The sequence below is a fragment of the Thalassobaculum sp. genome (genome assembly GCF_040219215.1).
Classification (GTDB): Bacteria; Pseudomonadota; Alphaproteobacteria; order Thalassobaculales; family Thalassobaculaceae; genus Thalassobaculum_A.
Genome location: NZ_JAVJSX010000028.1, coordinates 1 through 41,716 on the forward strand (window position 1 = coordinate 1; position 41,716 = coordinate 41,716).

General features: G+C 64.6%; 36 protein-coding genes and 1 pseudogene. 24 read left to right on the forward strand and 13 right to left on the reverse strand.

The window, feature by feature from the left end:
• Positions 1-428: pseudogene (locus RIC54_RS19570) on the reverse strand (flagellar motor switch protein FliG); the annotation flags it as partial.
• Between the two features lie 334 nt (positions 429-762).
• Between RIC54_RS19570 and RIC54_RS19575 the strand changes: the two are divergent.
• Positions 763-2,097 carry an aspartate aminotransferase family protein gene (locus tag RIC54_RS19575; RefSeq protein ID WP_350095728.1) on the forward strand — a complete coding sequence of 445 codons (1,335 nt, stop codon included), beginning with the start codon at positions 763-765 and terminating at the stop codon, positions 2,095-2,097.
• Positions 2,098-2,175: 78 nt separating this feature from the next.
• Here the strand turns inward: RIC54_RS19575 and RIC54_RS19580 are convergent, their stop codons facing one another.
• On the reverse strand, positions 2,176-2,928 hold the full coding sequence (locus RIC54_RS19580) for an SDR family NAD(P)-dependent oxidoreductase (protein WP_350151347.1): 753 nt from the start codon (positions 2,926-2,928) through the stop codon (positions 2,176-2,178).
• Positions 2,929-3,208: 280 nt separating this feature from the next.
• Here RIC54_RS19580 and RIC54_RS19585 point away from each other — a divergent pair, with 280 nt between their 5' ends.
• The 4 genes from RIC54_RS19585 to RIC54_RS19600 are packed head-to-tail and all read left to right on the forward strand — an operon-like array spanning position 3,209 to position 7,172.
• The gene (locus tag RIC54_RS19585) at positions 3,209-4,372 is read left to right on the forward strand and encodes an ABC transporter substrate-binding protein (protein WP_350095724.1); all 1,164 of its coding nucleotides are present in this window, start codon (positions 3,209-3,211) and stop codon (positions 4,370-4,372) included.
• A gap of 15 nt (positions 4,373-4,387) precedes the next feature.
• A complete protein-coding gene (locus RIC54_RS19590) occupies positions 4,388-5,305 on the forward strand; it encodes an ABC transporter permease (protein ID WP_350095722.1) in 918 nt (305 codons plus the stop codon).
• The gene (locus tag RIC54_RS19595; RefSeq protein WP_350095720.1) at positions 5,302-6,126 is read left to right on the forward strand and encodes an ABC transporter permease; all 825 of its coding nucleotides are present in this window, start codon (positions 5,302-5,304) and stop codon (positions 6,124-6,126) included. The genes RIC54_RS19590 and RIC54_RS19595 overlap by 4 nt, the downstream gene beginning before the upstream one ends.
• Positions 6,123-7,172, forward strand: a complete 1,050-nt coding sequence (locus RIC54_RS19600) for an ABC transporter ATP-binding protein (protein ID WP_350095718.1) — start codon at positions 6,123-6,125, stop codon at positions 7,170-7,172. The genes RIC54_RS19595 and RIC54_RS19600 overlap by 4 nt, the downstream gene beginning before the upstream one ends.
• A gap of 67 nt (positions 7,173-7,239) precedes the next feature.
• Here RIC54_RS19600 and RIC54_RS19605 read toward each other — a convergent pair whose 3' ends face one another.
• Complete coding sequence (locus RIC54_RS19605; RefSeq protein WP_350095716.1) at positions 7,240-8,844, reverse strand: GMC family oxidoreductase; 1,605 nt, start codon at positions 8,842-8,844, stop codon at positions 7,240-7,242.
• Between the two features lie 290 nt (positions 8,845-9,134).
• Here RIC54_RS19605 and RIC54_RS19610 point away from each other — a divergent pair, with 290 nt between their 5' ends.
• From RIC54_RS19610 to RIC54_RS19630, 5 genes are read left to right on the forward strand one after another with little or no spacing between them, the layout of a single operon-like run.
• Positions 9,135-10,004 (forward strand): FAD binding domain-containing protein, encoded by an 870-nt coding sequence (locus RIC54_RS19610; RefSeq protein ID WP_350095714.1) that lies wholly within the window; start codon positions 9,135-9,137, stop codon positions 10,002-10,004.
• 4 nt (positions 10,005-10,008) lie between these two features.
• The gene (locus RIC54_RS19615; protein ID WP_350095712.1) at positions 10,009-10,491 is read left to right on the forward strand and encodes a (2Fe-2S)-binding protein; all 483 of its coding nucleotides are present in this window, start codon (positions 10,009-10,011) and stop codon (positions 10,489-10,491) included.
• Positions 10,488-12,743 carry a xanthine dehydrogenase family protein molybdopterin-binding subunit gene (locus RIC54_RS19620; protein WP_350095710.1) on the forward strand — a complete coding sequence of 752 codons (2,256 nt, stop codon included), beginning with the start codon at positions 10,488-10,490 and terminating at the stop codon, positions 12,741-12,743. The genes RIC54_RS19615 and RIC54_RS19620 overlap by 4 nt, the downstream gene beginning before the upstream one ends.
• 33 nt (positions 12,744-12,776) lie before the next feature.
• On the forward strand, positions 12,777-14,438 hold the full coding sequence (locus RIC54_RS19625) for a flavin-containing monooxygenase (RefSeq protein ID WP_350095708.1): 1,662 nt from the start codon (positions 12,777-12,779) through the stop codon (positions 14,436-14,438).
• Positions 14,435-15,445, forward strand: a complete 1,011-nt coding sequence (locus RIC54_RS19630) for a Gfo/Idh/MocA family protein (protein ID WP_350095706.1) — start codon at positions 14,435-14,437, stop codon at positions 15,443-15,445. The genes RIC54_RS19625 and RIC54_RS19630 overlap by 4 nt, the downstream gene beginning before the upstream one ends.
• A gap of 121 nt (positions 15,446-15,566) precedes the next feature.
• On the opposite strand, the gene RIC54_RS19635 is transcribed toward RIC54_RS19630, so the two are convergent.
• Both RIC54_RS19635 and RIC54_RS19640 read right to left on the reverse strand, forming a co-directional pair.
• Complete coding sequence (locus RIC54_RS19635; RefSeq protein ID WP_350095704.1) at positions 15,567-16,574, reverse strand: alpha/beta fold hydrolase; 1,008 nt, start codon at positions 16,572-16,574, stop codon at positions 15,567-15,569.
• Positions 16,571-18,022, reverse strand: coding sequence for an amidase (locus RIC54_RS19640; protein ID WP_350095702.1), 1,452 nt, complete (start codon positions 18,020-18,022; stop codon positions 16,571-16,573). The genes RIC54_RS19635 and RIC54_RS19640 overlap by 4 nt, the downstream gene beginning before the upstream one ends.
• Before the next feature lie 247 nt (positions 18,023-18,269).
• Between RIC54_RS19640 and wecB the strand changes: the two genes are divergently transcribed.
• Positions 18,270-19,358, forward strand: coding sequence for a non-hydrolyzing UDP-N-acetylglucosamine 2-epimerase (wecB, locus tag RIC54_RS19645; RefSeq protein ID WP_350095700.1), 1,089 nt, complete (start codon positions 18,270-18,272; stop codon positions 19,356-19,358).
• A gap of 37 nt (positions 19,359-19,395) precedes the next feature.
• Here the strand turns inward: wecB and RIC54_RS19650 are convergent, their stop codons facing one another.
• Positions 19,396-20,646 (reverse strand): hypothetical protein, encoded by a 1,251-nt coding sequence (locus RIC54_RS19650; RefSeq protein ID WP_350095698.1) that lies wholly within the window; start codon positions 20,644-20,646, stop codon positions 19,396-19,398.
• Between RIC54_RS19650 and RIC54_RS19655 the strand changes: the two genes are divergently transcribed.
• Positions 20,612-22,333 carry a TIGR04372 family glycosyltransferase gene (locus RIC54_RS19655; protein WP_350095696.1) on the forward strand — a complete coding sequence of 574 codons (1,722 nt, stop codon included), beginning with the start codon at positions 20,612-20,614 and terminating at the stop codon, positions 22,331-22,333. The two genes, RIC54_RS19650 and RIC54_RS19655, sit on opposite strands and share 35 nt — an antisense overlap.
• Positions 22,334-22,483: 150 nt before the next feature.
• Here RIC54_RS19655 and RIC54_RS19660 read toward each other — a convergent pair whose 3' ends face one another.
• A complete protein-coding gene (locus RIC54_RS19660) occupies positions 22,484-23,344 on the reverse strand; it encodes an isocitrate lyase/PEP mutase family protein (RefSeq protein ID WP_350095694.1) in 861 nt (286 codons plus the stop codon).
• A 176-nt stretch (positions 23,345-23,520) separates the two neighbouring features.
• On the opposite strand from RIC54_RS19660, the gene RIC54_RS19665 reads away from it, so the two are divergent.
• Positions 23,521-24,630, forward strand: coding sequence for an enolase C-terminal domain-like protein (locus tag RIC54_RS19665; RefSeq protein WP_350095692.1), 1,110 nt, complete (start codon positions 23,521-23,523; stop codon positions 24,628-24,630).
• On the forward strand, positions 24,614-25,186 hold the full coding sequence (locus RIC54_RS19670) for a PAS domain-containing protein (protein ID WP_350095690.1): 573 nt from the start codon (positions 24,614-24,616) through the stop codon (positions 25,184-25,186). Before RIC54_RS19665 ends, RIC54_RS19670 begins: the two co-directional genes overlap by 17 nt.
• Positions 25,187-25,214: 28 nt before the next feature.
• Here RIC54_RS19670 and RIC54_RS19675 read toward each other — a convergent pair whose 3' ends face one another.
• Genes RIC54_RS19675 through RIC54_RS19685 form a run of 3 tightly spaced genes read right to left on the reverse strand, consistent with a single transcriptional unit; the run spans position 25,215 to position 27,488 of the window.
• On the reverse strand, positions 25,215-25,967 hold the full coding sequence (locus RIC54_RS19675) for a hypothetical protein (protein ID WP_350095688.1): 753 nt from the start codon (positions 25,965-25,967) through the stop codon (positions 25,215-25,217).
• Positions 25,968-26,022: 55 nt separating this feature from the next.
• A complete protein-coding gene (locus RIC54_RS19680) occupies positions 26,023-26,925 on the reverse strand; it encodes an esterase/lipase family protein (RefSeq protein ID WP_350095686.1) in 903 nt (300 codons plus the stop codon).
• Entirely contained in the window at positions 26,922-27,488 is a 567-nt protein-coding gene (locus RIC54_RS19685; protein ID WP_350095684.1) for a TetR/AcrR family transcriptional regulator, read from the reverse strand. Before RIC54_RS19685 ends, RIC54_RS19680 begins: the two co-directional genes overlap by 4 nt.
• 183 nt (positions 27,489-27,671) lie before the next feature.
• Here RIC54_RS19685 and RIC54_RS19690 point away from each other — a divergent pair, with 183 nt between their 5' ends.
• A complete protein-coding gene (locus tag RIC54_RS19690) occupies positions 27,672-29,276 on the forward strand; it encodes an amidohydrolase family protein (RefSeq protein ID WP_350095682.1) in 1,605 nt (534 codons plus the stop codon).
• 6 nt (positions 29,277-29,282) lie between these two features.
• Positions 29,283-30,257 carry a CobW family GTP-binding protein gene (locus RIC54_RS19695; protein WP_350095680.1) on the forward strand — a complete coding sequence of 325 codons (975 nt, stop codon included), beginning with the start codon at positions 29,283-29,285 and terminating at the stop codon, positions 30,255-30,257.
• A gap of 3 nt (positions 30,258-30,260) precedes the next feature.
• On the opposite strand, the gene RIC54_RS19700 is transcribed toward RIC54_RS19695, so the two are convergent.
• On the reverse strand, positions 30,261-32,051 hold the full coding sequence (locus tag RIC54_RS19700) for a flavin-containing monooxygenase (protein ID WP_350095678.1): 1,791 nt from the start codon (positions 32,049-32,051) through the stop codon (positions 30,261-30,263).
• Between the two features lie 495 nt (positions 32,052-32,546).
• On the opposite strand from RIC54_RS19700, the gene RIC54_RS19705 reads away from it, so the two are divergent.
• Positions 32,547-33,476 (forward strand): IS1595 family transposase, encoded by a 930-nt coding sequence (locus tag RIC54_RS19705; protein ID WP_350095676.1) that lies wholly within the window; start codon positions 32,547-32,549, stop codon positions 33,474-33,476.
• Between the two features lie 75 nt (positions 33,477-33,551).
• Entirely contained in the window at positions 33,552-33,674 is a 123-nt protein-coding gene (locus RIC54_RS19710) for a hypothetical protein (protein ID WP_350095674.1), read from the forward strand.
• 416 nt (positions 33,675-34,090) lie between these two features.
• Here the strand turns inward: RIC54_RS19710 and RIC54_RS19715 are convergent, their stop codons facing one another.
• Positions 34,091-34,228 (reverse strand): hypothetical protein, encoded by a 138-nt coding sequence (locus tag RIC54_RS19715; RefSeq protein ID WP_350095672.1) that lies wholly within the window; start codon positions 34,226-34,228, stop codon positions 34,091-34,093.
• 10 nt (positions 34,229-34,238) lie between these two features.
• Between RIC54_RS19715 and RIC54_RS19720 the strand changes: the two genes are divergently transcribed.
• The 5 genes from RIC54_RS19720 to RIC54_RS19740 all read left to right on the forward strand — a co-directional run bounded on the left by RIC54_RS19720 (position 34,239) and on the right by RIC54_RS19740 (position 39,011).
• On the forward strand, positions 34,239-34,724 hold the full coding sequence (locus tag RIC54_RS19720; RefSeq protein WP_350095670.1) for a hypothetical protein: 486 nt from the start codon (positions 34,239-34,241) through the stop codon (positions 34,722-34,724).
• Positions 34,725-35,030: 306 nt separating this feature from the next.
• Positions 35,031-36,176, forward strand: coding sequence for an ABC transporter ATP-binding protein (locus RIC54_RS19725; RefSeq protein WP_350095668.1), 1,146 nt, complete (start codon positions 35,031-35,033; stop codon positions 36,174-36,176).
• A 61-nt stretch (positions 36,177-36,237) separates the two neighbouring features.
• Positions 36,238-37,131, forward strand: coding sequence for an ABC transporter permease (locus tag RIC54_RS19730; protein ID WP_350095666.1), 894 nt, complete (start codon positions 36,238-36,240; stop codon positions 37,129-37,131).
• Positions 37,124-37,939 carry an ABC transporter permease gene (locus RIC54_RS19735; protein WP_350095664.1) on the forward strand — a complete coding sequence of 272 codons (816 nt, stop codon included), beginning with the start codon at positions 37,124-37,126 and terminating at the stop codon, positions 37,937-37,939. The genes RIC54_RS19730 and RIC54_RS19735 overlap by 8 nt, the downstream gene beginning before the upstream one ends.
• A 37-nt stretch (positions 37,940-37,976) precedes the next feature.
• Positions 37,977-39,011, forward strand: coding sequence for an extracellular solute-binding protein (locus RIC54_RS19740; protein WP_350151350.1), 1,035 nt, complete (start codon positions 37,977-37,979; stop codon positions 39,009-39,011).
• Between the two features lie 64 nt (positions 39,012-39,075).
• Here RIC54_RS19740 and RIC54_RS19745 read toward each other — a convergent pair whose 3' ends face one another.
• Positions 39,076-40,656 (reverse strand): helix-turn-helix domain-containing protein, encoded by a 1,581-nt coding sequence (locus tag RIC54_RS19745; RefSeq protein ID WP_350095660.1) that lies wholly within the window; start codon positions 40,654-40,656, stop codon positions 39,076-39,078.
• 220 nt (positions 40,657-40,876) lie between these two features.
• Between RIC54_RS19745 and RIC54_RS19750 the strand changes: the two genes are divergently transcribed.
• Positions 40,877-41,716: ABC transporter substrate-binding protein (locus tag RIC54_RS19750; RefSeq protein WP_350151352.1), on the forward strand; the 840-nt coding region annotated here is incomplete at its 3' end.

Here is a 41,716-nt window from a genome sequence, read left to right on the forward strand (position 1 = left end):
GACCGCGTCCAGGACATCATGGAGGAGATCCGCGGTCCCGCCGGCCGCACCATGTGGGCCTGCTGGATCTTGCCGAGGATGACCGCGACGGTCTGCGGGTACTCGTTCTTCAGGTAGTTCGCCAGGACCTGCTCGTTCACGTTGGCGAGCTTGTCCCACATGGTCCGGCCGGCCGGGCCGCGGATCTCCTCCATGATGTCCTGGACGCGATCCTCGCCCAGCACCTTGGCCAGCAGCCGCTGGGTGGAGTCGATCGAGCCGACCAGCGAGCCGGTCGAGGAGACCTGCTCGGCGAACTCGACGAACAGCCGCTCGACGATGTTGGACGACACGGTGCCGAGTCCGGCCATGACCTGGGAGATCTCCTTGATCTCCTCGTCGTCCATCTGCCCGAACAGCTTGGCCGCCTGTTCCTCGCCCAGCGACATCAGCAGGATGGCCGCCTTCTCGGGGCCGGTGATGCTGCGGTAGTCCTCGCGAGCGCGCGTGCCGATGGCGATGGACCTCTGCTGGAGGAAGAATGACCGCGTAGCCGCCTACACTAAAGGAATCCGGCCGAACCGGACAGCGCAATGATCCACGGCCCGTATCGGGCATTCGCAGAGTGGCTCCTGAAAAAGGGCATGCGCTCATCCGTGATAACCGACGATCGTGCCGGAGAACCGCTTTGTTGCCCGCCCGATTCTTTGATGGGAGAGTGCCGGTGAATCGATGCCCGGGAGGTTGCCGGGCCGGTACTTCCCTTCGGAACCGAGGAACGCCATGAGCTATGTGTTTCACCGCGACACCCGCGCGGACATGCCGGTCGTCGTGCGCGGTGAGGGGATCTGGATCGAGGATTCCAGCGGTAAGCGCTACCTGGATGCGTCGGGCGGCGCCGCGGTGTCCTGCCTGGGCCACAGCCACCAGCGGGTGATTGCCGCAGTGCGCGACCAGGTCGGTCGGATCGCCTTCGCCCACACCGGCGCGTTCTCGAGCGAGCCGGCCGAGCAACTGGCCGAACTGATGGTCCGGAACGCGCCGGGGCGTATGGCCAGGGCACTCTTCGTCAGCGGCGGATCGGAAGCGACCGAGGCCGCGATCAAGCTCGCCCGGCAGTACCATGTGGAGCGCGGCGAGCCCTCCCGCCACCGCATCATCGCCCGTCGCCAGAGCTACCACGGCAACACGCTGGGCGCTCTCTCGGCCAGCGGCAACATGGCCCGGCGTGCCCTGTATCAGCCCTATCTGCAGGACTGGAGCCACATAGCGCCATGCTACCCCTACCGCGATCGTCGTCACGACGAGACCGAGGAGGCGTACGGCCTGCGGGTCGCGGACGAGCTTGAGACCGAGATCCTGCGGGTTGGTCCGGAAACGGTGTCGGCGTTCATCCTGGAGCCGGTGGTCGGCGCGACCCTTGGCGCGGTCGCAGCCGTGCCGGGATACCTTGCCCGCGTGCGCACGATCTGCGACCGCCACGGAGTGCTGCTGATCTTCGACGAGGTGATGTGCGGCATGGGACGGACCGGCACCCTGTACGCGTCTGAGTACGACGGGGTCGTGGCCGACGTCTATGTCGTGGCCAAGGGGCTGGGCGCCGGTTACCAGCCGATCGGCGCCGTGATCGCGTCGGAAGGTGTGTACGCAGCGATCCACGAGGGCAGCGGGTTCTTCCAGCACGGCCATACCTATATGGGCCACCCGGTTGCCTGCGCGGCGGCGCTGGCAGTGCAGGCCGCGATCCGGGACGAGGGGTTGCTGGCACGCGTTCAGTCGGGCGGGGCGACGTTGCGTGCCCTGTTGGAGGAGCGCTTCGGCAATCATGCGCATGTCGGCGAGATCCGCGGCCGAGGCTACTTCGTGGGGCTCGAACTGGTCGCGGATCGCGCTTCGAAGGCGACCTTCGACCCCGCGCTGGCATTGCACAACCGGGTCAAGGCCGCAGCGATGGAGAACGGACTGATCTGCTATCCGATGGGCGGCACGATCGACGGGAAGTCGGGCGACCACGTGCTGGTCGCACCGCCCTTCATCACCACCGACGATGAACTGGCGGAGATCGTCGAGCGGGTCGGTGACGCGATCGACCGGGCAATCGCTTCGACGAGCCATTGAACCGGCAAGGCACCCGGGTATTGCCTCAGCGGAGGCGGCCTGGCTCGGCTGAACCGAACTCGAAGCGGGTCGCCGCCCTCAGTGGAAGACCCGCCCCGCATCGATCACCACGGTCTGCCCGGTCATGGTTTCGGTTCGACACATGGTGACCACCATGTCGGCGCAGTCGTCCTTGTCGGCCGGCTTCTTCAGGACCGAGGCGGCAGAGGCGCGCTCGATCTGTTCGGATTTGAGGTTGGCGGTGGCGCGCGTGCCTTCCAGCAAACCCGGTGCCACGCAGTTCACCAAGGTCTCGGGGGCGAGGCCGACTGCCATGCATCGCGTCAGGTGGATCAGGCCGGCCTTGGATACCGCATAGGCAATCGACGAACCGGTCGGAGACAATCCCGCCCCCGACGCGATGTTGACGATGCGGCCGTTGCCCTGGGTCTTCATGACGGGTGCCACGGCCTTGATCAGGCGCATCGGTCCGGTCAGGTTGACGGACATGATCTTGTCCCATTCATCGAGCGTAAGGCCGTCAAGATCCGTGAACGGGATCGCTTTGTTGTAGGCGGCATCGTTGACCAGGATGTCGAGGCGGCCGAAGTGCTTCGTGACGTCGCCGACCAACCGTTCGACCGCGGCGCCATCGGTGATGTCGCAGGCGAATGCGGCAGCGTTGATCTGGAAGCCGGAGGACAGTTCGCGTGCGACGCCTTCCGCTTGGTCTCGGCTCTTGGCGTACATGACGGCGATGTGCACGCCTTCCTTTGCCAGCGCATGGCAGATGCGTTGGCCGAGCCCGCCATTGCCGCCGGTCACCAGCGCGACCGCGCCCCTGAGGTCCATGAACCGTCTCCCTGGTATTGTCGCGTCACCGGTTCGGTCAGCCGAAGCTGACGGATCCGGATTATCAAATCGCCCGGTTTCAATACTTTAGCAAGCGCTAGGCCCGGCATTTGAATGACGGATTGACTGTTGTGCCGTGGCCGAACGGATGTGGCTGTGCTTGATGTCGATGTCAGCTTTCTGTTGACAGTTTACAATATAGCCCCATTGCGTGCAGGGTGATTGGACTGGTGATCGCGAGAGGTTGTGCCGTCACAACGGGTTCGAAGAGGAGGACACCATGAAGCAGATGGATTTCAATCGGCGCCTGTTCCTGCAGGGACTTGCGGCTACGGCCGGTGGCGTCGCCGCGGCCGGTATTGCTCCGGCGAAGGCCGCGGGACCGACGATCCGCCTTTGGTCTGCCCCGATCATGCGTCCCTTTCCGACCTGGGAGCCCTTCGAGCAGCAGGCAGGGATCACGATTGCCTGGAGTCCGAAGAGCGCCAGCGCGGACGAGGCCCTGTCCAAGATGATGGTTGGCGACGGCAAGAAGCTCTACGACGCCTTCACCGACAACGGCGGAGGTATGGAAGATGCCATGGCCGAGAACGGGGTGATCGCCGAACTCGACACCTCCCGGATGAAGAACTGGGGCCTGCTCAGGGACGAAGTCCGCGATCCGAACGGAGCGGCGGCCCACTCGATCCGCTACAACGACAAGATCTTCGCAGTACCCTACATCGCGAATGCCGACTCGCTCGCCTACAACAAGACCGTGCTCGGCCAGGACTATGACAGCTGGGCGCCGCTGTTCGACCCCGAGTTCAAGGGCAAGGTGGCGATGCAGAACGACTTCGGACCGACCATGACGGTCACGGCGATCTATCTGCATGAATCCGGTCAGATGAACATCAAGGACCGGTCGAACATGACCAAGGACGAGGTGCAGGGGGTTGCCGAGTACCTGATCGAAAAGAAGAAGGGCGGTCAGTTCCGTACGTTCTGGAACGGCTTCCAGCAGGGGGTCGACCTGCTGGCATCCGGCGAGGTGGTCATGATGTCGTGCTGGGAGCCGATCCAGCGCGTAGCGGCCGGCAAGGCCAGCCAGGACATCGTCTATGGCACGATGAAGGAAGGCCATCAGGTCTGGAACAATGTCGTCATGCTGACCAAGGACGCCGCCAAGCGCGGGGTTGACGAGGCGTTCTACAAGCTCGCCGACACCTGCCTTTCGCCCTGGTACACAACGCGCCAGCTGTCGCGCTTTGGCTTTGCCTCGCTGACGACCGGCATGGTCGATTACCTTGAGGCCCATCCGGCCGACTTCAACGTGGCCGACCTGAAGGCGACACTGAAGAGCAAGGAGCAGCGCTACGCCGTCAAGGGCAACGCTTGGCAGAACGTCTATCCGAAGGAACTGCGGGCGTATCAGGAATGGTGGTCGCGCGTTCAGGCCGCCTGACCCGGCAGGAGCCCGATGTCCGGACCGACTGACTCCGGGGGGGCGGCACCGCAGCGCCGCACCCTCTGGCAGGCCATCGTCGACGACCATGGGCCAGGGCGCCTTGTCCTGTGGATCCCGTTGGTCTTCATGGTCGTGTTCTTCCTGATTCCGCTTGCGCTCACGCTGGTGTGGAGTGTGTTCGAGCGAACGATGTTCTGGATGGAGCCGGGCTTCACCTTGGCTGCTTATCAGGACTTCTTCGGATCCGGTCGGATTGATAGCTTCCTCGGGTCGGTGAAGTCAGCGGCCGTTACCGTGGGTGTCGCGTTTGTGCTCGGGTTCCCGATCGCTGTGTTCGTGCGCCGCTCGGTACCGGCGCACGCCCAGCACCAGGCTGTCCTGCTGTTTATCCTGCCGTTCATGATCTCCGAGGTGATCCGGCTGTTCGCACTGCGCCCGGTGCTGGGCCGCAACGGGATCGTCAACGACCTGCTGATGTCGATCGGGGTCGTCGACGAACCCGTGTCGGCCCTGCTGTTCACCCCGACCAGCGTGGTGATCGGCGAGGTTCTGTCGTTCCTGCCATTCATGGTGTTTTGCGGGTTTCTGGCGATGGAGGCGGTGCCCGACTACGTGTTCGAGCTGTGCGACGACATCGGCTCTGGTCTGGCCGTGACCCTGCGCCGTGTCATCATTCCACTGGCGGCGCCCGGTATCGTCGCGGCAGCGATCTTCATCTTCGTCAACTCGCTTGGCCTGTTTCTGGTGCCTGATCTGCTTGGCGGGCCGGGGGCAGCGAACGCCGGAACGCTGGTGGTCAATGCGATTGCCGCCCTCGATTTCCCGCTGGCGATGGCGATCGCGGCAATCATGGTGGCGATGATGGTGGTGCTGCTGCTGATCGGCCACTGGCTGTTCGACCTGACCAAGCTGCTGGAGCCGTTCCGGTGAGCCACGATTACGAGAGTCGCTGGGTCTACAGGGCGAAGTGGACCTATCTGCTGTCGGTGGTCGGCGTGCTGATGCTGCCGGTTCTGTACACGCTGTGGATCTCGTTCAACGCCAATGGCTTTGGCGCGGCGGAGTACGACTTCACCGTCTTCTGGTACGTTGAACTGTTCAACAACGCCGAGATCCGGACGTCGCTGGGCTGGACCGTTCTGATCGCGGCGATCGTGGTCGCTGTCACCGCTCCCATGGGCGTTCTGGCGGCCAAGTTCTATCAAGGCACCCAATTCAAGGTGCCGTTCGTCTTCCTGATGCTGTCGCCGCTGTTCGTTCCGGCCGATGTCACGGCTGCCGCCCTGTTGGTGTACTTCAAGAACCTGAACGGGCTTGTCGATGGGCTGATCGGGGTGGAACTGTTTGACCTGTCGCTGTGGACCGCCGTAGCCGGACAGATTACCTGGTGCTTGCCCTATGCCTTCGTGGTCATCCTGGTGACCATGGGGCGCTTCCGCCCGGAGCAGACCGAGGCCGCGCGAACCTGTGGCGCCGACGCCTGGCAGGCGTTCTGGCAGGTGGAGTTCCCGCAGATCCGGCCCGGGGTGTTCTCGGCCGGTGCCTTCGTGACGATCCTGTCGTTCAACGAGTATGTCCGTACGAACTTCCTCAAGGGCGGGTTCGATACGTTTCCCACCTATCTCGTGTCCTACATGCTCAACACCGGCATGACGCCGGAGGTCTACGCCATGGCGGGGTTGGTGAGCCTTGTGTCGATGGCGGCAATTGGTCTCGTCCTGGTCGTCGCACTTCGCCGGAGGATTGTATGAGCGGTGTTCCCGCCGTCGAAGTCGATGGGGTTTCCAAGAACTATGGCGCGGTGAGCGCGTTGAAGCCGACCAGCTTCGCGGTGCCGAATGGACAGTATTTTGTGCTGCTCGGCCCATCGGGAGGGGGCAAGACGACGACCCTGCGCATGATCGCCGGATTGATCCGCCCGACGACCGGCCGGGTCCGCATCGGTGGGCGTGACGTCACCGACGAGCCGGCCAACCGCCGGGACACCGCCATGGTGTTCCAGGGCTTCGCGCTGTTCCCGCACATGACCGTGGAGCAGAACGTTGCCTATGGCCTGGAGTTGCGCCGGCTTCCCAAGGATGAACTCCGCGAGCGGACCGCCGCGATGCTCCGGCTGGTCGGGTTGACGGGATACGAAGGGCGGCGGCCCAGCGCGCTGTCTGGTGGCCAGCAGCAGCGGGTGCAGCTTGCCCGGGCGCTGGTGCTGCAGACGTCGATCGTCCTGCTCGACGAGCCGCTGGCCGCGCTCGATGCAACCTTGCGCAAGGACATGTGCTTTGAGCTGAAGCACATTCAGGAAAGCGTGGGCACTACCTTCATCCACGTCACCCACAACCAGGAAGAGGCGATGACCGTCGCCGACCAGATCGCGCTGATCGCCGCCGGTACGCTGGTCGAGAGCGGGACGCCCCGCGCCATGTACGAGCACCCAAAACGACGCTTTACGGCCGAGTTCATTGGAGAGAATGCGGTGTTCTCCGGGCCGTCATCGGAGGGCGTGCTGCGGGTCGGCGGCGTCGCCCTGACCGTGAGTTGCGTCGAACCTGCGAGCGCCATCTCGGTTGCGGCGGAGAACATCGCCATGCACCGACAGCGCCCGGATCTGGAGCAAGCTCTGCCCGGAACGGTGGTCGATGTGTTCTATTTGGGGTTCACGGCACTGCTGCACGTCGAGGTCGATGGCGGGCCCGCCGTACCGGTCCGGCTGCCATCGAGAGAACTGGATGTCGGGATCAAGGCCGGCGAACGCGTCTGGCTTTCATGGGATCCTGGCCACGCCCGCGTGCATATGGCGTAGGGAGCGCGACGGGCCGTCGAAGGCGACCGACGGCGGTGATACCGGTCAGCCGACCTTGGCGTCGTCGTCAGTTCACCGCGTCCCGCAGGATCATCTCGGCAGCCTTCTCGCCGATCATGATGGCCGGCGCGTTTGTGTTGCCCGAGGTCAAGGTGGGCATGATAGAGGCGTCGGCGATCCGCAATCCGGTCAATCCGTGAACCTGCAGCCGCGCGTCGACCACGGCCATCGTGTCCTGTCCCATCTTGCAGGTGCCGACCGGATGATAGGTGGTCTCTGCCGTCTGCCGGACCCAAGCCAGTATCTCATCGTCGCCGATTTTTGCCGAGCCGGGTGCGATCTCGGTCACATTCAGTGGCAGCATCGAGGGCGCGGTCATGATCGCGCGGGCCACCCGGATGGCGCACGCCGTCAGTGCCGCGTCGATCGGTGCGGACAGGAAATTGAAGCTGATTGCGGGCGCTCGACGGGGATCGGACGAAGTGATGTGGATCGAGCCTTTGCTCTCGGGCCGCATCGGGTGGGCGTAGCAGGTCAGTCCGGCCTGTCGGGACAGCACCGGGCCGTCCGGTCCCGGCTCTGTGAGCATTGGCACCCAGCCGAGCAGCAGGTCGGGCGCGTCCAGCCCCTCGCGGGACCGCACGAAGGCGCGGATTGGGGCGGCGACCATGCCGAGCATTCCGCCCCCGGAGACGGCGTATCGCAGCGCCTGCCACACCAGCCCGAGGCCGCGGCCCCGGTCGTTGAAGGTGTAGCCCGGCGTTCCGACCGCCCAGCGGGTCCGTGGAGCATAGTGATCGCGCAGATTCTCGCCGACGCCGGGCAGGGCGTGACGCACCTCGATGCCCAGGCCGCGCAGGCGTTCCGGTTGGCCGATACCCGACAGCTCGAGCAGTTGCGGCGAGTTGATGGAACCGGCGCTGACTACGACTTCGCGGCTGGCGTGGGCGTCATGGCATTGTCCGGCGACAGAGTAGCGCACGCCGACGCAACTCTTGTCTTCAAGGATCAGCCCTTCGGCCAGGGCGCCGGTGACGATCCGCAGGTTCGGGCGGCGGCGTACCGGATCCAGGTAGCAGCGGGCGGTGCTCATGCGACGGCGCGACGCGATTGTCGCCTGGCTCATGGCGATGCCGTCCTGCCGGGCACCGTTGTAGTCGGGGTTGTGGGCGATCCCGACTTCGCTGGCGGCGGCGATCAGGGCCCGGTACAGCGGGTCGCGCGGTTCGGGATTGGTGACGCGCAGCGGGCCGTCGCGGCCACGGAAAGCGTCGTCGCCGTCGGCCTCATACCGCTCCATGCGCTTGAAGAACGGCAGGACATCAGCGTAGCTCCAACCTGGATTTCCCATCTGCGCCCAGGTGTCAAAGTCCTGGGCCTGGCCGCGCACGAACGCGAGCCCGTTCAGCGCGCTGGAGCCGCCGAGCATCCGGCCACGCGGTACCGGAATCCGACGGCCGCCGGTGTTCACATCGGCTTCGGAGCTGTACAGCCAGTTCACCGCCGGGTTGGAGACCAGCTTGGCGTAGCCGACCGGAATGTGAGTCCACGGGTGACCGGTGGGTCCGGCCTCCAGAAGCAGCACGGTGGAACGCGGATTTGCCGACAGTCGGTTGGCCAGTACCGCTCCGGCCGATCCGGCGCCGACGATGATGTAATCGTAACTTTGCATCAATGAGCCTTGCGTGGGCGGGCGATTCTTGGGGGTTCCGGGCATTTAGGCGGGGATGGTAGGCCTGATTGGGGCAAATCAGCTCACGTGGACGACCGGGACGCAAGATTCGGGGAGTGGCCAGAGCCAACGTGGATCTTTTATAACAGGCTGACCAGCATGCTGGAGAGTAGGGGCTGTTCCAATCGCTTTGGCCAGCGTAGCCTTGCCCTGCCCGAGCAACTGATATGATGAATCCCCTCGATCCAATGGGGGAAGGGCGGATACCGGAAACGACGACGGGAAGAACGATGACGGATATGCGATATCTGGCGCCGAGCACGCTCGATGAAGCGGTTGGTGCGTTTGCTGCTGCTGCGGGCGCTGCCCGCATTCTGGCCGGCGGTACCGATCTTCTGGTGCAGATGCGCGCCGGCATGGTGCAGCCGGGCCTGATCGTCGACATCAAGAAGATTCCGGAACTGACCAGCATTGAGGAAACCGCCGACGGCGGTTTTGTCGTCGGTGCCGCGGTCTCGGGCGCCGTGTTGTACGAGCATCCGCGCTTTGGCGAAGTGTGGCCCGGCGTCCTGGAAGCCATCAACCTGATCGGCTCCACCCAGGTCCAGGGCCGGGCTTCCGCCGGTGGTAATCTGTGCAATGGCTCGCCAGCCGGCGACAGCGTGCCCGCGATGATCGCGGCTGGCGCGACCGTCACGGTGCAGGGACCGAATGGGCGCCGGCAGATGCCGGTAGAGGCCGTGCCCGTCGGACCGGGCCGCACCAACCTGACGCCGGGCGAAATCCTGGTGAGCTTCACCCTGCCGCCACGGGCGAAGGGATCGAGCGACGCCTATCTGCGGATGATCCCGCGCACCGAGATGGACATCGCGGTGGTCGGCTGCGGCGTGAACCTCACGCTGAAGGACGGAGTGTGCACCGCCGCCCGGGTCGGGCTCGGAGCGGTGGCGCCGACCGTGTTGCTGGTCGAGGACGCCGCCAAGGCCCTGATCGGCTCCAAGCTCGACGACGCGGCCATCGAAGCCGCCGCCGCCGCGTGCCGTGCTGCCTGCCGTCCGATCGACGACAAGCGCGGTACCATCGTTTACCGCACCAAAGTTGCCGGCGTGCTGCTGAAACGCACCGTCGCCATTGCCGCCGACCGCGCCGGGAGGGCTTGAGACCATGGCCAAACTGCATATTTCGACCAAAATCAACGGCGAGCCGACCGAGTTCCTGTGCGATCCGAACGACAGCATGCTCGACGTGCTGCGCGGCCCACTGGCGCTGACCGGTTCAAAGGAAGGCTGCGGCTCTGGCGACTGCGGCGCCTGCAGCGTCATGCTCGACGGCCGGCTGGTCTGTTCCTGCCTGATGCTGGCGGCCGAGGCCGAGGGCCACGAGATCGAGACGATCGAGGGCATGGCCGAGGGCGAGAAGCTGCACCCGCTGCAGCAGAAGTTCCTTGAGATGGCCGCCCTGCAGTGCGGGATCTGCACGCCCGGCGTCCTGGTCGCCTCGAAGGCGTTGCTGGAGAAGAACCAGAACCCGACCGAGACCGAGGTGCGTTACTGGCTGGCGGGCAACCTTTGCCGGTGCACCGGTTACGACAAGATTGTTCGCGCGGTGCTGGATACCGCAGCGGAGATGCGGGAGGCAGCTCGATGAACGAAATCAGCAACAAGTGGATCGGCACCAACACCATTCGTCCGGACGGTGCCGACAAGGTTACCGGGCGCGCGGCCTATGCCGCTGACACCAGCATGCCCGGCATGATCTGGGGCCGGGTGCTGCGCAGCCCGCACCCGCACGCCCGCATCAAGTCGATCGACACCTCCAAGGCCGAGGCGCTGCAGGGCGTGAAGGCCGTGGTGACCTCCAAGGACATCGTGGAGTTCCCGGTCGACAAGGCGGTGCCGCTCGGCATCCAGGACATGCGCTGGATGTCCCGCAACGTGATGGCGCGCGAGAAGGCGCTGTTCCACGGTCATCCGGTCGCGGCGGTTGCCGCGATGTCCGAGGCGATCGCGGCAGAGGCCTGCAAGCTGATCGAGGTCGACTACGAGGTTCTGCCCTGGGCCATCGAGATCGAGGACGCGATCAAGCCGGACGCACCGATCCTGCACGACTTCGTCCAGTTCGAGGGCAAGCCGTCGAACATCGCCGGCACGCTTGAGCATAAGCTGGGCGACATCGAGGCCGGGTTCGCCAAGGCCGACGTGGTGATCGAGCGCAGCTTCACCACGCGCCCGGTCCATCAGGGCTACATCGAGACCCATGCCTGTCTGGTCAGCGTCCTGTCCGACGGCAAGACCACGATCTGGAGCTCCAGCCAAGGCCAGTTCATGGTGCGTGCCATGACCTCGCTGCTGACCGGCATTCCGCAGAGCAGCATCCGGGCCATCCCCGCCGAGATCGGTGGCGGCTTCGGCGGCAAGACCATCGTCTACCTCGAGCCGCTGGCCACGCTGCTGTCCAAGAAGTCCGGCCGGCCGGTCAAGATGGTGATGAGCCGCGAAGAGGTGATGCGCGCCACTGGTCCGACTTCCGGGTCGACCAGCACGGTCAAGATCGGTGCCACCAAGGACGGCACGATCGTGGCTGCCCAGGGGGTGTTCTACCTGCAGGCCGGCGCCTTCCCGGGTTCGCCGATCCGCGGTGCGGCCGGTTGCGCCTTTGCGCCGTACAACATCGCGAACGTGGTGTCCCGTGGCTTCGACGTGGTGTCCAACCGCTCCAAGGTCGCGGCGTACCGCGCACCGGGCGCGCCGATCGGCGCGTACGCGGTGGAATGCGTGCTCGACGAGATCGCAGAGGCGCTGAAGATCGATCCGCTCGACCTGCGGATCAAGAACGCCGCGCGCGAGGGCACCAAGGCGGCGCACGGCCCCGTCTACCCGCGCATCGGCCTGCTCGAGACCATGGAAGCCGCGCGCAAGCACCCGCACTACAAGGCGCCGCTGGGCAAGTTCCAGGGCCGGGGCGTGGCCAGTGGCTACTGGTTCAACGCCGGCGGCGAGTCCAGCGCGCAGGTGAACATCACCGAGGACGGCAACGTCGTGGTGACCACCGGCCACCCGGACATCGGCGGCTCACGCGCGGCGATCGCCAACATCGCGGCTGAACTGCTGGGCATCGACTACCGGCGGGTTTCGGTGCTGATCGGCGACACCGCGACCGTCGGCTACAGCAACCTGACCGGCGGCAGCCGGGTGCTGTTCGCCTCGGCCATCGTGGTGACCGACTCCGCCGAGCAGGTGATCGGCCAGCTCAAGGCGCGTGCCGCCAAGATCTGGGGCATCAGCGCCGACGCGGTGGTGTGGGAGAACGGCGAGGCGCGTCCGAGCGGCGACCACACCGGCAACTTCCCGACCATGACGCTGGCCGAGATCGCCGCCAAGGCGTCCGAAACCGGCGGGCCGATCGGCGCGGGCGTGCAGCTCAACACCACCGGCGCCGAGGGCGGGTTCAGCACCCACATCTGCGACGTCGAGGTCGATGTGGATCTCGGGATCGTCCGGGTGCTGCGCTACACTTCGTTCCAGGACGTCGGCCGGGCGATCCACCCGGCTTATGTCGAGGGCCAGATCCAGGGCGGTGCGGTTCAGGGCATCGGCTGGGCGCTGAACGAGGAGTACATCTACAACAAGAAGGGCCACGTCGATAACCCGGGCTTCCTCGACTACCGCATGCCGGTCTGCTCGGACATGCCGATGCTGGACGCGGTGATGATCGAGATCCCGAACCCGAAGCACCCCCAAGGGGTGCGCGGGGTCGGCGAGGTGCCGCTGGTCCCGGTGATGGCGGCGGTCGCCAATGCCGTCCACAGCGCCCTCGGCAAGCGCTACTACAGCCTGCCGATGTCGCCGCCGAAGGTGCTGGAAGGCCTGGACGAGGGCACGCTGCAGGCGGCGGAGTAACGCCGCCGAGCCTGCTGCTGAAGGGAACGGCAGATGGCCGTCTCGCAGGAAGCTGACGTGGAAAGGGGCCCGATGCCGGATGCGGCACCGGGCCTCGACTACGACGTCCTGATCATCGGTGCCGGGATTTCCGGCATGTACCAGTTGCATCTGCTGCGCCAACTCGGCCTGCGGGTGCGGGTGTTCGAGGCCGGGACCGGGGTCGGCGGCACCTGGTACTGGAACCGCTATCCCGGCGCCCGCTTCGACTCCGAAAGCTGGTCGTATGGCTATTCCTTCGACCAGGAACTGCTGGACGAGTGGGATTGGACCGAGCATTTCTCGCCGCAGCCGGAGACCGAGCGCTACCTCAACCGGTTCGCCGACAAGTTCGACCTGCGTCGCGACATCACCTTCCAGGCCCGGGTCGCGGCCGCCCGTTGGGATGACGCGGCACAGTGCTGGACCCTGACCCTAGAGGACGGCAGCCGCCACACCGCGCGGTTCCTGGTCACCGCCGTCGGCCCGCTGTCGGCCCCGACCTATCCGCGCCTACCCGGCCTGGGCGACTTCATGGGCGAGGCCTGGCACACCGGGCTGTGGCCGAAGCACACGGTCGACTTCACCGGCAAGCGGGTGGCGGTGATCGGCACCGGCGCCTCGGCGGTGCAGGCGATCCCGGAAATCGCCAAGACCGCCGGCCACCTGACGGTGTTCCAGCGTCGACCGAACTGGTGCACGCCGCTGCACAATGCGCCGATCGACCGAGCCGAGATGGCCGAGATCCGCAGCCGCTACCCGCAGATCTTCGAGCGCTGCCGCGAGACCGCCGCCTGCTTCGTGCACACCGCGGACCAGCGCGGCACCTTCGAGGTGAGCGATGAGGAGCGCGAGGCGTTCTGGGAGAAGCGCTATGCCGAGCCGGGCTTCGGCATCTGGCAGGGCAATTTCCGCGACGTGCTGATCGACCGGGCGGCCAATGCCCTGCTGTCGGAGTTCGTGGCCCGCAAGATCCGCCAGCGCGTCACCGACCCGGTCGTTGCCGACAAGCTGATCCCCAAGGACCATGGCTTCGGCACCCGTCGCGTTCCGCAGGAGACCGGCTACTACGAGACCTTCAACCGGCCGAACGTCGAGCTGGTCAGCATCCTGGACACCCCGATCCAGTGGATCACCGCAACCGGGCTTGAGACCAGCGCCGGCGCGTTCGACTTCGACATGATCGTCTATGCCACCGGCTTCGACGCCATCACCGGCAGCCTGGACCGCATCGACATTCGCGGGGCCGGCGGCCGGGCGCTGAAGGAGCGTTGGAAAGGCGGGTTGGAGACCTGCCTGGGGGTGATGGTCGACGGGTTCCCCAACCTGTTCATGGTGATGGGGCCGCATACCGCGCTGGGCAACATCCCGCGCAGCATCGAGTACAATGTGGAATGGATCGCCGGCCTGCTGTTCCACATGACCGGGCGCGGGTTGAGCGTGGCCGAGCCGCGCCCCCAGGCGGTGGCCGAATGGACCGCCTTCGTGAAGAAGAAGGGCGAGGGCCTGCTGTCCAACGAGGTGGATTCCTGGATGACCGGGGTCAACCTGAACGTCGAGGGCAAGCAGGTCCGCACCATCGCCCGCTACAGCGGCACGGCGCCCGAGTATCGGGAATGGTGCGACAACGTTGCCGCCGGGGGGTACCGGGAACTGGCCCTGGACGCCGCGCCGTGACCGGAACGGCATCCGCCCCGCTGCGCATCGGCCTGATCGGCGCCGGCATGATCAGCCGCTACCACCTGACCGCATGGCAGCGCTGCGCCGGGGCCGAGGTGGTGGCGATCGCCGATCCGTCGGCAGAAGCGGCCCAAGGCCGGGCATCCGAGTTCGGCGTCCCCGCCACCTTCGCCGATGCCGATGCCTTGTTCGACGCCGTACCGCTCGACGCCGTCGACATCGCGGCACCCATGGAGTTCCACGCTGCCCTGTGCCGTGCAGCCGCCGCGCGCGGCATCGCCATCATGTGCCAGAAGCCGCTGTGCCCGACCCTGGCCGAGGCCCGCGCCCTGGTGGCCGAGATCGGCGACCGGGTGCCGTTCATGGTGCACGAGAACTGGCGGTTCCGGCCGCAGTACCGGCTGATCCGGCGTTGGCTGGACGAGGGCCGGATCGGACGGGTCCGCGCCTTCACCCTGGAGGTGATGACCAGCGGCCTGGTGCCCGACCTGCCGGGCCAGCCGCCACCCGCCCTGCGCCGCCAGGCCTTCATGGCGCGCATGCCCCGGCTGACCGTGCTGGAGGGCATGATCCACCAGATCGACACCCTGCGCTTCCTGCTCGACGGCCTGTCGGTCGCCGGCGCGCGCCTCGCCCGGCTGAGCGACGCGGTGATCGGTGAGGACACCGCCATGCTGTTGTTGGAAAGCCCGGACGGCGCCATCGGCACGCTGTCGACCTCGCTGACCGTCCCCGGCGGCCCGCCGCGCAGCAGCGACACGATGCGGCTGATCGGCGAGCGCGGCACCATCACCTTCGAGGACTCGACGCTGCGCTGGTCCGGCGGCGGGGACACCCAGACCTGGGACAGGGAGGAAGCCTACCAAGCCTCGTTCGACGGCGTGATGGCCCACTTCGCCGACGCCCTGCGCCGGGGGGCACCGTTCGAGACATCGGCGGCCGAGAATCTGGCGACGCTGCAACTGGTAGACGACGTGTATCGGTTGGCGAGGTGGGATCAGTAGGAGCGTACTGTGATCCTGAGTTGATGCACTGAAAACGCAGGGTCGAATCCGCTTGCTACCGGCAATACACGGTGACCACTCGACCGGTTGCAGCCCGTTAGCAGCAGCTAGTTGTCCTTCCTCACAACTCCGCCAGAAACCGCCGCAGCGCGGGCTCCCATTTCGCGGCGTCGCTGCCCGAGGCGAGGTGGCCGTGCTCGCTGTCGATCTCCTCGTAGATTGCGTCGACCCCGGCGTCGGCCAGGGCCTGCATCACGCCGGGCGCCAGGGTCGGCGGGAACAGCGCGTCGGTGCGCGACAGGACATAGAGCAGCTTGGCCTTGATCCTGGCGAGGTCGGGCCGGACATCGTAGCGGTTCATCGCCCGGCCCAGCACCAGCAGCGAGTGGCCGTCGGCCTGTTCGGCCCAGTCCCGGGCCATGCGGCGGATCTCGGCGTCGCGCTCCGCCTTGTCGGGCAGGCCGGCCGCCAGGGCCTCGTCGATGCCGTAGCGCCGCAGGGTGTCCTCGCGCAGCGCGGTCATGGTGGCGAGAATGCCACCGGCCTCGTAGTAGTGGCCGCCGTTCCAGTTCGGATCGCGGGCCAGCACCGCCTCGGTCGCATCGATATCGATGGCGCGGCTGTTCGGCGCGGTCACCACCGGCACCAGCCCCTTCATGAAGTCCGGGTACTCCACCCCCCAGGTGAAGGCCTGGAAGCCGCCATAGGACGGGCCGATCACCGCGACCAATGCCTTGACGCCGAGCGCGTCGAGCAGCCGGCGCTGGGCAGCCACGATGTCGGGCAGGACGATCGGCGGGAAGTCCGGGCCATAGGCGCGCCCGGTGGCCGGGTTCGGGCTGCGCGGCGCGGTCGACCCGAACGACGCGCCGAGCATGGTGGAACTGACGACGAAGTAGCGGTCGGTGTCGATCGCCCGGCCGGGGCCGACGAGCCGGCCCCAACTGCCCTCCGACGCGCCGGTGCCGCCCTGGATGTAGGTGTGCGACGAGGTGTAGCCGTGGGTCATCAGCACGGCGTTGCGCCCGTCCGGCGCCAGGGTGCCGAGGGTCATGTAGGCGAGCCGGGCGTCAGGCAGCGTGCCGCCCAGGCGAAGCGGCAGGTCGCCGATGCTCTGGTACTGGGTCATGCCACGCCCACCCGGGGATCGATCGGCAGCATGTCCGCCAGCCCGGTCTGCTCCTCCAGCAGGGCCGCCGCCGCCAGCAGCGTGGCCTCGTCGTGCGGGCGGCCAACCATCTGCAGCCCGATCGGCCGTCCGTCCTCGGTGTAGCCGGCCGGCAGGCTGAGCGCGGGGCAGGCGGTCAGGGTGATCGACGAGGTGGTCATCGATGCGGCGATGTAGTTGTCGAACTTCACCCCGTCGACCTCGTCAATATGGGTCTTGTTCACGTCGTAGGGCGGCACCACCGAAACCGGCAGCAGCAGCAGGTCGTAGGTATCGAAGAACGCCAGCACCCGGCGGTAGAAGGCGGCGCGCTCGCGCTCGGCCCAGGCGACCTGCTCGGGCGTCTGCTTCAGTCCCTTCTCGGTGTTCCAGATGATGTCCGGCTTGATCAGGTGGCGGTGGGTCTTCAAACGCTCGCCGTGGCTGACCACGAAGATCATGGCGCGCAGGATCTGGAACGCCTCGCCGATGTGGCCCATCTCCGGGCAGGCCTGTTCGACCGTCACGCCGACGCTGGCGAACTTGGCGGCCGCCGTCTCGCAGACTGCACGCACCGCCTTCGACACCGGGGCGACGCCCCCCAGGTCCGGGGTGAACGCCACCCGCTTCGGCCACCAGGCCTTCCTGTCGGCCAGCGCTGCGTCCACGGTGTCGGCGTAGCCGCGCTCGGGCGCCGGCCGGGTCATCGGGTCGTGCGGGCACTGCCCGGCCATGGCATCCAGGAACAGCGCGATGTCCGGCACGTTGCGCGCCATCGGCCCCTCGACGGAACTCGGGCTGAACAGGTTGTTGGCGGTGCCGCGGGTCACCCGGCCCGGGGTCGGGCGCAGGCCGACGGTGGAGGTGTGCGAGGCCGGGCCGCGCAGCGAGCCGCCGTGGTCGGAGCCGTGGGCCAGCCAGACCTCGCCGGCCGCCAGCGCCGCCGCCCCGCCGCCGGTCGACCCGCCGGGGGTGAGGGCGGTGTTCCACGGGTTGCGGGTCTTGCCGAACACCTCGTTGTAGGTGTTGCCGCCGGCCCCGAACTCCGGCGTGTTCGACTTGGCGATCACCGCCCCGCCGCGCGCCTCGATCCGCTTGACCAGCGGGTGCGAGGCGGTCGGCACGTGGTCGGCGTGGATCGGTGAGCCGTAGGTGGTGCGCACGCCCTCAACGTCCATCAGGTCCTTGATGGCGACCGGCAGGCCGGCCAGCCAGCCGCGCCGGTCTTCCGGCGGAGTCGTGGGCAGCGCCTTGGCGAAGGCGAGGGCGCGGTCCAGGCACAGGGTCGGCAGGGCGTTGATCGCCGGATCGACCTCGGCGATCCGCGCGGCCGCGGCGTCGATCAATTCCAGCGGCGACACCTCGCGCGCCACCAGCAGGCGCACCGCCTCGCGCGCGGTCAACCGGATCAGTTCGTCGCGGCGCGTCATATCGCCCTCCGTTGTGTGTGCCGGCAAACTCAAGCAAGCCGGCGCGGGGCGGTCAATCCTCGTCCACCGCAGGCCCGCTTGCGGGAACCCTGGCCCCCAACAGACGTTACAATCGGCAGGGGGAGTGGCTGACGCGCTGCTCGATATCGATTCTGGCTCATGGAATTGACGGAGCGCTCCAACAATCGACACCAACGATCAATCGCTGACGTTTCTGAGGGAATCCAACGCTGATCCACGGGTTCTGGTGGTCGTAGGGACCCGGCCGGAGGCCATCAAGTTGGCCCCGGTCCACACCCGGCTTCGCCAGCGGCTCGGGACCTTGGGATCGAGGGTGCTGCTGACCGGCCAGCAGGTCGAGTCGGCCAGGACAGGGCTGGAGGCATTCGACATTACCGCCGACCTGATGCTGCCGGCCGTGCAGCGCGACGGCACGGGCCGCAAGATGGCCGGAATGCTCGACCAGGCCTCGCAGGTGATGTCCCGGACCGACCCCGACGGGGTGGTCGTGCTGGGCGGCAGCAACTCGGCACTGGTCGGTGCGCTCGCCGGCTATTACGCGAATGTCCCGGTAAGCCATGTCGAAGCTGGGATCCGGACCCATGACCTCGACCGGCCCTATCCCGACGAGGGCAACCGCCAACTGATCACCCGGATTGCGTCGATGCATTTCGCGCCGACCGGTCGTGCAGCGGACAACCTGACGGCCGAGGGCGTGCCGTCCGAGCGGATCGACGTTGTCGGAAACACCATCGTGGACGCGATCGAGCAGGCGCGGCCGCGCTTCGCCGGAACCTGCCCGCCACCACCGGACGGCACCCACCGTATCGTCATCGCGCTGCAGCGCCGCGAGTTCTGGGGCAAGCCGATCGTCCGGTTCTGTGGGGCGCTTCGCCGGCTCGCCTTGAGTCGGCCCGACATTGAACTGGTGTTCGTGCTGCACCCCGATCCGACGCTCAAGCGCACCATCCGCAACGCCATCGGAAGCGGGGTGAATATCCACCTGGTCGACGCCTTGGACTTCCTGGCCATGCAGGCGTTGCTCTCGACTGCGGACGTGCTGATCACAGATTCCAACGGCCTGCAGGAGGCCGCACCCAGCCACCATCTGCCAACCCTGGTTACGCGCGACAAGACCGACCAGATCGAGGCGGTTGAAGCCGGGACCGCGCGGCTGATCGGGTTCAACGGCCGGTTAGCGGCCCAAGAGGTCAGGCGCCTGCTGGACGATCGCCGGGCGTATGCCGACATGGCCAGCCCGGACAATCCGTTCGGTGACGGCCATGCCGCCGAGCGTATCGTCGCGGCTCTCCACGACCTGCGAGCGGCAGCGTAGGGGGGCGACGCAACTCCGACGTCGCTCGTGCTGCCGGTTACCCCAGGATGGCGTGGACTCGCTCAGCGATCACCATCTCGTCGCCGGGTTGCAGGGCGACCGGGCTGAACAGCACCGAGCCCTCGTGCACCCGCGATGGATTGGCATGCACCGACGGCTCTCCATCCTGCAGGCGGCGCACCAGATCCAGCGCGGTCAGCCCGGCGGCATCCTCGTCCAGGGCCAGTTGCACCATGGGGGCCGAAGGCCGCCGCCGGTCGCGGATCAGGGTGACGGTGGCGTGCCGGATGCCGCCCAGCGCCGCGGCCAAGGCCTCCATCTGCACGGTCCATCGGTCGATGCGGGTGTCGTCTCCTTCGGCGACGAACAGGTCCAGCGCGGTCAGCAGGCCGACGACCGCTTCCTTGCCGACCTTGGCCGGGCGGCCGATGCCATGATGCGGCAGGCCCGGGATCCGCGCCTTGTCGAACAGGGCCGGGGGCGGGTTCCACTGCTCCCAGTGGATGTCCTGGTCGAGGTGCTGCAAGGCGGCAGCCATGACAAGGTCGCGCTTGCCGCACAGAATACCCGACGCTTGCGGCCCGCCGATCGCCTTGCCGCCGGAGTAACAGACCAGATCAGCACCCTCGGCGATGAAGCGCTTCAGATTGTCGGCCGGCGGCAGCTGGGCTGCGGCGTCGACCAGCACCGGCACGCCGGCGGCATGGGCAACAGCCACGACCTCCGGCAGCGGCGGCCTGGCATCGGGCCCGGCGACGTACAGCACCGCTGCGGTGTGCTCGGTGATGGCGGCGGCGATCTCCCACGCCTCGGTGTCGCGCACTCCGGCGCCGGCGTAGCGGTCTGACAGCCCGACCTCGACCAGGGTCACCCCGGCGCCGCGCACCGCGTGGTCGTAGAAATTGCGGTGGCTGCGCGGCACCACGACTTGGTTCTTCATGCCTGTCGTGTCCGGCAGCCGGTTCATCCGTGCCGGATCCAGCCCGGTCACGCAGGCGGCGGTCCCGAGCAGCAGGGCCGCCGCCGCGCCCGCCGTAACATAGCCGGCTTCAGCCCCGGTATGCCCGGCGATCAGTTCCGAGGCCCGCGCCTCCAGGGTCGCCATGTCGACGTTCCACTGGGTCGCCTCGCGCATGGCGTCGGCAACCTCCGGCCGCATGATGCCGCCCGACAGCCGAGTTGCGGTGGTGTGGGCGTTCACGATCGTCGGCACGCCGAGCCGCTCATACACCGAGGCGTTGGGGCGCTGGGTCATGGCCAATCGGCTCGGTTTGTCGGCTCGCGTCATGCCACTCTCCGCCATGTTCGTCGGAACTCAATCAAGCTGGCGGACCGCGGTCAATGCAAGCCGTTGCTTTGGCACCGGTCCGGAAGTAATCGTCGGAAACCGGAGCATGACCCTCGATGCCGGTTTCGGGCCGCTGGTCGACCGACGGCAGTGGCGGCGGGTGACGCGCTTCGCTGCTGATGATGAAGGTTGTTGGATGAAGACCACGTCAAATCAAACCGTGTTCCGTTCGAGAATAATATCGAACTTAAACGAGTCCAGAAATCTACTGTCGATTTTGGTGTTTTACCTGTCGAAAAGTGCTTTGTCGGCCACAGATCGGAGAATGGTCTGGAGTCTATGCTCTTGGCGTTCTGATCCAGAAACCAAAGTGTTGATTGAACTCGTCAAATATATGATGACTCTGGTCTCTCATACCGATGACATCGTAAATATCGATTCATCGGGAAAGTACTTCAGTGAACTCAGGGTGATATCGGAAGGCCTCAAGAATGCTGTTTGTGGTGATGAGTTGGATGCGGGCGTTTTCAAAAACAGTGTAAATGTTTCGTTTATGAGATGGTGTATCAAAAATATCGTTGGGTTTATGAAATTTACTGGAAATGATCAATTTGTACGGAATATGGAGAAATTCTGGGCGCTGCTGGAGTTTTCTCATTTAGAAAGCAGTGAATGCATTTTGTTCGACGCGGCGCAGTTCGAAAATATCGGCCATTTAGTGTCATACAAGGCGCTTGAGCTGTCTGCAGGCATGTCGACGATAAATCAGAAGCCCAAATTCGTAATGGAACCAACAGAATCTCAGAACAACTATTTGAAAAGTTTAGTTGTTCAAGATGTGGGCGTTGTCGAAAAGTCCACTCTTGATCGGGTCCGGTATTATTACATGCCTCTTGGAATGTTACCGGTACTGAGGGGTGATGAGTTTGAGACGTCGCTTGGGTCGATCATATCGAATAGCTTCGATCAATATTATTCTAAAAATTTCAAAAATATAGTCGAGTTGGACGACGGTACGATCAAAAAGTGTGTTGATGAATTAAGGTCAATTGGAGTCCATAATCTTAACAATATTGTTCTGATTCATGTAAGGGAGACTAATCGACGGAATCACCTAGGTTATCATGTCCTGACAGAGGTGCGAAATGCGAAAATTGAGACGTATTATCTCGCCGTGCGATATTTGGTAAGTCGCGGATATCAAATTATACGGATGGGCGATTCCGGTATGATGCCAAGTCGTCCAATTGAAGGAATGTTAGATTATCCGTTCTCAAATATAAAATCGGATTATATGGATATTTTTCTGTCATCAATCTGTAAAATGATGATTGGAACCTCGTCAGGAATGTCCCACGTTCCAATGTTGTTCAATAAGCGAATTTTATACACGAACTGGATGCCGTTTGGAGATTTTTTGTTCTCTCGAAAGTCCATGACAATCACCAAGACGTTGTACAGAAACGGCGATCGAATTCCATTCTTGACGATGAATAGAGAATTCAGAGGTGTCTATAATAGACTGTTATTTGATTTGAATGATGTTGTCGTTGTGGATAATTCACCTGAAGATATTTTGCAAGCAGTACAGGATATGGAAAAATATCCCGACGGCGAAATTGACTATAGCAATCCGCTAAAGGTCAGAATTGCACCGAGTTTCGCTAAAAAAATGGGGATTTTATAAGAAAGCATGTCGGGCTTTATGTTCCGAATCATGACTTTCTTCGAAGCGTCAGGATGGTGATCGGCTGACGGGACCGCCTTATTCGACTGAGGTGCGGCAGCGGCGCGCCCGTCTGCCGCATTGCATCGGGCGCGCTGGGCGTCATCTCCGTTACGGGATGGTGAACGGCTTGGCCTGCACGTCGTAGTCCGGGTAGCCCAGGGTCGTGCGCAGTTCGGCCGGCGGCATCGCGCTCGTCGCCTCCGCCTTGCCGGCGGCCAATGCCGCCAGACCGGCCTTCATGCCGGCGACGGCCGGCGACAGCATGCCGGTGGGGTAGGTACCGATCTTGAAGCCGAGCGCCAGGGCTTCGGTCTGCGACGGTGTCGCCCGAGGCGCGCCGGGGGACAGCACGGCGAACGATGGCTTACCGCCGGCGGCGGCGACTGCGCGGCGGACCTCGTCGTCATCGGCCGGGGAGTCGAGGAACAGGATGTCGGCCCCTTCGTTGACGTACATCTCGATCCGGGCAACCGCTTCGTCGATTCCCTTGGTCGGTCGGCAGTCGGTCCGGGCCAGCACCAGGATGCCGGAGTCCTTGGCGGCCTCGACCGCGGCACGGATCTTCATGCGGGCTTCCTCGCGCGACAGGCACGGCTTGCCGGCCGAGGTCAGGGCACGCGGCGTGATCTTGTCCTCGATCAGCACGGCCGCTGCCCCGGCCCGGCCGTAGGCGCGGACCGTGCGCTGCACGTTCATGGCGTTGCCGTAGCCGTGGTCACCGTCGGCCAGCACCAGGGTCTGCGGGGCGGCGCCGTGCACCATGTTGAACGAGTCGAACATCTCGCCGAACGAAATGAGGTCGAGATCGGGGCCGCCCAATCGGCTGGCCGCCACGCATGAACCCGAAAGGAACGCGGTCTTGAAGCCGGCTTCGGCGGCGAGCTTGGCGCTCAGTCCGTCCCAGACCGCCGGCATTACGACAAGGCCGGGCTCGGTCAACAAGGCACGCAGGCGATCAGGCGCGTTCATGGCGGCATTTCCCTCATCTGGATGTTCGGCGACGACGATAGGCAGCGTTCCGGCGGGCGGCAAGCGGACGCTCTGCGATGGCAGTCGTGCTACATTCGTTGCCTAAGCGACGATGGTCCTGCTGACATCGCGGCTTGGTTCGGCCACTCTGGATGCGGACCGGCGGGGGACTGAGCATGAAGATCGACGACCTGACCATCACCCTGTTCGCCTGGGATGGAATTCCAGCGACCCGCTACGGCGGGCATACCGGCACCTTCGCAGGGCAGAGCAACCTTGGGCTGCTGACGATCCGCACCGACGACGGGATCGAGGGCCATGCTTTCCTCGGATCGGCGATGTTTCCGGCCGACCAGGATGGTCCGTCCCTGGTGCGGGCGCTGAAACCGCTGGTCATGGGGCGCGACCCGCGCGACCGCGAGGCCATCTACGGTGCCATGCAGAAGCGCGGCCGGTACGTCACCCTGCGGGCGATCGGCGCGGTCGATGTTGCCCTCTGGGATATTGCCGCCAAGGCGAGCGGCCAGCCGCTGTACAAGCACCTTGGCGCCTATCGGGAGTCAATCCCGGCCTATGCTTCGTCGGCGGTGCTGGCGTCGCGCGAAGCCTATGCCGAGGAGGCGGTCGGCTTTCGTGACGGCGGCTGGGCCGCCTACAAGATCCACCCGCCCGGCCCTTGGCAGGAGGATATCGAGATCTGCCAGGCGGTGCGCGCCGCCGTCGGCCCGGAATACCGGCTGATGCTGGATTCGACCTGGTCGTACAAGTACGAGCACGCCATCAAGGTCGGCCGCGCGATCGAGCAGCTCGGGTTCTACTGGTACGAGGATCCGCTGGCCGACGACGACCTGATGGGCTGCATCAAGCTGCGCGAGAAGCTCGACATACCGCTGATGGCGACCGAGTACTCGCCGGGCGGCTTCACCAATTACGCGCCGTGGATCCTGAACAAGGCGACCGACTATCTGCGCGGCGACGTGGCGGTGAAAGGCGGGATAACGGCGTTGCTGAAGACCGCGCATCTGGCCGAGGCGTTCGCCATGAACTACGAGATCCACCACGGCGGCAACTCGCTGAACAACTGGGCGAACCTGCACGTCGCGTTGTCGATCCCGAACACCCAGTTCTTCGAGGTCCTGCTGCCGGCTCAGGCGCAGAAGTATGCGATCATCGACGATCTGGAGCCCGACGCCCAAGGCTTCATCCACGCGCCGTCGACGCCCGGCCTGGGTGCCGTCATCGATTTTGAACTGATCCAGGCGAAGACCATTGGCATTCTGTCGTAGCGTCTTGACCGCCGAACGGGCGGCTGCGGAACTGGTCGAAGGCCGGTTCGAGGCGATGTACGATTTGTTCGAGGCGATCAGCAGTCCACGCCCGGTGCTGAAGTGGCAGCCCGATGACGTGGATCTGGAGAGCGAGCATCTGCGCTTTCTGCATGATTACTGGCGACGGCGAGCGAGCGCTGACCGCCTGCCGCTCTCCAGCGGGATCGACGCGCTCGACCTCAAGCCTGCCCTTGGATACGTCATGCTGTTGGAGCCAACCGGGACGGATGACGACTTCCTGTATCGGGTGTACGGCTCGATCATCGCCGAGAAGGGTGGACTGGAACTGACGGGCAAGCGGGTCTCGCAGGTTCCGTCGCCAATGGTGGCGGCATACTTCCTCGCGACCTACCGGGCGGTGGTGGTCCGGCGGTGCTCGCTCCTGGCACGTCACACCACGCACCACACCATTCAGATAACCCAGTGGGACCGCCTCATCCTGCCGTTCGCCGATCCCAGAGGCCGGATAGACCGGTTGCTCGTCGGCAATATCCCGGGTGCGCGAACGCTTTGATCTGGCGGCCGAGACGGCGGTCTCGATGTCATCGGCGCCGGCTAGCGGTTGCCGCATCCACGTTTAGTTGGAACTGGAGAACCCGTCGCACGGCGTTGTCGGATTGTACCCGACGAACTCCGTGGAAAGTGTTTTTCGACGGAGCGAACGCGAGACCGCAGTTGGGCCGATACGGAACCGTCGTGACCCGATTGAACCACTGCCGTGCGACACGCTTCTGCATGATATCAACGGGTGGATCGTCAGCGCCGCCGCGAAACGCGTACAACTCGGTACCCAGAGCCGGATCTGCATCGTCAGACGCCAAATACATGATCAATGTGAGCGCCTTGCGTGCCACATCGGTGTGCGGAAGAAGTTCATAGCCGCTGCGATCTTCGAGCAGGATGGCGCCGGGCCTGAGCGTGAGATCGATCGTACCAAACTCGCTTTCGAGTTCCTTGGTGAACCGCTGCGTAAGGGCACCGACCACCTGCCGATTCATCAGGACGGCAAACGCAGCGGCCAGGGCCGGTGCGATCGCTTTGGTATCGTCAAATGTGTCCGGGGTTACGGTGATTGAGAACCGGTGACTTTCCCGGCTGGCCACGCCTTCACCGGGGGCGTGCTGGTGCAATGCCGTTTCAGGCACGTCGATCCGTCGAAGCGCATCGAACAGCTCCGGCGCAAGCAGATCTTCAAACAGCAGGTGGGGAAACGGCCAGGCGTGCTGCCGTGTGTTCATGATCCGGTAGGCGGCATGCGCCGCATGTTCCTCTATGGCGCGTGGATCGATTTCCATGGCTGGCGTCCCTTGCCCGTGCGTCAACGATCCAGGGTGACCAAACCCCCGACCGTCAGTCGTTCATACCCCAGGTCGCCAACGCGGATCGAACCGATAGTTCGGTGTGCGGGTGCCCGATCAGCAGGCCGTGAAGGGTCGGAATCAGTTCGAAGTCGTGGTCGCGGTCGAGCCGGGTCTCGGCCACCCGTACGACGCCATCGTTGTCGCCTTCCAGGATGGGATTGAACCCCCAGTGACCGCTCGTACCACCGGCGATCACCAGCACTGGGATATCCGGCGGCGGTTCAGGCAGGTCGAGCGGTTCGCACAGTTCGCGCGCTGCGGGGCCGGAGATTCGATTGCCCGGGGGCAGGGTCCGAATGAGCCCTGCCATCTGAGCGCCGCGATTCGGGGTGCCAATCTGCACGATGCCGGCAACCGACATGCGAGCCATCCAATCGGTTCCATGCGCAAACGCGCTGCGCAGCACAAGGCCGCCCAGGCTGTAGGTGATGAAGATCACGCGGTCGTATCCGACGATTCCGGCCATGAATTCGTTCAGCCACTGACCCAACTCGGCGATTGTCGCATGCCCGCTCGGATAGTTCGGCGCCATGGTGCTCCAACCGGCGTCGTTCACTTGTCGCTCAAGCCGATGAACGGAGTGCCTTGATCGGTACAGGCCGTGCAGCATGACGATGAGCGTACCGTTGGACGCCGTGCGGTGCGGGAAGCGAAGCCGAGCCGTTGTCCGGCATGCCTCCAGGCTGCCACTGGCCACTCGCCGGTCGTGGCGGTCGAGCAGCCGGTGATGCGTCGTCCAGACGTGCTGCTGGATGCGGTGTTCGTGGCCGACCGCCACATCGCGCCAGAAGTGCCGGCCGCCGAGCGTCGGGATCGAGGATCGAGCAAGGCTCGCCATCAGACCCGAGCAGCGTGTCCAGATGTCTTGATGGTCGCATGCGTTCTGCATCATCGCATCACCGCCAATTTAATGGCTTTGGACAGGGTGGGCGCCAGATCAATCATGGGTCGGGTCAGGCGGCCGTAAAGAATGAAGGTTGCTGGCTGGGTGACGAGGCCCAGTGCCATCGCCGCCATCAGGTTTGCGTCGGCCCCGATGCACTCCTGCTTGTCGATCGCCGACTGGAACATCCGTCGCAGGCTCTCAACCGGGTTGGGCATGCCCTCGGTGATCCGGGGCAGCAGACCGTGCTGGGACAGCAGGATGAAGGCGAACAGATCGGCGTCCCGATCGAACAGGGTGCAAAACAGATCGACCATCCGGTCGATACGAACGGCGAACGTCGCGGCCCCAGCCGCAATCTGATCGATCTGGGTCGCGAGTTCGAAGTACGGGGTCGAGAACAGGGCCCAGGCCAGATCGTCCTTGCCCTTGAAATGGCGATAGATCGCACCCTCGGAGATCCCGACTTCGGCTGCGATGTCCTTGGTGGTCGTGGCGTTGACGCCCTTGCTCGCGAACAGGGAAACGGCGGCCCGCTCGATGCGGTCTCGGGTATCGGGACGGCGTGGCATGTCGATTTGATTGTTACAAGTGAATATTCACTTACAGTATTGACGAATTGGTGCCGCGTCAACTTCACAGCGGTCCGGTCTGGCGGCTATGATCGGATCTCAGCGCGCCCTTGCCGTTCGGTCTCCTCATCCGGCGCGGTCAGTCTTTCCTGCCCCGTCCATTCGATACCGGGACTTCGAACCATGACAGCCCATCAGGACGACACCAGCGGCGTCGGTGAAGAGCGGATCCGCAAGCTGAACGCCGCCGGCATGCCGGCGTTGGAGAAGGCGAGGGATCGGGACCGCGGCGCCGGGCCGTTCAAGCGGATGGTGCTGCGCGGTGCCACGATCATCGACGGCACCGGCGCGCCACCGTGGAGCCCGGCCGACATCGTGGTCGAGGACGGCAGGATCGTCGCGATCGAGAAGGTTGGCCTGCCGCGCAAGCTGGCTGCCGACGCGCGCCGGCCGGCTGCCGGCGACCATGAGATCGACTGCCGCGGCAAGTTCGTCACGCCAGGTTTCATCGATTGCCACGCCCATATCGGCGTGCCGTATCACGCGCTGTCGGGCCCCATGGCGCCGGCCGACTATGTCTTCAAGCTGTGGCTGGCGCATGGTGTCACCACGGTGCGCGAGATGGGCAGCTTCAACGGACTTGGCTGGACCCTGGACCAGAAGGCGCGGTCGCAGGCCAACGAGATCGCAGCACCGCGGATCCTGGCCTACTCGTACTTTCCGGCCGTCAACGACATGCTGAAGATCATTCACACGCCCGACCAGGGGCGGGAGTGGCTGCGGGCGTTGAAGGCGCGCGGCGCCGACGGCGTGAAGTTCTTCGGTGCTCCGCCGGCGATCATGGAGGCGGCCCTCGACGAGTGCCGCACGCTCGGCCTGCGCTCCGGCTGCCACCACGCCCAGCAGGCGGTGACCCGGATGAGCACGATGACCAGTGCGCGTTGGGGACTGACCAGCCAGGAGCACTATTACGGCTTGGCCGAATCGCTGTTCGAGAACCGGATCATCCAGGACTACACGCCGGACTACGATTATGGCGACGAGTACTTCCGGTTCTCGTTCGCGGGACAGACCTTCCGGCAGGCGGCACAGCCCGGCAGCGCCAAATGGAACGACGTCATGGACGAGTTCCTGGAGCTTGGTTTCACCTTCGTTCCGACTTTCTCGATCTACGATGCCAACCGCGACCTGATGCGCACCCGCCGGGCCGACTGGCATCGCGACTACACCTACGCCAGCCTTTGGAATTTCTACCAGCCGGACGGCGGTGGCCACGGCAGCTATTGGCACCGCTGGTCGACAACCAACGAGGTCGACTGGAAGCAGAACTACCGGCTGTGGATGCAGTTCATCAACGAGTTCAAGAACCGCGGCGGCCGGGTCTGTACCGGGTCCGATTCCGGCTTCATCTTCCAAACCTTCGGGTTCGGGTACATCCGCGAACTGGAGCTGCTGCAGGAAGCCGGGTTCACCCCTCTGGAGGTGCTGCGCGCCGCTACCATCCAGGGCGCCGAACTGCTTGATATCGACGACGAAGTCGGCAGCATCGAGGTCGGCAAGGCCGCCGACCTGCTGATCCACGACCAGAACCCGCTGGCCGACTTCAAGTTGCTTTACGGCACCGGCGCAATGCGACTGAACCAGGAGAACAACAAGGTCGAATGGCCACGGGCGCTGCGCTACACGATCCGCAACGGGGTGGTCTACGACGTCGACGAACTGTTGGCGGATATCCGCGAGATGGTTGCGGAGAGCCGCGCTGCGTCGCCGGAACTGCCGGTACCCTGACCCGGCATGGCGGGAACCGACTTCCACATCCTCTGCGGCTTTCTCGGCAGCGGCAAGACTACCCTGTTGCTCGACTTCCTGGCGCTTCCGGAGGCGGCCGACACTGCTGTCCTGGTCAATGATGTCGGCATGATCGACGTCGACGGCGTGGTGGTGGCCGGAGCGGCGAGCGGCATGCCGGTGGCCATGCTGGCCAACGGCTGCGTGTGCTGTTCGATCGGCAACGAACTGGTCGGAACCGTTCAGAACCTCCTGCACGACCGCAGTGAAACAGGCCTGCCGCCGTTTCGCCGAATGATCCTGGAGTGCAGCGGGCTGTCGCGGCCCGGGCCGATCATCCGGTCGCTGGCGGATCTCGGAGCGTTCGACTTCCGTGTGCGTGTTCTGGCGACCTTCGATGCCGGGCAGGGCGGCGATCACGCGGCGCATTTCGAGGAGGCCGCGGCGCAACTGGCCGCCGCCCAGTCGGTGGTCCTGACCAAGCTCGATCTTCCGGACGCGGCATCGGTGGCCGATGGGAGCGCGGCTGTCCAAGCACTCAACTCGCTGGCGGTGGTGGTGGCCGAGCCGGACCGGCCGGCGCGGGCGCGCGCAGCTTTCTCCAGCCGCAGCCCAGCGCCAGCGGCACCCGTTGTCCCCGCGGCCATCGGCGGGCTTCGCTCGATGCGCCATCCGCGTATCGGGGTATTTCTCGCCACCATACCGCCGGATCGCGATTGGGACGCCGTGACCCTGTGGATCGAAGATCTGGCCGCCCGCTGCGGCGACCGCCTGCTGCGGGTGAAAGGGCTGGTGGGTGTCGCAGGGATCGACGGCGCGGTGCTGGTTCAGGCGGTCGGCACGATCTTCAGCCCGCCGTTGCGGATGCCGGCTGGGGTGGGGGGAACGCCCGGGGCCGTGGTAGTGATCGTCCAGGATCTCAGTGCGACCGACTTGGACGAAGTGTGCGGACCCCACGGAGTGACGCTGGCGGAGACCTGAGCGTTATCCGATCGGTTCAGGCAACTCTGGCGAGATCAGGCCTTCCTCGCAGGCTTTGATCTGCAGGGCCAGGTACTTGGAGTAGATCCGGCACTGCGCCAGGCTGCCGGCAGTGAACCACAGCCCAGGCTGGGCGGTGCGCCGCCACATGTTGCGCAACTCGCCGCCGTCGTCGTAACCCCACACAGGCCCGATGCGGTCCGCGACGTCACTGTTCAGATTGGCGCGCACGACGTCCTGCTGGTTCTTGTAGCCGGTGGCCAGGACCAGCAGGTCGGCCGGCACTATGTCGCCGTTGCGCATCTGCGCGCCCTTCGGCCCGAACCGCTCGATATCGGCGTAATGGATCAGGCCAATGGTGCCGTCGACGATCAGGTCGGAGCAGCCGACGTTGAAGTAGTAGCCGCCGCCCCGCCGCAGGTACTTCATCTGAAAGCCGGTGTCGTCCTCGCCGAAATCGAGCCGGAAGCCGCGCTTGGTCAGCCCGTCGAGCAATGGCTTGTCGACCTCGCGCATCTCCGCGGTGGACAACTGGTAGGCGCGGATCAGTTCCGGATAGGGCATGGAGGTCGCCAAAAGATCGCAATCCTCCATCGGGATGCCTTCGGAGTAGATCGCGTAGACCTTCTGCGCTTCCTTCAAGCTGACGATGTAGGTCGCGCTGCGCTGGATCATGGTGACGTCGGCGCCGCTGGCTGCCAGGTCCTGGGCGACATCATGGGCGCTGTTGCCGGTTCCAAGCACCAGCGCCTTCCTGCCTTTCCAGTCGGCGCCGTCGGTATACCGGCCGGAGTGCATGGCGGTGCCGCCGAACGTGTCCAGGCCCGGGATGTCCGGATAGTGCGGGATGCTGCTGACCCCGGTTGCAAACACCACATGACGCGGGCGCATTGTCCGCTCGGTCCCGTCGGAGCGGCGCACGGTGACGGTCCAGTGCCTGGCGTTCTCATCATAGGAGCCGCCGACCAACTCGGTGCCGGTCCAGAAGTTGAGCTCCATTGCCTCGACATACGCCTCGAACCAGTTGGCCAGCATGTCCTTGGGGATGAACACCGGCCAGGTTGGTGGGAACGGCATATAGGGCAGATGGTTGACGTGCACTTCGTTGTGCAGCGTCAGGGAGTGATACCGCTTGCGCCAGTTGTCGCCGATCCGTTCCTGCCGGTCGATGATCAGTGTGTCGATCCCGGAATGGGTCAGGCGCGCCGCTGCCGATAGGCCGGCCTGCCCGCCACCGACCACCAGGACGGCCGGGTCGTGATCCGCATACGCACGGGCCCGATTGCGGTGGTCCAGCCAGTTTTCGCCGCCGAACTCGCGCGTGAAGGCTCCGAGGCGTCGGTGCTGGCTGGCCGGGCTGTCGTCAAGTCCGTCCAGCGCCTCCAGGGTCGTCGACAACGTCCAGGCCCGAACCTGGCCGGGCGCGTCCGCATCCGCCACGAGCCGAACAACGCCGAGGGCGGAGCCGAACGCGGTCTCGAACGCAAAGATCGTCTCGATCGCCTCGGTGCCGGCACGTCGCACGGATCGCGGCGCGGTGCGGTCCGCCGGCAGGCGAAAGTGGTTTGGCCGGGTGACCGCCAGGGTTCCAGCCAGCGCGTCGGCTATCGCCGACGCCCCGGTTACGGTTTGAATGTGCCAGGTGAACGCCAGAACGTCGCGCCAATGCCCGCCTGGTTGGAATAGAGCCGCCACTGCCGCGGAGTCCCGACGTGCCAAAGCATCGTCAAATGCCCTGAGCCAATGCGCTGCCAGATCCTGTGGTGCCGTCGATTGGCGCAGGTCGTAGTTCATCGTCGAGCCTTCTCCGGTATGCGGATGCAGACCACTGTACCCACGCCGGCGCTTCGGGAAAATGCGGGAACGGCGCCGCTTCGTGCGCCCTGAGCGATGGAACCATGCACAATCAGGTACGCTCGCCCAAAGCTCCGATACTCCCGCTGGGAGGGATGTCGATCGTGATCCCCGGGCAATTATATACTTGACGTACTAACCCGCCCTGCCCATATCGAGGGGGACAGGGGAGGAACGCATGTCAGAAGCCAAGTCCGGAAAGACCTACCTCGGCGTGATGTGCCGGGGCTGCCAGAACCCCATCCTGTTCGCCGAAGATCCTAGCGACGGGAGCGTTGCGGTTGCTGGTCCGGGGCGGCTTGAACTGACGTGCCAGTACTGCAGTCTGACCGAGACCTATCCAGCGGAAGCAGCTCAACATTTTCGGGCAGGCTCAGCGCATTAAGCCGCAGCACGATCCCTTCGGGGATGTAGAGAACATTGGGGCGCTCTGCCATGCTTGACCTCACAAATCCGATCTACACCGACGTTGACGCCGCCCGCGAGCACTTGGAGTCGATCCAGTGGCCCGAAGGCCCGATCTGCCCGCACTGCGGCTCCGTCGAGAACATCACCAAGCTTCAAGGCAAGAGCACCCGGCCGGGCGTCTACAAGTGCAACGCCTGCACCAAACCGTTCAGCGTGACGGTCGGCACGGTGTTCGAGCGTTCCAAGATCCCGCTGACCAAGTGGCTGCTGGCGACGCACTTGCTGGTGTCGTCCAAGAAGGGCATGTCGGCGCACCAGCTACACCGCATGCTCGGGGTCACGTACAAGACCGCATGGTTCATGGCGCATCGCATCCGCGAGGCGATGGCCGAGCGCACCGTGCCGCCGGGCGGTATGGGCGGGCCGAACAAGGTCGTGGAAGTCGACGAGACCTATGTCGGCGGCAAGGCGAAGAACCGCGCGTTCAAGGAGCCGCCGAAGAAGCACGCCGTCGTCGCCCTGGTGGAGCGCGACGGCAAGGTGCGCTCGATGCACATCACGAACGTCAACGCGAAGACCCTGCGCCCGATCCTGGTCACGCACATCAGCCGCAAGTCGATGCTGATGACGGACGAGTCTCCAGTCTATCCGAAGATCGGCCGCGAGTTCGCCAACCACGGCACCGTGAACCACTCAGCCGACGAGTACGTGCGGCTCGGCGGCTTCATGCACACCAACACCGCAGAAAACTACTTTTCGATCCTCAAGCGCGGCATCGTTGGTGTGTACCACCACGTCAGCGAGGCGCATCTTCACCGCTACGTCGCCGAGTTCGATTTCCGCTACAACAACCGCTCCAAGCACGGCGTCGAGGACGGCGACCGCGCCGTTGCGGCTCTCAAGGGCATCGGCGGCAAGCGCCTCACCTATCGGCGGACTGACGAAGCGCGAGCCTAAGGGGCGCGTGCTGCCGTTCGATGAGGTTCTGAGGCGCCTTCTCAGCAGGAATCGGGTAGACTGAAGAGGTCGGCGATGGAGGTTTCGGGCTCCACCGCCGCCAAGGCCGCCGCCGGGCTCAATCGGGCGCTTTCGCCGCCGCCGGGCGACATCGGGCGTTTCCGCCTCGTGCCGAGCGACATCGTGCACGCGAGTTGAGTGACTGATATCAGTCGGGCCATCAACAGCCCGTCGGCGGGCCTCGGAACACGAGGTCTCCCATGATCACCATCGTGATCAAGGTAGATGCCGCCGCACTGGTTCGCTTAGCGATCCTGGCGGCGCTTCTGCTCACCTGAGTTGGAGCGGGGGCCGCCGTCGCGGCCCCCGTCTTCGTTGAGAGCGATGCTGGCCCGGCCGGGGGCTTCTCTCCTACCCGCGGGGAAAGTCGCGGAAGCGACGAGCCTACCGACTTGGAAGGCGCAGGGTCAGCGGCCGATGCGACGGGCGAGCGTGGAAGGGACTCATCCCGCGCTACGCAGCGTGGCCCTTCACCCGGATTGACCGACCGCGAGGGACGGCGAATCTCCCCGCCAGAAGCGGAAGTAGTCTCGGACCCGCTGGGAGCGGCAGGGTCAATCTGCCTTCGTGTCTTTCGCCTGTCCAGCGTTCTTCGGCTTGTGCGGCTTCGGCGGGGTCTTCAACATGACCCGAAGCACCTCGTCGCGCTCGCGCTCGTCGGGGGCCTGCTGCTTGTCTGGCTTCTGGTCCATGGGTCTCAATATGGTGAATGACACGCGCCAAATCGAGCCGAAGTTACTTCAGCGCCTTGGCGCGCTTGTTGTCGTCAGCGGCAGGGTCGAAGGGCTCATCGGCGATTTGTTCGCCACGCTCATGAGGGGCGACCGTGGCCCCCTGTACCTGGTGACCGAGCGGATAGCGGTGTCCACCCTCATGGACTGGGTTCGCACGCTGCTCGCTATCCGAAGTGCGCCCCCGGCGATAGCCAAGGAGATCGGCGAGATCCTCGATGCTGCCAAGGCCTTTCAGGGTGAGCGCAATGCGCTCGTCCATGGGCGATGGGGCACCGACAAATCTGAGCCGGGCACCGTCATGGTCGCAACCATCGACCTCCAGCGCAGCGAAGTCATAGTGGACCGGCTGGTAACGGCGGCGGACCTCGATGAGTTGATTGCAGAGGCGCTGGCTGTCGAGCAGAGCCTCCTCAAGCTGCTTGCTCGACTGGTGCCCCGCGCATCCGGCAACTGATTGATCTTCCTTGGTCGGTCGCATCTAGGTACGTCACGTATATAATTGCCGATCCCCGGCGCGTTTATTTCCGGCCCAAGCATGACAGCCGGCAGTTTCACCGGCTAGTATCGATTCTATCAGGCAGAGATCTGCGTTGAAGTTCGCAAAATGTCGACCCGTAGACCATCGAGATTGGGTGTTTCTTTCATCGATCGGAAAATGGGATTGCCGTCTGATGAAGGAGAGACAGGTGATGATTTGTATGGCGTCTCTATAGGAATAGAACGAGTTCTTGGCCGTTGACGGTTGATGGGGAGGCTGTCTGTGCAGCAGCAGGTCAGCGAGGAGAGTGTACTGATCGGTTCCGATAGAAGTTCCAAAAGCATGCCGCTGATGATCGAGGCAATCGACGTCTCCAAGGTGTTTGGCGGTGGGGATTCCATGATCACCGCGCTGGATGCGGTGTCGATCGGAATCCGTGAAGGCGAGTTCTTCACGCTTCTCGGGCCATCGGGCTGCGGCAAGACCACGTTGCTGCGGATGATCGCCGGGTTCGAGCATCCGAGTTCCGGAGCGATCCTGCTGGACGGGTCCGACATTTCCCAACTGCCCCCGTACAGGCGCCCGGTAAACACGGTGTTTCAAAGCTATGCCCTGTTCCCGCACCTCACGGTCGCCCAGAACATAGCGTTCGGCCTGCAGATGCTCGACCGTCCAAAGGCCGAGATTTCCGAGACCGTGGACCGCATGCTGAGCATGGTGAAGATGGAGGCGATGAAGGACCGCCTGACCTCCCAGATCTCCGGCGGCCAGCAGCAGCGCGTGGCCCTCGCTCGGGCGCTCGCCCCCCAGCCGAAGGTGTTGCTGCTCGACGAGCCTCTGTCGGCCCTGGACCTGAAGCTCCGCAAGGAGATGCAGATCGAGCTGAAGCGGCTGCAGCACGAGACCGGCATTACCTTCGTGTTCGTCACCCACGATCAGGAAGAAGCTCTGACCATGTCGGACCGGATCGCGGTCATGAGCGAAGGGCACGTTCTGCAGGTCGGCAGTCCGCATGATATTTACGAGCGCCCGGCAAACCGGTTTGTCGCCGGTTTCATCGGCGAGACCAATACGCTGACCGCCGAGGTTCGATCCGCCACGGCGGACCGCGTCGGCTTGCGCCTGGGCAAGCGGCTGGAACTCGACGCTGAATTGCCGGCGGGGATGACACCGCAGGAGACGGTGACGCTGGTTGTTCGACCGGAGCACGTGCGGCTGACCTCCGACACGTCAGGATCGAGCCTGCCCGGGTCGATCAGCAACGTCGTCTACCTGGGCACCGACACGCACTATCATGTGCGGCTCGACAGCGGTGACGAACTGGTGGCCCGGGTCCAGAACGGCTCCGCGTCCGACCTGCAGTTTGGCGTCGGTCAGACCGTCGACGTGGCGTTCGCGCCGTCGGCTGTTCGCGTGCTCAGGGACTGAGATGACAGCCGCCGATCCAACACGACAGATTCGGCCGACATATTCTCCCTCTCCGGGCGAGGTGGCGAGCCGTGCGGCCGAAGTTCGGCGCAACTGGCTGCTGTCCGCGCCGGCGCTGACTTTGTTGTTCCTGGCGGCGTCCGGCCCGCTCCTGGTCGTCATTCTCTATTCGGTGCTGACGCCGGGTGAATACAGCGGTGTCGTTTGGGAGCTGTCTGGCGACGCCTGGTACCGGGTGATCCTCCACCGCGACATCTTCGACGACACGGTCAGTCTGGCGGACGCTCATCTGCGGATCTTCTGGCGTTCGGCCAAACTGTCGCTGCTGACCACCTTCGTCGCTCTGATCATCGGGTTCCCGACAGCGTATTTCGTGGCGACCCGACCGCCGCAGCAACGCACGCTCTGGCTGTTCCTGATCACCATCCCGTTCTGGACCAACCTGCTGATCCGGACGTTCGCGATCATGGAAGTGATCCGCAACGAGGGGATCGTGAACAGCACGCTGATGTCGCTTGGGATGATCGAGACCCCGATCCAGTTGCTCTACACCGACACCGCGGTGCTGATCGGCATGGTGTACGTGTACCTGCCGCTGATGGTGTTGCCGCTTTACGCGTCGATGGAGCGGCTGGACTTCCGATTGGTCGAAGCAGCCTACGACCTCTACGCGACGCGGATCCAGGTGCTCCGGCGCGTGATCATCCCCCTGGTGAAGCCCGGAATCATTGCAGGCTCGATCCTGGTGTTCATACCGTCGCTCGGTGCCTACGTGACGCCCAGGGTGCTTGGCGGCGGCAAGAACATGATGCTCGGCAACCTGATCGAGTTGCAGTTCGGCCAGGGGCGCAACTGGCCGCTTGGCGCGGCTTTGTCGCTGACCTTGCTCGTCATCGTGATGATCGCGCTGATGGTGTACGTGCGCAACGTCAACCGGAGCGAGAGCCGTGGCTGAACAAGCACGCCGCCACCCGTTCTCGGTTCGCCGGATTCCCGGCTTCACGGCGATTGCCTTCCTGTGCTTCGTCCTTCTGTACGCGCCGATCGTCACCCTGGTGATCTACTCGTTCAACGCCGGGGAATCCGTCGCACTTTGGGAGGGCTTCTCCTGGCGATGGTACGCGAGCGCCTGGGACAACATACAGGTTCAGGAGGCGACGGTTCGGTCGCTGGTCATTGCCACGCTGGCGTCGGGGATCGCCACCGTGGTTGCGACGATGGCGGCGATCGGAACCACCCGTACCGGAGCGTTCCCCGGCCGGCTCGCCATATACGCCATCATCAACCAGCCGCTGATGGTGCCGGAGATCGTGACGGCGGTCGCCCTGCTGATCGTGTTTGCGATGATCAAGGTGGCGACCGGCTACAGCGGGCTTGCCTACCTGGTGGCGGCGCACGCGGCCTTCTGCGTGCCGTTCGCCTACCTGCCTATCCGCGCGCGGCTGGAAGGGATGGATCTCGCCTACGAAACCGCGGCGGCCGACCTGTACGCCACGCCGTGGCGGACGTTCCGCTTTGTCACCCTGCCGCTGATGACGCCGGGCATCGTTGCAGGGGCGATGCTTGCTTTCGTCGTATCGCTCGACGACGTCGTCATAACGGAGTTCGTGAAGTCCGCGGGTCAGGACACGCTGCCGACCTATATGCTTGGGCAGCTTCGACGCGCGGTTACGCCGGAAGTGAATGCTATCTCCACGGCACTGCTCGCGGTGACCGTTCTGCTGGTCTCGGCGTTTTTTGTGCTGAGCCGGCAACGGAGGTAGACTGGTTACTACAAGAAAACAAAAACGGAGGCTCAACATGTCTTGGAAGCTCGGTGGCGCTCTCTCGGCGCTTGTTCTTTTAGCTTCGGCCGGATCGGGGATGGCTGAAGGTGAGTTGAATATCTATAATTGGGGTAACTACACCAACCCTGAACTGATCAAGAAGTTTGAAGAGACGCATAAAGTCAAGGTCACGATTACCGATTATGATTCGAATACGACGGCACTGACGAAGGTCAAGGCTGGTGGACATGGCTTTGACATCGTGGTGCCGTCCGCCAACTACGTGCCGATTTTCATCAAGGAAGGGCTGTTGCTCGAAACCCGGCCCGACCAGATGCCGAACTTCAAGAACGTCGACAAGAAGTGGGTCGATGTTTCGTGGGACCCGGGCCGTCACTACACGGTTCCGTGGCAGTGGGGTACGACCGGCGTCGCCGTGAACACCAGCGCCTATGCCGGCGACCCGAACACTTCGGCGATTTTCCTGGATCCGCCTAAGGAGTTGGTCGGTCAAGTGAATGTCGTGCCGGAAATGGCCGACGTGATGGCGTTGACGATCATGTATGCCGGCGGCAAGCCGTGCACCGACGACAAGGATCTGCTTCGCAAGGTTCGCGACATCCTGACCGCGGCCAAGCCGAAGTGGCGGTCGATGGACTACGGCATGACCGAGAAGCTGTCGAACTCGGACGTGGTGGCAACGGTGAACTGGAACGGTTCCACCTTCCGGGCCCGTCTGAAGAACCCGAAGGTCGTTTACGGCTATCCGAAGGAAGGCTATCCGGTCTGGATGGACTCCGTCGCTGTGCTGGCCGATGCCAAGAACGTCGAGAACGCCAAGCTGTTCCAGAACTTCATCATGGATCCGGAGAATGCCGCGCTGATCTCGGCTTTCGCCCGGTATGCCAACGGCATTGCCGGTTCGGACAAGTTCATGCCCGAGGAGATGAAGACTGCGCCGGAGATCGTGGTGCCTGATGCTTACAAGGCGGCCGGCACGTTCCTGCCGACGTGCCCGAAGGCGACCCAGGATCTCTACACGGCGATCTGGACCGAACTGCAGAAGTAAGCGCCCATCAGGGGCGGCCGATGCGAGCCCTCGCCAACGCGAGGGCTCGTTTCTGTTTGTGCAATCAGGCGGCCGGGCGGCCGACGATCGGTTCCTCTGATCGGTACAGGCAGTCGAGGCGAGGACAGAGCCGGCAGGACGGTCCGACCGGAACGATGGCGGGACTGGGGCCGTTGAGGTCGAGGCCGTCGGCGTACACCGTCTGGTCGGCATGGATCACGTCGCAGGCCAGCATCACCGCGTACGGAACGGACGGTTCGTGGAAGGTTGCCGGCTGTTTCACCACCGTTCCGGCAACGAACAGATAGCGGGCGTTGTCTGGGAACTGGACGACATGGCGCAGCACTCGGCCGGGAGTCTGGAAGGCCCCGTAGATTGCCCACAACGGGCAGCCATGCCCGTGTCGCGGTAACGGCAGCCCCGGCAAGGGAAAGCGCTTGGTGGTAAACCCGGCGGGGTTTGCGCGCAGGAACCCGAACGGGACCCCCTCCTGGCCGGGGCGTCGCAGCGCGACCAGTCGGTGGGCGATCTGTTCGAAGCTCGCGTTGTAGCGCTGGCGAAGCACTTCGATGTCATAGCGAACCTCGACCGCGTCGTTGCGAAACCGCTCGTAGGGCAGGATCAGTGCGCTCGCGACGTAGGAGGCGAATGCCCGGAACGCCTGCGCCTGCGACGACGGCGACGTCAGCAGTGGGTCCTTAGTCTCGGCCTCGATGGCGTCGCGGGCGCCAAGCTCCGCCGCGAGCCGGGCCATCTGGAACTGCCGGGTCGGGATCGACGCATGGTCCAGGAACACCAGGGTACGGGTATCCGGATCGTAGGTGCACAGGTTGCGGAACCGGATGCCGCCCGTGTTCGTCGGGGCCTGGCTGGTGACCGTGACCTGGTGTACCTGTTTCAGATAGTCGGCGAGCGCGCTCAGCGGCACATCGCCGTGGCCGCGTACCCGACGTGCCAGGTCGTCGGCAGCCTGCTCGAGACCCGGAAAATGGTTGCCGCGTTCGATGATGACGTCATCGACCTCTTCGGCTGCGGTCACCGACCGCGTGCGGGTGTGCGGCTTGTCGAAGAAGGTTGCCAGGGCCTGAACGACATCGGAAAGCTGTGCGCTTTCGGTCGACACTATGTGGTTGAACCGGCGGCGGCGGTCCGGCTCCAGGTCGTCGTTGGCGTCGAGAATCTCCGAGGCCGACCGCACCGCCGTCACGTGGGTCAGAATCTGGTGCACCGCGTCGGCCAGGGCTGGATCCTGGTTCAGGCGGTCGCTGAGCGCCGATGCCGTTTGCGCCTGGTCGCGGTAGGCGCGCCAGCATGTCAGGAGTGCATTCACCCAGCCTGGATGCCGGCCGATCAACTCGCCGGTGGACCTCTGGTCGAGCCCGAGGTCGCGCAGCATCGGTTCCGCCGCCAACTCCTCCAGGTCATCGACCATCCGCTGCTCGGCACGGCCGGTCAGCGTCTCGGGGTCGAGGTCGAGCAGTTCGGTGATCCGCCGCAGGATTGAGCCTGCAATGGCGCGCTTGTTGGCTTCGATCAGGTTCAGATAGGACGGCGAGATGCCGACCTGCTTGGCGACGCCTGCCTGCGTCAGGCCGAGCTGCCGTCGCCTCTCGCGGATCCGGTAGCCGGTGAGTTGACGGGCCATCGGTGGGGAGCTCCGACCGGGTTCTGATGCGACGGGTTGTCACATCTTGACACTTGAGTGAATATTAACGAACGATTATTGACAAAATATCTGCTATTTTTCAAGTAGTTATTGATACTATTTTCAACACGGCTACCCTGCCTTCGATAGAGCGCGCGATCAAGATGCCCCGTGAATGCGAGGGCGCGTGGCGTACGGCTCATCGAGAGGGAGGATCCACATGACCATCTTCGACAAGAATGTGAACCGTCGCCGACTGCTCCAGGGTGGCGTTGCGGTGACAGCCGGCCTGGCGGCACCGAATTTCTTCATCAAGGGCGCATGGGCTGAGGAATTCCGCAACAACCCGGGCAGCGCCAAGAGCGTGAAGTTCGGCTTCAACGTTCCGCAGACCGGCGCCTATGCCGATGAAGGTGCGGACGAACTGCGGGCGTACCAGTTGGCGGTCAAGCACCTCAACGGCGAGGGCGACGGCGGCCTGATGAACACCATGACCCCGCTCTCGTTGAAGGGGAACGGTGTCCTTGGCAAGAAAATCGAGTACGTCACGGGCGACACCCAGACCAAGTCGGATGCGGCGCGGGCCTCCGCGAAGCGCATGATCGAAAAGGACGGCGTCATCATGTTCTCGGGCGGTTCGTCGTCCGGCGTGGCGGTCGCCGTCCAGTCGCTTGCCCAGGAGATGGGCGTCATCTTCATGTGCGGCCTGACACACTCCAACGACACCACCGGCAAGGACAAGAAGCGCTACGGCTTCCGGCACTTCTTCAACGCCTACATGTCCGGCGCAGCGCTCGGTCCGGTGCTGAAGGAGAACATGGGCACCGATCGCAACGCCTATCACTTGACCGCCGACTACACCTGGGGATGGACCCAGGAGGAGTCGATCAAGAACACCACCGAGGCATTGGGCTGGAACACCGTCAAGGCGGTGCGCACCCCGCTGGGCGCCGGCGACTTCTCGCAGTACATCACGCCGGTGCTCAATTCCGGCGCCGACGTGCTGATCCTGAACCACTACGGCAAGGACATGGTCAATTCCTTGACCCAGGCGGTTCAG

Excerpts from the sequence above, each read along its gene's own strand:
- RIC54_RS19575 (WP_350095728.1), top strand. The coding sequence starts at position 763 with ATGAGCTATGTGTTTCACCGCGACACCCGCGCGGACATGCCGGTCGTC.
- RIC54_RS19580 (WP_350151347.1), bottom strand. The coding sequence starts at position 2,928 with ATGGACCTCAGGGGCGCGGTCGCGCTGGTGACCGGCGGCAATGGCGGG.
- RIC54_RS19585 (WP_350095724.1), top strand. The coding sequence starts at position 3,209 with ATGAAGCAGATGGATTTCAATCGGCGCCTGTTCCTGCAGGGACTTGCG.
- RIC54_RS19590 (WP_350095722.1), top strand. The coding sequence starts at position 4,388 with ATGTCCGGACCGACTGACTCCGGGGGGGCGGCACCGCAGCGCCGCACC.
- RIC54_RS19600 (WP_350095718.1), top strand. The coding sequence starts at position 6,123 with ATGAGCGGTGTTCCCGCCGTCGAAGTCGATGGGGTTTCCAAGAACTAT.
- RIC54_RS19605 (WP_350095716.1), bottom strand. The coding sequence starts at position 8,844 with ATGCAAAGTTACGATTACATCATCGTCGGCGCCGGATCGGCCGGAGCG.
- RIC54_RS19610 (WP_350095714.1), top strand. The coding sequence starts at position 9,135 with ATGACGGATATGCGATATCTGGCGCCGAGCACGCTCGATGAAGCGGTT.
- RIC54_RS19615 (WP_350095712.1), top strand. The coding sequence starts at position 10,009 with ATGGCCAAACTGCATATTTCGACCAAAATCAACGGCGAGCCGACCGAG.
- RIC54_RS19620 (WP_350095710.1), top strand. The coding sequence starts at position 10,488 with ATGAACGAAATCAGCAACAAGTGGATCGGCACCAACACCATTCGTCCG.
- RIC54_RS19625 (WP_350095708.1), top strand. The coding sequence starts at position 12,777 with ATGGCCGTCTCGCAGGAAGCTGACGTGGAAAGGGGCCCGATGCCGGAT.
- RIC54_RS19635 (WP_350095704.1), bottom strand. The coding sequence starts at position 16,574 with ATGACCCAGTACCAGAGCATCGGCGACCTGCCGCTTCGCCTGGGCGGC.
- RIC54_RS19640 (WP_350095702.1), bottom strand. The coding sequence starts at position 18,022 with ATGACGCGCCGCGACGAACTGATCCGGTTGACCGCGCGCGAGGCGGTG.
- RIC54_RS19655 (WP_350095696.1), top strand. The coding sequence starts at position 20,612 with ATGGCCAATCGGCTCGGTTTGTCGGCTCGCGTCATGCCACTCTCCGCC.
- RIC54_RS19650 (WP_350095698.1), bottom strand. The coding sequence starts at position 20,646 with ATGACGCGAGCCGACAAACCGAGCCGATTGGCCATGACCCAGCGCCCC.
- RIC54_RS19660 (WP_350095694.1), bottom strand. The coding sequence starts at position 23,344 with ATGAACGCGCCTGATCGCCTGCGTGCCTTGTTGACCGAGCCCGGCCTT.
- RIC54_RS19665 (WP_350095692.1), top strand. The coding sequence starts at position 23,521 with ATGAAGATCGACGACCTGACCATCACCCTGTTCGCCTGGGATGGAATT.
- RIC54_RS19675 (WP_350095688.1), bottom strand. The coding sequence starts at position 25,967 with ATGGAAATCGATCCACGCGCCATAGAGGAACATGCGGCGCATGCCGCC.
- RIC54_RS19680 (WP_350095686.1), bottom strand. The coding sequence starts at position 26,925 with ATGATGCAGAACGCATGCGACCATCAAGACATCTGGACACGCTGCTCG.
- RIC54_RS19685 (WP_350095684.1), bottom strand. The coding sequence starts at position 27,488 with ATGCCACGCCGTCCCGATACCCGAGACCGCATCGAGCGGGCCGCCGTT.
- RIC54_RS19690 (WP_350095682.1), top strand. The coding sequence starts at position 27,672 with ATGACAGCCCATCAGGACGACACCAGCGGCGTCGGTGAAGAGCGGATC.
- RIC54_RS19695 (WP_350095680.1), top strand. The coding sequence starts at position 29,283 with ATGGCGGGAACCGACTTCCACATCCTCTGCGGCTTTCTCGGCAGCGGC.
- RIC54_RS19700 (WP_350095678.1), bottom strand. The coding sequence starts at position 32,051 with ATGAACTACGACCTGCGCCAATCGACGGCACCACAGGATCTGGCAGCG.
- RIC54_RS19705 (WP_350095676.1), top strand. The coding sequence starts at position 32,547 with ATGCTTGACCTCACAAATCCGATCTACACCGACGTTGACGCCGCCCGC.
- RIC54_RS19710 (WP_350095674.1), top strand. The coding sequence starts at position 33,552 with ATGGAGGTTTCGGGCTCCACCGCCGCCAAGGCCGCCGCCGGGCTCAAT.
- RIC54_RS19715 (WP_350095672.1), bottom strand. The coding sequence starts at position 34,228 with ATGGACCAGAAGCCAGACAAGCAGCAGGCCCCCGACGAGCGCGAGCGC.
- RIC54_RS19720 (WP_350095670.1), top strand. The coding sequence starts at position 34,239 with ATGGTGAATGACACGCGCCAAATCGAGCCGAAGTTACTTCAGCGCCTT.
- RIC54_RS19740 (WP_350151350.1), top strand. The coding sequence starts at position 37,977 with ATGTCTTGGAAGCTCGGTGGCGCTCTCTCGGCGCTTGTTCTTTTAGCT.
- RIC54_RS19745 (WP_350095660.1), bottom strand. The coding sequence starts at position 40,656 with ATGGCCCGTCAACTCACCGGCTACCGGATCCGCGAGAGGCGACGGCAG.